This is a genomic window from Streptomyces sp. CA-288835 (assembly GCF_050936385.1).
Classification (GTDB): domain Bacteria; phylum Actinomycetota; class Actinomycetes; order Streptomycetales; family Streptomycetaceae; genus Streptomyces.
Genome location: NZ_JBNJMW010000001.1, coordinates 8,985,399 through 9,043,069, shown reverse-complemented (window position 1 = coordinate 9,043,069; position 57,671 = coordinate 8,985,399). Strand labels below are relative to the sequence as shown.

Below are 57,671 nucleotides of genomic sequence, written 5' to 3'. Positions count from 1 at the left end.
GCCGTCATGGTGACGGGACCGCGCCGCCAGTAGGCGCCCCGGTAGAGGAACTGCCACATGTCCTCGATCCGGGCGGGATCCTTGCCGATCAGCAGCGGGACGAGGTGGTCGCGCAGATAACTGGCGACGGCCAGCTCACGGCCGTTGAGCGTGGCGTCGCCGAGGCCGGTCACGCCGTCGGTCGTGGTGATGCGCAGCGTGACGAACGTGCGCCCGGGAGAGGCGACGAACACCTCGGCGCGCTCGATCTTGCTCACCGGTGCTCCTCCTGATCCACGATGTCGATCTGATCCACGATGCCGATCCATGGTGTCGCGAAGTACTTGTATACAAGCAGCTGTCGCGCAGTACGGCAATACCTGTGGCGTCGATACGATGGGGCCATGGCCCAACCCCAGCGGCAGCGGACGAACCGGCGCGCGATCTACACGACCTTGCGTCAGATGGTGCTGACCCTCGAACTCCCGCCCGGCGCCCCCCTGTCGGAGAACGAGCTGGCGGCATCGCTCGGGGTGAGCCGCACGCCGGTCCGGGAGAGCCTGATCCTTCTCGCGCAGGAGGGACTGGTGCAGGTCTTCCCGAAGATCGGGTCGTTCGTCTCCCGGGTGGACCCGGCGCAGGTCGCGGACGCGCAGTTCCTGCGGGAAGCCGTCGAACTCGCCTCACTGGACGACCTGCCGCCGGAACTCGACCCCGCGGTCGTGACGGAGCTGCGCGGCAATCTCGAGCAGCAGAAGCGGGCCGACCTCGGACTCGAGGAGTTCTTCGAGCTGGACGAGGCGTTCCATCAGGGACTGATGAGGCTGAGCGGCCATGGCAACGCGTGGACGACGGTCGCCGCCGCCAAGGGGCATCTGGACCGGGCCCGGCGCCTCGGCCTCCACGAGAACGTGTCACCCGCCGTGTTCGCCGCCCAGCATCACGAGATCTTCGACGCGGTCGTCGGCGGTGACGTGCCGCTCGCGCGCACGGCCATGCGCGCCCACCTGAGGGCGGTGTTCAGCGACATCGAACGCATCCGCGCCCACTCACCGGAACTGTTCGCCTCGGGCCCCACGAAGGCGCCGGTGCGGCGGAATGTGGTGGTGTGGGAGTAGCCGCCCTGCCCGGGAATGAGCGCCCAGCCGTACTCCACCAGGGCACGGCGTGCGGGAACAGAAAGGCCACCGCGCCGATCAGCCAGTCCTCATGGCGCCAAGCTCACCCACGTTCCCTGTTCGGCGGAGCGTGCCATGGCGTCCAGTGCCGCCGCGCTTGCGACGGCGTCGGCTGCCGTCGGGCCGTACGGGGTGCCCTCTGCGATCGAGCGCAGGAAGTGGTACGCCTCGATGACCTTCAGGTCGTCGTAGCCCATGCTGTTGGCCGAGCCCGGCTGGAAGGCCGCGTACTCGCCGTGGCCTGGGCCTACGTACAGGGTGCTCATGGGCTGGTCCTGGTAGCTGGTGCCGCGGCTGACGGTGAGTTCTCCCATGCGGCGGTAGTCCCAGGAGACCGCGCCGGTGGTGCCGTGGATCTCGAAGCCGTAGTTGTTCTGCTCGCCGACCGAGACGCGGCTTGCCTCCAGGACGCCGCGGGCGCCGGAGGCGAAACGGAGGAGGCAGTTGACGTAGTCCTCGTTCTCCACCGGGCCGAGTTCGCCGCCGGAGGCCAGGGTGTGACCGGCGGTGGCGCCGGTGGGGCGGGCCCGCTCGGGGATGAAGACGGCGGTGTCGGCGGTGAGGGAGGTGATCTCCCCGAGCAGGAAGCGGGCCAGGTCGACGCCGTGTGAGGCCAGGTCGCCCAGGACTCCGGCGCCGCCGCGCTCCCGCTCGTAGCGCCAGGTCAGGGCGCCCTCGGGGTGGGCCGCGTAGTCGCTGAACAGTCGGATGCGTACGTGGGTGACCGTGCCGATCTCGCCGGCGGCGACCAGTTCGCGGGCGGCCTCGACGGCGGGCGCGTTGCGGTAGTTGAAGCCGACCGTGCCCTGGAGGCCGGCCTTGCCGAGGGCGTCGGCGACGGCCTTGGCGTCTTCGGCGGTCAGGCCCACCGGCTTCTCGATCCAGATGTGCTTGCCGGCCTCGGCCATCGTCACGCCGATCTCGCGGTGCAGGAAGTTGGGGGCGGTGATGCTCACCGCGCGCACCCGCGGGTCGGCGGCTACTTCCCGCCAGTCGCGGGCCGCGGAGGCGAAGCCGTACCGCTCCGCCGCTTCCTCAGCCCGGCCGGGCACCTCGTCCGCGACGGTGATCAGTTGGGGCCACAGGGCCAGTTGCGGGAAGTGGTGCGGCAGGCGGGCGTACGCCTGCGTGTGCACGCGGCCCATCCAGCCGAAGCCGATGACGGCTACGCCGAGCGTATTCACCATGCTGAGCCCTTCGATCGAGAACCTGCGGTTCTCGACTCTGCCTCATGGCCTGCGGCGTCGCTCCGCGGGGTGGGCGGTTCACAGCTGCGGGTCCGTTGTGGCTGGTCGCGCAGTTCCCCGCGCCCCTTAAAGGAGGCCTGCGGCCTCCTTTAAGGGGCGCGGAACCGCTAAGGGACGCGGAACCGCTAAGGGACGCAGAGCCGCTTCCCGCATGCCATCTCACGGCCTCGCCGTGAGATAGCCCCCCATCGTGCGGAAGTAATCCGTCGCCGCATGCTCCGTGCCATCCTCCGTGCGGACCCGCTTCACGCACAGGCCGCGCAGTCGGCCGTTCCTGGCCTCGGCGCCGGCGACGATGACCACGCCGTCGCCCTCGCGGATGAAGATGCGGCCCGGCGTGCCGCCGTAACGGGCCTCCGATACCGCCGCCTCGACGATGCGCAGGCGCTCGCCGCGGTGGTAGGTGAAGGCGTTGGGGTACGGGTCGCACTGGGCGCGTACCAGGCGCTCCAGGTCCTCGGCGGGCCAGGTCCAGTCGATGCGGCTGTCCTCGAGTGAGCGCTTGTGGAAGAAGCTGGCCCGGCTGCGGTCCTGCGGGATCCACTGGGCGCGGCCCGAGGCGATCAGGTCCAGGGACTCGGTCACGACCGGCGTGATCAGGTCGACGGTGCGGTGGAACAGGTCGGTCACGGTGTCGGTGGGGCCCACCGGAACGGCTCGCTGCAACAGGATGTCGCCCGCGTCGAGTTCGGCGTTCATCCGGTGCGCCGTGACGCCGACTTCCCGCTCGCCGTTGATCAGCGCCCAGATCAGCGGGGAGAAGCCCGCGTACGCCGGCAGCAGCGAATCGTGGATGTTGAGCGTGCCGTGCGGCGGAAGGTCGAAGACCTCGGGGGGCAGTACGGTCCGCCAGTTGTTGGCGACGATCAGGTCCGGTTCCGCTTCCCGCAGCGCGGTGAGGAGTTCGGGGTCGTCGGGGCGGTTGCGGAGCAGTACCGGGATGCCGTGCTTCTCGGCGAGATCGGCCACCGAGTCGTCCCAGATCTTCTCGTACACGTGGTCGCTCTTGGGGTGGGTCACGGCCATGACCACCTCGTGGTCGGACTCCAGCAGAGCCTGGAGCGTCCGGTGCCCCCAGGTCTGATAGCCGAACATGACGACCCGCATACTCGATCCTCTCCTAGGACACACCATTGCAAGGTAAGGCTAACCTTATTTAACATCAGTGGCGCCTAAGGGAAGGAAAGTTGCGGTGAACGCACTGCACGACGAACCGGACGCCATCCACGATGTGATCGGCGTAGGTTTTGGCCCGTCAAACCTCGCACTGGCCATCGCAGTTGAGGAACACAACTCCCGAGCCGCCCCCGAACAGCGCCTCCGAGCCCGGTTCCTGGAGCGCCAGCCGTCCTTCGGCTGGCACCGTGGCATGCTCATTGACGATGCCACGATGCAGGTGTCCTTCCTCAAGGACCTTGTGACGATGCGCAATCCGACCAGCGACTTCAGCTTCCTGTGCTTCCTGCGGGAGCGCGGCAGACTGGTGGACTTCCTCAACGCGAAGACACTCTTCCCGCTGCGGATCGAGTTCCACGAGTACTTCGAGTGGGCCGCCGCCCGGATCGCCCACCAGGTCGACTACGGCGCCGAAGTCCTGTCCGTAGAGCCGGTACTGGCCGAGAACGGCGAGGTCCGCTGGTTCGATGTCATCAGCCGTGTCCCCGGCGACCCGGAGCGCACCGTCGTGCGCAGGGCCCGGAACATCTCGGTGGCGGTCGGCCTCGAGCCCCATCTCCCGCCGGGCACCGAGCTGTCGGACCGCATCTGGCACAACAGCGAACTGGTGCCGCGCGTAAGCGAGTTGAACGACGCCGGCACCTCGGTGGGCCGCATCCTGGTCCTCGGAGCCGGTCAGAGCGCCGCGGAGGCGGTCGACTATCTGCACCGCTCCTTCCCCGAGGCGGAGGTCTGCGCGGTCTTCGCCAAGTACGGGTACACCCCCGCCGACGACAGCCCCTTCGCCAACCGGATCTTCGACCCGGAGGCTGTGGACGTGTACTTCCAGGCCAAGCCGGAGGTGAAGCAGTCCCTGGTCGACTACCACCGCAGCACCAACTACTCGGTGGTCGACATGGACTTGATCGAGTCGCTGTACGCCACCATGTACCGCGAGAAGGTCCAGGGCCACGAACGGCTGACGATGCGCAACGTCTCCCGCATCCGGGACGTCCGCACACTGGACGACCGCCTGGACGTCACCGTCGAGTTCCTCCCCACGGGCGAGCGGGAGGTGCTCTCCGCCGACCTGCTGGTCCATGCGACGGGCTACCGGCCGAGGGACCTCGACCAACTGCTGGGCAGGACGGCGAAGTTGTGCCTGCGGGATGACGACGACGCCGTACGCGTGGGCCGCGACCATCGCGTGGAGGCGGCACCCGAGGTCACCGCGGGCATCTATCTGCAGGGCGCGACCGAGCACACGCACGGTCTCACCTCGACCCTGCTGTCCACGACCGCCGTACGCTCCGGCGAGATCCTCGACTCCCTGCTCGCCCACCATGCGAGCGACGCGGCCGCGGGTATCAATTCCTCGGCCGATGTCTCGGCCAACGTCTCGGCCAATTCCTCGGCCTGAAAGGGCGGTTCATCGTCGTGACGACGGCACGCGCGCGCGTGCCGTCGGACGGCGCCCGGGGCGGTCGTATGCGCGCCCCGGGCTGGGCAGACACATCGACTTAGGGTAGCCTCACCTAGGTTTTTCTCTTTGTCCGATCCCGGAGGGGTACGGGTGGGTCCTTCAAATCCGTCGGGACGGGACGTCCTGAGGGACGCGGTCAGAGGTCAGCGACGCTTCGTCGCGCTCGGCTCTCTCCTCGGTTCCGGGCACCAGATCGGCGAGGCACTGGTGCCGGTCCTGATCGGCATCGTGATCGACCAGGCCGTCACCGACTCCGACACCGGCGCCCTGCTCCTCTGGCTGGCGATCCTCGCCGTGGTCTACGTGGGCCTGGCGTTGAGCTTCCGCATCGGCGCCTGGTCCGGTGAACGGGCCTCCGTACAGGCCGAGCACGCGCTGCGGATCACCCTCGTACGAAGGGTCCTGGACCCCGGCGGCGGAGCCGAGGAGGGCCGGCTGCCCGGAGCGCTCGCCAATATCGCGACCGAGGACGCCAAGCGCGTCGGCGTCGTCAACTTGGCGCTGATGTTCGGGATTTCGGCACTGATGGGCCTGCTCACCTGTGCCGTCGTCCTGCTGCGCACGTCGGTACTGCTCGGTCTGGTCGTGCTGCTCGGCACGCCCATCCTGCTCTGGCTCGGGCATCTGCTGAGCAAGCCGCTGGAGAGCCGCAGCGAGGCCGAGCAGGAGCGGGCGGCGCATGCTTCGGCCGTGGCCGCCGACCTGGTGGCCGGACTGCGGATCCTGAAGGGCATCGGCGGCGAGTCGACGGCCATCGCCCGTTACCGCACCACCAGCCGTGACTCCCTGAAGGCGACCTTGCGGGCCGCTCGCGCGCAGGCCTTCCAGAACGGCATGGTTCTGGCGCTGACGGGCTGTCTGATCGCCGTCGTCGCACTGGTCGGTGGCCGACTGGCCGCCCAAGGCAGCATCAGCCTGGGCCAGTTGGTGTCGGCGGTCGGCCTCGCGCTCTTCCTGCTCGGGCCGCTGGAGACGCTGGCCTGGGTCAATGCCGAGTTCGCGCAGGGCCGGGCTTCGGCCGCCCGGATCGCGGAGGTGCTGGCCACTCCGCAAGCCGTCACGTCCGGCGGCCGGAGCCTGCCGCAGCAGGTGCGCGGCGCGGTCCGGCTGAGCGGGCTCAGCCATGGCGGGCTGCGCGAGGTGGACCTGGACATCGCGCCCGGCGAACTCCTCGGCGTGGTCGCGACCGACCCCGCGCACGCCGCCGACCTGCTGCGTTGCCTGTCCCGGCAGACCGACCCCGAAGCCGGGACGGTCGAACTGGACGGCGTACCCCTACGCGACCTGGACCCCGCCGAGTTGCGCACGAGCCTGCTGGTGGCCGAGCACGACGCGGACCTCTTCGAAGGAACCGTCCGCGAGAACGTCACGGCCGCAGTCATCGCCGGAGCCGGAGCCGACTCCGTATCCGTCGATCCGGAGTCGGCGATGGCCGCGGCCGGGGTCGCCCAGGTCGCGCAGACCCTGCCGGACGGGGAGGACACGAAGGTCAGTGAGCGAGGCCGGTCCCTCTCGGGCGGGCAGCGTCAACGGGTCGCACTTGCCCGCGCGTTGGCGGCCGACCGGCCCGTGCTGGTGGTCCACGATCCGACCACCGCGGTCGACGCGGTGACCGAGGCCCGTATCGCGGCGGGCCTGAGGGAGATCCGCAAGGGCCGAACGACGGTGCTCGTGACCACCAGCCCCGCGCTGCTCGCGGTCACCGACCGGGTCGTACTCCTCGACGACGGCCGGATCACCGACTCGGCCCCGCACACCGACCTGGTACGCCGTCACGAGGCGTACCGCGCGGCGGTGCTGTCATGAGCGGCACGTCAGAGAACGGGAACGGCGGGAACAAGAAAGCGATGACCGGCACAGACCCCGGCCTCGACACGGACGAGCAGGCGCCCGACTCCCGAGAACTGCTGCCCACCGCGACCGGCGCCCGTACCCGTGCCGCCGTCCGCGAACTGGTGCGTCCGCGCCGGGGTTTGGCGCTCGGCAGCTTCGCGGTGATGGTCGCGGCCACCGGTGTGGGGCTGCTCGTCCAGCCGCTCCTTGGCCGCATCGTGGATGTGGTGGCCGAGGGGCGCCCGCCCGGGGACGTGACGGCTCCCGTCGTCCTCTTGGTGCTGGTCGCCCTCGCCCAGGGCGGCACCACCGCGCTGGGCCTGACGCTGGTCTCCCGGCTCGGCGAGACCCTGCTGGCGCAACTGCGCGAGCGTTTCGTGGAGAAGGCGCTGCGGCTGCCGCTGGAACAGGTGGAGAAGGCGGGCGCCGGAGACCTCACCGCCCGAGTCACCCGGGACGTCTCGGTGGTGGCTGAGGCGGTGCGCAACGCCCTGCCCGAACTGGCCCGTTCGCTACTGGCCATCGTGCTGACGCTCGGCGCGATGGCGGCGCTGGACTGGCGTTTCCTGCTGGCGGCCCTCCTCGCGGTGCCCGTCCAGGCGCACACCGCCCGTTGGTACGTACGCCATGCCGTGCCGCTCTACGCCCGTCAACGCATCGCGACGGGCACTCAGCAGCAGCAGCTCCTCGACTCCATCTCCGGGGCGAGTACGGTACGGGCCTTCCGGCTGGAGGAGCAGCACACCGAACACGTGACCCGGCGGTCGTCGGCGGCGGTCGAGCTGACGCTGCGCGGAGTGAAGCTGGTGCTGGGCTTCTACAACCGGCTGCACGTGGGCGAGTTCATCGGCCTCGCCGCGGTCCTCGTCACCGGGTTCCTGCTGGTGCGCGCCGACTCGGTGTCCATCGGCACCGCGACCGCCGCGGCCCTGTACTTCCACAGCCTGTTCGCCCCGATCAACGCCGCGCTCGTGCTGCTCGACGACGCGCAGTCGGCGACCGCCGCGCTCGCCCGGCTGGTCGGCGTCGCCGACCAGCCCGACCCCGAGCCGGACGAGACGGCGAAACCGCACCAGCGGCGGGAGCCGGGCACGGCGGCGGACGGCACCGTCACCGTGACCGGCATCGACCACGCGTACGAGCCCGGCCGCCCCGTCCTGCACGAGGTGGACCTGACGCTCCGGGCCGGCGAACGCGTGGCCCTGGTCGGCCCGAGCGGCGCCGGCAAGACAACCCTGGCCAAGCTCATCGCGGGCGTACACGCCCCGACGTCCGGCTCGATACATCTGGCCGGCGCCGGAACGTACGACAACGGCGAGGGTCTGCCGGTCGCCCTGGTCACGCAGGAAACGCATGTCTTCGCCGGTTCGCTCGCGGAGGATCTGCGCCTGGCGCGGGCCGACGCGACCGACGAAGAGCTGCGCTCGGCCCTGGCCACCGTGGAGGCCCTGGACTGGGTCGAAACGCTGCCCGAGGGCCTGGACACGGTCGTGGGCGAGGGCGGGCACCGCCTCACGCCCGCTCAGGTCCAGCAACTCGCCCTGGCGAGGCTGGTGTTGGCCGATCCCCCGGTGGCCGTGCTCGACGAGGCGACCGCCGAGGCCGGGAGCACCGGAGCCCGGCTGCTGGAGCGGGCGGCCGACCGGGCGGTGGACGGCCGCACGGCACTGGTCGTCGCACATCGCCTCACCCAGGCCGCGGCCGCGGACCGGATCGTCGTCATGGACGGCGGCCGGATCGTGGAGAGCGGCACCCATGACGAGCTGTGCGCGGCGGGCGGGACCTACGCCTCCCTGTGGGAAGCCTGGTCCGGTACGCGCACCACAGCCGATCAGCCCCCCACGCAGCAGCACCGTCCCGACACAACCACCACCATGAAGGACCACTGATGCTCGGCTCTCTCAGAGGCACACGCCTCGCCGCGGCGCTTGTCTCCGCGCTACTGCTCTTCACCACCGCCTGCGGCTCGGGAGATGATTCCGGGTCATCGGCAGAGAACGCGGGGAACAAGGAGTCCGCGAACAGCGCCTTCCCGGTGTCCATCCCGCACAAGTACGGCAGTACGTCCATCAAGGCGGAGCCCAAGCGGATCGTCACGGTCGGTCTGACCGACCAGGACGCCGTGCTCGCCCTGGGCAAGGTGCCCGTCGGCACCACCGAGTGGCTCGGCGGCTACAAGGGCGCCATCGGCCCCTGGGCCGCCGACAAGCTGGGCAGCGAGAAGGCGCCCACGGTGTTGAAGGACACCGGCACCGGTCCGCAGACGGAGAAGATCGCCGCGCTCAAGCCCGATCTGATCCTCGCGGTCTACGGGGGTCTGACCAAGGAGCAGTACGAGACCCTGTCGAAGTTCGCTCCGGTGGTGGCCCAGCCGAAGGCGTACAACGATTTCGGCGTTCCGTGGCAGGAGCAGACCGAGATCATCGGCAAGGCGCTCGGCCAGGAGGCGGAGGCGAAGGAGCTCGTCGAGGGCGTCCAGGCCGACTTCAAGAAGGCGGCCACCGACAACCCGGACTTCGCCGGGAAGACCGCCGTGATGGCCACCCCGTACGAGGGCATGTTCGTCTTCGGCAGCCAGGACCCGCGTTCCCGGCTGCTCACGGATCTCGGCTTCAAGCTGCCGACGGATCTGGACAAGGTCATCGGCGACGAGTTCGGCGCCAACATCAGCAAGGAGCGCACCGATCTGCTGGACACGGACGCCCTCGTGTGGATCGTCTCCGATGTGGCCAAGGACGAGGCCAAGCTCAACAAGAACGCGCTGTATGCCGACTTGAACGTGGCGAAGCAGGACCGTGAGGTCTTCGTCAAGGAGGCGAGCGACTACGGAAACTCCGTCTCGTTCGTGTCGGTGCTGAGCCTGCCGTACATGTTGGAGCGGCTGGTTCCGCAGCTGGCTGCGGCTGTTGATGGCGACACCGCCACGAAGGTGGAGCAGCCCGCGTCCTGAACGCTGGCTGCTCCGCTGGGAAGTGTTCGAAGCTGCGGGTTCGTCGTGGCTGGTCGCGCCCACGCGGCGGAGCCGCAAATTGACACAGCCCCGCGCCCCTGAAGAAGGCCTGCCGCCTTCTTCAGGGGCGCGTAGTTATTAGGTTAGGGACCACCAGTCGTCGACTCGTACCGTTCCTAGGGGCTGAGCGGAGGTGAGTCCTGTTGCCAGGACTCATGCTCAGCCGAACGCCCCGAACGGTGTTGGGCGTTCTGGTTGCCCGCGTTCGCTCCGCATCCGGCGCCGACGGATCGTGTCCGTGGTCCGGGAATGCGGGGGCGGGGTCCCTCACGCCCGGGGATGCCGGATGGGGCCTGGACGGTCCGATGCCCCACCGCATCACTCCGGTGCTGTGGGGGCGGTGCCGTCCTCCCCCAGCTACCGCTGGGAGGTGCCCCCAGCCGGATCCGGTGTCCCTGGGCGCGCCTGCCGATCGCCACGGCGGCCGCGTCGTGGCGTGTGGTGGTGCGGTTCTTGCCGGTGAGGGGCTTTTGCCAGTGCTGGGCGCCCCATTTCGAGGTGTACGCGGGGTCGACCGCGATGACGGCGATGCCCAGGGTGTCGGCCATCGAGGACAGCCGGGCCCGCAGTCTGCCGGTGGGCATGCCGGAGATCAGCTGCCGGAACCGCGTGCGGCGGCCGTGCTTCTCACGGGTCTTCTGGGCGGTGAAGTCCAGGTCTTCGACGGCGATCGCGGCCACGCCGCAGGCCTTGGCCCAGTGCAGCAGCCGGGTCAGGGCGTGCCGGACCTGCGCGTCGCGGTGAGCGGCGGTGCCGGTCAGGTCGTAGAAGAAGTGCCGGGGATGGCCGATGGGGTTGCCGTGCACGTCCAGGCGCCAGGCGGCCAGGTGGTCGGCGTTGGTGTCCACCGCGATCACCCCGTCGGCGAGGGCGGCCTCCAGCGGGATGATCCTGGCCGGCGGGGACTGCCAGGCGGCGGTCACATACCAGCGGTTCCGGCCGGTGTCGTAGTGGATGCGGTAGGCGACGGCCCGGTTGACCTCGACCCGGTCGGCCCACTCGGCGTGTCGGTGGGTGAAGCGAACGGTCCCGGCAAGGACGTACCGGCCGTGCGGCGCGTTCGCCAGGTCCCTCAGCGGAGCGGGCAGCTTGATGCTCAACCGGCCCTCCGGGGTGACACGCAGGGTCTCATTGCCGTACCGCCTGCCGGACTCGCCGTCGGCCTGGAGGAACCACCGCTTGCACTCCCACCGCTCGCGCCACTGGTCCTCGGTGAGCTGTGCCGCCTGCAGATGGTGCCGGGTACGGGCCAGGCGCTTACCGCCGCGCACCACATGCACCCTCCCGGCCGCACGGTCGGCCCGTGCCCGCTCCAGCCGGTCCGAAAGGACGTGCAGGCGGCGGGACTTGGCGAACCACTCCTGCCTGCTGCGATAGCCACCCGGCTCGTTCTTCGTCCCCTTCGCCCCGACCGGTTGTGCCAGCCGGTGCTCGATCGTGGCGATGCCGGCTTCCAGGGACTGGATGTGGGCGAGCTGGCAGCGGCGGGACAGCGCCCACTGATCATGCGACGCCTTGGTGATCGCCCCGGCCCAACGCGAAGACGCTGCTGGCGTCAGCGCACGCTTCCTGGCCGCCCAGGTCTCGGTGGAGTGCTCCAGACCGTCCGCACACCGCGCCTTGAGGTCCTTCGAGGCCAACGCGCCCAGATGCGCACCCACCAGGCGCAGGACCTTCTCGTCCTGGGGCGTCAGCTGCTTGATCCGGGTACGGATCGCGACACCGGCCGGTCCGGACGCCACGAACGGCTCCGCCACTTCCCGCAGCCCGCCCACCCGACACCCCCGCCCAGCCCCGCCTCGCAAACCCCCAACCCGGTCACCGCATCCAACGAAGCCAACCCGGAAAGGTCACGCATTCGACACCAGCACCTCCGTTCCCCCTCCCCAAAGGCCGGCACGACGACCAACCGGCACAACACACCAAGGACCGCCAGGACTCACTCCCGCTCACCAGAACACCTTCGAGTGAACTCCAGCCGGAACAGTGGGATACCCCATGCCGGTGCCCGACTCAGCGCCCCCTGGACCATCGACCCGGCCCGTGCCGCCCTGCTCGTGCACGACATGCAGAACCACTACGTGGGGTGCCGGTAAGAATGCTGTAACCGATCCTGCTTGGTCGAGCACGGAATGGAGGTGAAGTTGCTCGACCTGCTGCTGACCGCGCTCAAGGACCGGGGCCTGGTGAAGGCCGGAGGCAGGCAGCGCACCGACTCCACCCGCGTGCTGGCGGCGGTACGCGATCTGAACAGGCTGGAGCTGGCCGGGGAGACGCTGCGGGCCGCGCTGGAGGCGCTGGCCTGCGCGGCCCCGGACTGGCTGACCCAGGCGGTGCCCGTTCGGGAATGGGCCGAACGCTACGGCCCGCGGACTCACTCCTGGCATCCGCCAGCTTCCACGAGCAAGCGCGAGGAGATGGCCCTGGTCTACGGCCAGGACGGGTTCGCGCTGCTGGAGGCGGTGCATGCCCCTGATGCGCCGGCCTGGCTGCGCGAACTCCCGGCGGTGCAGGTCCTGCGCACGATGTGGGTACAGAACTACCACCGCGCCGTGACCGGGCCGGGGCGGAGGTGAAGCGGCGGGAGAGCAAAGACCTCCCGCCCGGCAGACTGCGGCTGGCCTCTCCGTACGACACCGACGCCCGCTACGGCCTCAAACAGGGCTCCTGGTGGACCGGCTACAAGATCCACTTCAGTGAGTCCTGCGACGATGCCGATGACCAGGACCCGGCTGCCGACGGCCAGGCGCTGATCCCCGGAGCCGACGGACCGCCGCCGCGCTTGATCACCGGCATTGCGACCACCGACGCCACAGTGACCGACGCGGAAATGACCGAACCGGTCCATCACATGCTCGCCGCCCGTGGTCTTCTGCCCGCCGAGCACTTCCTCGACTCCGTTACGCCTCCGCCGAGTTGATCGTAGGCATGAAGAAGAACTTCGGGGTCACCCTGGTCACCCCGGTCCTGATGCACAGCTCACCCCAGGCGCGTGCCGGCGCCGGGTTCGACCGCACCGCGTTCACCATCAACTGGGACATGCGGCAGGCCACCTGCCCACGCGGGGACACCAGCACCTGGTGGAGCCCCGCGACCCAGCGCCGAACCAAGGCCATCGTCATCAAGTTCGACAAGGAGACATGCCGCCCCTGCCCGGTGCGCGACCAGTGCACCCGCTCGAAGACCGGCGGCCGGACCCTCTCCCTGCAACCCCGCGAGCTGCAAGAAGTCCTCGACCATGCCCGCCTCCAGCAGGGCGACGAGCAGTGGCGAGCCAAGTACGGAACCCGCGCGGGCATCGAGGGAACCATCCACCAGGCCGTCGCGGTCACCGGGATAAGACGTGCCCGCTACCTCGGTCTCCAGAAGACCCACCTGGAGCACGTCCTCTCCGCCGTTGCACTCAACCTCATCCGCCTCGATGCCTGGTGGAACGGCCACCAGCTCGACCGCACCCGCGTCAGCCACCTTGCCCGCCTCGACAAAGGCGCACACCGAGGCGCGGGCATCGACAGGGGTTCACCGCAAGAGGTTGGTCTTCTTCTTCGAGTGGCTGGCGGCGGTGCCCACGGATACGGCGTTGGCGGTGACAATCACGGTGATGGCCAGCCACGATGCCGCACCGAGGTGCTGGTCGAGGACGAGCATGCCGATCAGAGCGGCGAACACCGGGTTGACGCTCATGAAGATCCCGAAGAAGCGGGCGGGGACCCGGCGCAGCGCGAGCAGGTCGGCGAGAAACGGCACCGCGGAGGACAGCACACCGGCAGCCAGCGCGCACAGCAGGGCGCCGACGGTGGGCTGGTGGAGCCACAGGACCGCAGCGCCGAGGGGCAGGTAGAGCAGGCCGGAGACGGCCGCGGCGGCGGCCGATCCCTGCAGCCCGGGCAGGCGCTCGCCCACGGTGCGGTTGAGCAGGATGTAACAGCCCCAGCAGACGGCGGCGATCAAAGCCAGGCCGATGCCGAGATAGTCCGTGCTGGGCCGGGGGCGGGTGAGGACCACCACGCCCACCGCGGCGGCGAGAGCACAGGCCAGATCGATACGCCGGCGAGAACTTGCCAGCGCCACAGCGAGCGGGCCGAGGAACTCCAGAGTGACCGCCAAGCCGAGCCCGATCCGGTCGATCGCCGCATACAGCGTGAGGTTCATGGTCGCGAACACCGCGGCAAGGCCAAGGACCGGACGCCACTGCGCGACGGTGAATGAACGCAGGTTCGGCCGGCCGGCGCTCAGCAGCACCACGGCGGCCACCCACTGGCGCACCGCCACCACTCCCACCGGCCCAAGCACCGGGAAGGCGAGCGCGGCGATGGATGCTCCGACCTGGTTGGACAGGCCGCTGCCCACCATCAGCGCCACCCCGGACCACCGGGGCGACGACCCCTGCGCCGCGGCGGCCGACGTCGTCTCTGCGCGAGCTTCGAGTGTCATGGCACGACCATCCGGCCCACCGACACATACGCAAAATGCATCCGAACCCCCAGCTATACGCTGGACGTATGGATGGTCGTACGGAACTGGAGCTGCGGCACCTGCGCTGCCTGGTCGAGATCGTCGACACTGGCAGCTTCACCGACGCCGCGATCGAGCTGGGGGTCTCCCAGGCCGCGGTCTCCCGCACACTGCTCGCACTGGAGCGCATCCTCGGCGTGCGACTGCTGCACCGCACCAGCCGCACTGTCACCCCCACCACCGCAGGCGTGCAGGTTCTCGCCCGCGCCCGGAATCTCCTGGCCGACGCCGACGAACTGATCCACCAGGCCACCACCGGCCACACCCGGCTGCACATCGGCCACGCCTGGTCCGCGATGGGCCGCCACACCGCCGAGTTCCAGCGCCGCTGGCACGACCGCTACCCCAACGTCGAACTCCACCTGATCCGCCACAACACCCCCACCGGCGGCCTCGCCGAGGGCCTGTGCGACCTGGCCGTCCTCCGCACCCCCGTCGACACCCGCCGCTACGCCCACGCCCTCGTCGGCCACGAACGCCGCTACGTCGCCCTCGCCTCCGACGACCCATGGACCAGACGTCGCAGCATCCGCCTGGCGGAGATCCGCGAGCGCACCCTGGTGGTGGATCGCCGCACCGGCACCACCACCTTGGACCTGTGGCCCGCAGACGCCCGCCCTGCCGTGGAGTACACCCGCGACGTCGACGACTGGCTCGCCACTGTTGCCGCCGGCCGCTCTGTCGGCGTCACCCCGCAGGCCACCGTTGCCCAGTACCGCCGCGACGGCATCACTTATCGCCCCCTGCGCGACGCTGTCCCTGTCCCCGTCCACCTCATCTGGGGCCGACAGGACCCCCACCCGGCCACCCACGCCGCCGTCGCCCTGCTCACCGACCTCTACCGCGAAGACGCCTGACACCCGAGCCCATGGTCCACCCTCCGAGCTTCAGGCACTGATCGACGCAGTCACCACCGGACTCTCCCTCGCCGCGTGACCGAATAAGCCAGCAGGATCGGTGACAGCATTCTTACCGGCACCCCTACGTGCGGGCGTTTCCGCCGGGCTCTTCCCCCGTCGTGGAGTTCATCGGGCGTCGTGTGCACCACGAACCAGCTGCTGCGTGAACTCCTGCACGGCAGGGCCGCGCATGACGCCTCGGCGGCGGTGCGGCCCGTACACGAGCAGCGGCGGCCGGGTTAGTCGTCGGTCTTCCTGCCGTCGACGTACGTCGTCACCACCTCGATGTCGCCGATGCGCGAGGGGTCGACCCGCCTCGGGTCGTCGCCCAGTACGACCAGGTCGGCGCGCTTGCCGGGAGTGAGCGTGCCCGCGACGGAGTCCCAGTGGCAGGCGTAGGCCCCGCCGACGGTGTACGCGCGCAGGGCCTCGTCGACGGTGACGGACTCGTCCGGGCCGATCACCTGGCCCGACTCCGAGGCCCGCTCGACCATGAACTGGACGGCCCGCAGCGGTGATCCGTCCGCGACGGGCCGGTCGGAGCTGCCCACCAACGTGATGCCGTGCTCGAGGAAACCACTCCCCCGGTACATCCACGGCGCCCGCTCCTCGCCCATGATCGAGGCGTAGTCGTCGCCGAAGTAGCGCAGGAAGTTGGGCTGCACGACCGCGCTCACGCCGAGCCGCGCCATGCGGGTCAGCTGGTCGGGACGGATCAGTCCCGCGTGCTCGATGCGGTGCCGCGCGCCCGGGCGCGGCCGGCGGTGATGCGCGCGCTCCAAGGCGTCCAGGGCGACGTCGGCCGCGCGGTCGCCGATGGCGTGTATTGCGAGCTGCCAGCCGCCGAGATGGCCGGCCACGATCGTGTCGGCGAGCGCCTCGGGGTCGTCCTGCAACTGGCCTGCGTGGTCCAGGCCTTCGTACGGGCTGCTCAGTGCGGCCGTACGGGCCATCATGCCGCCGTCGGTGTAGATCTTCAGCGCGCCGACGGAGAGCCATTCGTCGCCGAAGCCGGTGCGCAGTCCGAGGTCGAGGGCGCGCGGGATGCCGTCGTCCTCGTGCGCGGCCACCGCCTTCAGCCGGTCTGCGGCGACCATGAGCTGCACTCGTAGCGGCAACTTCCCTTGATCGCGGGCGAGTTGGTAGGCCCCGAGCTCGACCGGGCTGTGGCCGAACAGAGCGCCACCGATGCCCGCCTCGGCGCAGGCGGTCACGCCCTCGGCGAGACAGACCCGGGCGGCGCGCCCGATCGCCGCCGCCAACTCCTCCTGGGAGTACGGCAGTCGCAGCGCCCGTGCGGCTCCCATGGCCTGTTCGGCGAGGAAGCCGTCCTCGTGCGGCACTTCGGCGGGCAGCAGGTCCAGTACGGCGGTGTTGACCACACAGCCGTGTCCGGAGTCGTGCAGCAGGTAGATCTTGCGCCCCTCGCTGACCTTGTCCAGTTCGGCGGCGGTCAGATGGCGGCCGAGGGCCCGCTGGTCGTACCCCACGAGCTGCGCCCAGCCGCCGGGCGGTGTGCCCGCCACGGTGGCGGCGACGACCCCGAGCACGTCCTCGGCCGAGGTGCAGGGTGCCACGCTCGGGGTGTTCGCCTTGAACCCGGTCCACGCCAGGTGCACATGGCTGTCGATGAACCCGGGCAGCACGGTCGCACCCTGCAGATCCACCACCCGGCGCGCGGGCAGCCCGGTCACCGCCTCGTCCAGGCCCACGATCCGGCCCTCCCAGATTCCCACGTCGTGGGCGACCGGGTGGTCCGGGTCCATGGTCAGGACATGCGCGTTGGTCAGTCTGGTGCTGAGCATCGGGTCAGCCGGTCCGCTCCATCCGCTCGACGAGACTCGTGGGCCGCATGTCGGTCCAGTTGGTCTCGATGTAGTCGAGGCACTCCTGACGCGGGCCGGGGCCGTGGACGACGGTCCAGCCCGCCGGGACGTCCACGAAGTCGGGCCAGAGGCTGTGCTGGCCCTCGTCGTTGACGAGAACGGAGTAGACGCCGTCGGGGTTCTCGAACGGGTTGGTGTTGCCGCTGCTCATGCGGTGATCCTCCTGGGTGCGGGGCTCGGGGGCAAGGGGCTATTGGGCCATGGGGTCAGGGACGGTTCTGGGTGCGGGTGACCAGGGCCTTCAGGGCGCGGAACCACGTCTCGGCGAGATCGCGTACCGCTTCCTCGGACAACACGGCCTCAGGCCAGGACCAGTGGGCCGCCAGGACGGGGCCGTCGGCGCGGTCCTCGGTCACGACGTTGATGCCGAGGGCGTGGCCCTCCCGCATCTCCGGCTCGGCGCCGATGTCCGCGACGTCCTCCTCCGGGGCGTACGACCAGTCCGTGTCCTCGGGGATGCCGAACCGGCCGAGGTAGTTGAACTCGATCGCCGGTGTCTCGAAGGCGGCGAGGACGGGTGCCGTACGGGGGTTGAGGTGGCGCAGCATGCCGTAGCCGACGCCGTTAGCGGGCAGTGAGCCGAGGTGCCGACGTACGGCCGCGACCGCCTCGTCCGCGGCCGGGCCGCCCTGGAGCGCGTCGTCCAGGTCGGCGGGGCCGGTGTCCAGGCGGACCGGGAAGACGCTGGTGAACCAGCCGACCGTACGCGACAGATCGGCGTCCCCCGCCAACTCCTCCTCGCGGCCGTGGCTTTCGAGGTCGACGAGGACCGGACCCGGCGAGCCGTCTCCGTAACGTCGCCGCCAGTCGGCCACGGCGAGGCCGAGAGCGGTGAGCAGGACGTCGTTGACGTTCGCGCCGAAGGCGGCGGGCACGGCCGAGAGCAGCGGGCCCGTCTGGTCTGCGGGCAGGCGCAGCGCCAGCTCCCGTACCGTGCCGACGGTGTCGCGGTCGGGGTCGAGCGGCCGGTGCAGCGGGAAGGGCGCGGCGCCTTCGAACACGCCGGTCCAGAAGGGGAGTTCCGCTTCGCGGGCCGGGTCCTGGGCCAGCTCGGCCAGCTTGCGCGACCAGGTGCGGAACGAGGTGTCGACCGGCGGGAGTTCTGCCGGGCGCCCGGCCGCGACGTCCTGCCAGGCGGCGGCCAGGTCGGGCAGCAGGACGCGCCAGGAGACGCCGTCGGTGACGAGGTGGTGGGCCATCAGGAGCAGCCTGCCCGGCTCACCGCCCGCGTCGAACCACACGGCCCGCACCATGGCGCCGGCGTCCGGATCGAGCGTCGCGCGCGCGGCACGGGCGCGTTCCGCGACCACCGTCCGGAGCGCCTCGGCGTCCAGCCCGACGACGTCGACCCGCTCGATCCATGCCTCGGTGTCCACCGCGTCGGCGCCCGGGATCTCGATGGTCCAGTCATCCATTGCTGTGCGGACCAGCGTGCCGCGCAGCATGGCGTGCCGGTCGGAGAGGGCCCGCAGCACGGCGGCCAGCTTCGGCCGGTCCAGGGCGGCGGGAGTCCGGACCAGTGCGGCCTGGTGGTAGCCCTTGAAGGAGCCGCCGAGTTCGCGCAGCCAGTGCATGACCGGAGTCAGTGGCACGGTGCCGATGCCGTCGTCGGCCGGGCGGGCACCGGCTGCCTCGGGTCCGGCAGCCGTGGCCACCTCGGCGAGAGCGGCGACCGTACGGTGCCGGAACACCAGGCGCGGGGTGATCCGCACGCCCGCCGCCCGGGCCCTGCTGACGAGTTGCATGGCCACGATGCTGTCGCCGCCCAGGGTGAAGAAGTCGTCGTCGACGCCGACTTCGTCCAGGCCGAGTACGTCGGCGAAGACACCGCACAGGGTCTTTTCCAGTTCCGTACTGGGAGCCCGGCCGGTGGAGACGGCGCTGAAGTCCGGGGCGGGCAGGGCGGCCCGGTCCAGCTTGCCGTTGGCCAGTGCGGGCAGCCGGTCCAGGAGTACGACGGCGGCCGGGACCATGTAGTCCGGCAACTGCCCGCCGACGTGCGCCCGCAGCCGCCCCGCGTCGGGGAGCTGTCCGGCGACCGGAACGACGTACGCCACCAGCAGTTTCCGCGGGCCTTCCTGACGTACCGTCACCACGGCTTGGGCGACGTCGGGGTGGGAGGAGAGCACGGACTCGATCTCGCCGGGTTCGATCCGGAAGCCGCGGATCTTCACCTGGTCGTCGGCACGGCCCAGATAGTCGATCTGTCCGTCGGCGGTCCACCGGGCCAGGTCACCGGTCCGGTACAGCCGCGAGCCGGGCGGCCCGAACGGGTCGGCGACGAAGCGCTCGGCGGTCAGCGCGGGGCGGCCCAGGTAGCCGCGGGCAAGGCCGCCGCCGGCCAGGTAGAGCTCGCCCGTGACGCTGGGCGGTACGGGCTGCAGCCGGTCGTCGAGTACGTATGCCCGGGTGCCCGCCACGGGTCGGCCGACGAGCGGCCGGTCGCTGTCGCGCACCCGCGCCACTAGGGCGTCGACGGTGGACTCGGTGGGCCCGTACAGGTTGAATGCCTCGGTGCCGGGCAGTTGACCGAGCCGCTCCCACTGCGCCGCCGGTACGGCCTCGCCGCCGACGCCGACGACGGCGAGCGGGCAGCTGCCGTCCTCGCGGACAAGACCCGTCTCCGCCATCTGCGCGAAGAACGACGGGGTGACTTCCAGGAAGTCGAAGCCGTGCTCGATGACGGCCGCGGAGAGGAGTTCGGGGTCGCGGCGGGTCTCGTCCGACACCACATGGACGCAGTGCCCGTCGAGCAGCCACAACTGCGGTTGCCAGGACGCGTCGAAGGAGAACGCCCAGGCGTGTCCGGCCCGCAGATGCTGCCGTCCGGTGATGGCCTTGGCCGGTGCGTACAGCGTCTCGCGGTGGCTGTGGAAGAGGTTGCCCACGGTCTCGTGGGTGACGACAACTCCCTTGGGGCGGCCGGTGGAACCGGACGTGTAGATCACATAGGCCGGGTGGCGCGGCGTCAGCGGTGTGGTGCGGTCGGTGTCGAGCAGGTTGGCGGGGCTCTGGCCCGCGAGCAGTTCCGTGGTTCGCGGGTCGTCGAGGAGCACGGCCGGCGGGCCGTCAGGGGGCAGCAGCGGCGCGAGGTCCTTCGTGGTGAGGACGAGCACCGGGCGGGCGTCGTCGAGCATGTCGCGGGTACGGCCCGCCGGGGCGTCCGGGTCGAGCGGCAGATAGGCGGCGCCGGCCTTCTGCACCGCCAGGATGGCGAGCAGGGTGCGGGCGGTGCGGGGCAGCGCGAGGGCGACGATCCGCTCGGGTCCGGCGCCGTGCGCGAGCAGCAGCCGGGCGAGCCGGTTGGCCTTGGCGTTCAGCTGGGCGAAGGTCAGCCGGATGCCGTCGGAGGCCACGGCGGGGGCGTCCGGGGAGAGTTCGGCCTGCCGCTCGAAGAGGGCCGGGACGGTGGTCGGCGGGGCGAGTACGGGCCGGTCGTTCCACTCGGTGAGGATCCGGCGGCGTTCGGCGGCACCCAGGACGTCGATCCCGGTGATCGGGGTGTCGGGGGCCTCAACTACCGCGCGCAGCAAGCGGATCAGCCGTTCGGCGACGGCCTCGGCGGTCGCGTGGTCGAACAGATCGGTGCTGTACTCCAGGACCCCGTCGACGCCTTCGCCGTCGGCCCGCTCCACGAAGTCGAAGGAGAGGTCGAACTTGGCGGTCGTCTGACCAATCTCCTCCCGCCGTGCACGCAGCCCGGCGAAGCCGTCCTCGTCACCGCCCGCGGCCAGGTAGACGACCATGACCTGGAACAGCGGATGCCGCGCGAGCGAACGGGCGGGGTTGAGCGCATCCACCACCCGCTCGAACGGCACGTCCTGGTGGTCGAAGGCGGCGAGGTCCGTCTCCCGTACGCGGCCGAGCAGTTCGCGGAACGTGGGGTCGCCCGCGGTGTCGGTGCGCAGGACCAGCGTGTTGAGGAAGAACCCGACCAGGTCCTCCAGCGCCTCGTCGGTCCGACCGGCGATCGGGCTGCCGATCGGGATGTCCGTACCGGCGCCGAGCCGGGTCAGCAGCGCGGCCACAGCGGCCTGGACGACCATGAACATGCTGACGTTGCCCTTGCGGGCCAGTTCGCGCAGCTCTGACGCCAACGTCGGGTCCAGCGGCATGTGCACGGACCCGCCGCGGTAGCTGGCCTCCAGCGGACGCGGCCGGTCGGCGGGCAGCGCGAGCTCCTCGGGGAGTCCCGCCAAGTTCCGTTGCCAGAAAGCGAGTTGGCGGGAGGCCAGGCTGGCCGGGTCCTTCTCGTCGCCGAGCATCGCCCGCTGCCACAGGCTGAAGTCGGCGTACTGGACGGGCAGCGGTGCCCGGTCCGGGGCGCGGCCCGCGGCCCGTGCCTCGTAGGCGTCGGTCAGGTCCCGGTTGAGCGGACGGTCGGACCACTCGTCGCCCGCGATGTGGTGCAGCAGGAGCAGCAGTACGTGTTCGTCGTCCGCGACCTGGAACAGGCGGACGCGGAGCGGGGGTTCACGGTCGAGCTCGAAGCCGTACTCGGCGGCCTCGGCGAGCCGCCCGTCCAGCTCCTCCTCGCTGGTGCGGGTGACTTCCACCTGGATTCCGGCCTGTTCGGCGTCGAGGATCAACTGGTGGGCGCGGCCGTCCTGTTCGGGGAAAACGGTGCGCAACGGCTCGTGCCGGGCGACCAGATCGTCGACGGCGAGCCGGAGCGCGTCCGTGTCGAGCGCTCCGGAAAGCCGCCAGACGATCGGGATGTTGTACGTGGGGCTGGGGCCCTCCACCTGGTACAGCACCCACAGGCGCTGCTGGGCGAAGGACAAGGGCAGCCGCTCAGGGCGGTCGGCGGCAGCGGTCAGGACCGGGCGCGCGGGCTCGTCGGCGGCACCCGCCATCTGCTCCGCGAGCCGGGCCACCGTCGGGGCCTCGAACACCGTGCGCAGCGCCAGCTCGGCGCCCAGAGCCGCCCGTACGCGGCTGGCCAGCCGCATGGCCAGGAGCGAGTGGCCGCCGAGCGCGAAGAAGTCGTCGTCGACACCGATCCGTTCCAGGCCCAGCACGTCCGCGAACAGTCCGCAGAGGATCTCCTCGCGCGGGGTGCGCGGACCATTGCCGCTGCCGGTTTCGGCCGTGAAGTCGGGGGCGGGCAGGGCCTTGCGGTCGAGCTTGCCGTTGGGGGTGAGCGGCAGGGCGTCGACCGTCACGAAGATTGCGGGGACCATGTGTTCGGGCAGAGCTGCCGCTGTGTGAGCGCGCAAGGCGACGGACTCAGTTGTCCGGTCCGGCGCCGGGACGACGTACGCCACGAGCCGCTGGTCATGCGGAACGACGACGGCGTGGGCGACGGCCTCGTGCCGGGCGAGCACGGCCTCGACCTCGCCGAGTTCGATGCGGAAGCCGCGGATCTTGACCTGGTCGTCGGTGCGGCCGAGATATTCGACTGTGCCGTCGGCCGTCCAGCGGGCCAGGTCTCCCGTGCGGTACATACGGGCGCCGGGTTCGCCGTACGGATCGGCGACGAACCGCTCTGCGGTCAGGCCGGGGCGGTCGAGGTAACCCCGGGCGAGCTGGACGCCCGCCAGGTAGAGCTCGCCGGGGACGCCCGGAGGTACCGGACGCAGTCCGGCGTCCAGGACGTACACGCCGGTGTTCCACACCGGGCGGCCGATCGGCACGCTCTTCGCTTCCGGTCGCACCTCGATCGCGGTGACGTCGACGGACGCCTCGGTCGGGCCGTAGAGGTTGTGCAGCTCGGCGGAGAGCACCTGGTGGAAGCGGTTCGCCAGCGGTACGGGCAGGGCCTCGCCGCTGCACATCACGCGGCGCAGGCCGGTGCACTGCGCGGCGGAGGGCTCCTCGAGGAACAGCTGGAGCATCGACGGCACGAAGTGCACCGTCGTGATCTGCTGCTGCTGGATCAACTCGGCGAGATAGGCCGGGTCCTTGTGGCCTTCCGGCCGGGCCAGGACGAGGGTCGCCCCGGTGATCAGCGGCCAGAAGAACTCCCACACGGACACGTCGAAGCTGGACGGCGTCTTCTGCAACACCCGGTCGTCGCCGGTGAGTTCGTACGTGGCCTGCATCCACTGCAGACGGTTGACGATGCCCTGGTGCGGCACCACCACGCCCTTGGGACGGCCCGTCGAACCGGATGTGTAGATGACGTACGCCGGGCTCAACGGGTCGTAACCCAGCGGCAGTTCGCCGACCGGTCCATCTGGCAGGGCGTCACGGATCACGCACACGGGACGGGCGTCCTCCACCATGAGGGCGAGCCGCTCCTCCGGATAGTCGGCGTCCAGCGGCAGATACGCCCCACCTGCGCGGTGCACCGCCAGCAGCGCCACCACGAGGTCCACCGAGCGGGGCAGCGCGACCGCCACCGTGCCCTCCGGGCCCACGCCCAGGCCGGCCAGCACCCGCGCGGTGTGCTCGACGCGCGAGTCCAACTCGGCATAGGTCAGCCGCTGTTCGCCGAGGACGAGGGCGAGCGCGTCGGGTGTGCGGGCCGCCTGGGCTCGGAACAGCGCCGGCAGGGTGGTCGGCTCCACGTCGTGCGCGGTGTCGTTCCACCGGCCGAGGACGGACTGCCGCTCGGCCTCCTCCAGGACCTCCAAGCCCCGTACGGGTTGGTCGGGATCGGCCACCACCTGCTCCAGCAGCCGCACCAGACGCCCGGCCAGCCGCTCGGCGGTCGTCGCGTCGCACAGGTCGGCCGCGTATTCCAGGAGCAGCACCAGACGGTCCGGGCCCGCCTCGTCCACGAAGGTGAAGTGGAGGTCGAACTTGGCCATGCCGGTGTCCATGTCGAACCACTCGGTCGGCATGCCGAGCACGTCCGGGTCGCCGTCGGGCCGGTAGTGGTAGCCGAGCATGACCTGGAAGAGCGGGTTGCGCCCGGCCACACGCGCCGGGTTGACCGCCTCGACCACCTGGTCGAAGGGCAGGTCCTGGTGCTCGAAGGCCTCCAGCGCCGACTCCCTTACCCGACCGAGGAGTTGGCGGAAGGTGAGGTCATCGCCGGACAGACCGCCGCTGGAAAGATCGGTACGCAGGACAAGCGTGTTGACGAAGAAGCCGACCAGATCGTCGAGCGCGTCATCCGTACGGCCCGCGATCGGTGCGCCGAGCGGAATGTCGTCCCCGGCACCGAGCCGGTGCAGCAAGGCGGCGGTGGCGGCCTGGAACAGCATGAACATGCTGGTGCCCGTGGCGGCGGACAGCTCGCGCAGCTCCCGGCCGGTGTCGGCGGGCAGTTCGAAGCGGACCTTGCCGCCGCGGCCCGTGGGCTCGGCCGGGCGGGACCGGTCGAGAGGCAGGGCCAGTTCGCCCGGGAGGGCGCGCAAGGCCTCGGTCCAGTGGGCGAGTTGCTCCTCCCCGAGCCGACCGCCGAGCAGAGTGTCCTGCCAGAGGGTGTAGTCGGCGTACTGCACCGGGAGAGGCGCCCACTCCGGCTCACGGCCCTCACGACGAGCCTGGTAAGCGGTGGTGAGGTCGTTGAGGAACGGCCGGTCGGACCACTCGTCGGTGGTGATGTGGTGCAGGACCACCGCCACCACATGGTCGGCCGGAGCGATCCGGAACACCTCGCAGCGCAGCGGGAGTTCGCGGCTGAGGTCGAAGGGGCGACGCTGGGCCGTCTCGATGAGAGTGGGCAGAGCGTCTTCGTCCGGGCAGTCCGTGACGGTGAACGACGGTTCACTCTCGTCCGCCGGGACGATCCGCTGATACGGCTCTCCGTCCTCCTCGAGGAACACGGTGCGCAACGCCTCGTGCCGCCCGGCCACGTCTCCCAAAGCCGCCCGCAGCGCGTCCAGGTCGAGTTCGCCGCGGAGCCGGAAGACCAGCGGGAAGTTGTAGGCGACGCCGCTGCCGGTGATCTGTTCCACCAGCCACAGGCGGCGCTGGGCGGCCGACAGCGGGATGCGTTCGGGACGGTCGACGACGGGCACGACGGCCGGGCGGGCAGGGCGTCCGCCGTCGGCGCGGGCGGCGAGCAGCTCCGGGGTCGGGGCCTCGAAGAGGTCGCGGATCGCCAGTTCGGCGCCCAGCTCGGTGCGGGCCCGGCTGATCAGCCGGGTGGCGAGCAGGGAGTGGCCGCCGAGGTCGAAGAAGCCGTCCTCGGCGCCGACTTCGGGCAGGCCGAGGACCTCAGCGAAGAGCCGGCAGAGCACCTCCTCCTCGGGAGTGCGCGGCCCTCGTCCGGTGCCGAGCGCGACGGCCGGTTCGGCTTCGGGCAGGGCCCGCACGTCGAGCTTGCCGTTGTCGTTCATGGGCAGCCGGTCGAGGGTGACGAAGGCGGCCGGGACCATGTAGTCGGGCAACCGCTGCTTGAGGTCCTCGCGGAGCTGCCGGACCAGGCTGTTCGCGTCACGCGCGGCGGTCGGCTCGTTGGCGTACGGGGCTTCCCCGCCGCCGGGGAGATACAGGCCGGCCGTAAGCCCAGTAGCCTCGCTGCCATCGTCGGCCAGGAACACGGCGTCGTACGTGCCCACTTCGCGGGACCACGTGGTCAGCACGCGGTAACCGCGCTCGGCACCGAGGTCGTGCAGCGTCTGCGGGTCCACTCCCCCGTCGGCTCCGATACGGGCGTCGGGGACACCGGTGAGACGCAGCGGGACGGCCGCCGTGCTGACGAGTTCCGCCAGGTCGAGGTCCCCGGTGAAGTCGACGGCCGGGACGTCGTCGAGCCGCAGGGCAGGATCGCCCGCGTACAGCACGGCGTCATAGCGGTAGCGGCTGAGCTCGTTGTGGTGACGGGCGCGCTTGGTGCGGAGGTCGACTCCGTAGCCGAGGGTGGTGAAGTAGTCGGGGTCGACGAGGAGTTCCTTCTCCAGGCGCAGTCCGCGCTCGACAGCCCTGCCCAGAGCGTCGCCGGTCACGCCGCGCGCGAGCTGGATCTCCGTCTGGAAGGTGCGGGCGAGCCGCAGGTTGCGTACGTCGCCGACGAAGAGGGCGCCGCCGGGGGCGAGCAGCTCCATGGCGCCCTGGATCACCGAGGTCAGGTAGTCGATGCTCGGGAAGTACTGGATGACGGAGTTGATGACGATCGTGTCGAAGTAGCCGTCGCCGGGCAGCCCGTTGAGGTCGTCGGCGGGCTGGGCGCGGAGCGTGACCTTGGCGGCGAGTTCCGGGTCCTGGCGCAGGTCCTCGCCGATCTTGCGGATGACGGGGGCGGCGAAGTCGGTGGCCCAGTAGGCCTCGGCCCGCGGTGCGAGCTGGGACAGCAGCAGGCCCGAGCCGACGCCGATCTCCAGGATCCGCCGGGGCCGCAGCGAACCGATGCGTTCGACGGTGGCCTCGCGCCACTCCCGCATGTGGTCGAAGGGGATGGGCTGCCCGTCGTACGAGGAGTCCCAGCCGGCGTAGTCCTCGGTGAAGACGGCGGTGCTGATCTCCTCGTACTCGTCGGAGTAGATCTCCTGCCACTCGCCGACCTGCTCGCGCTCGGCGGTGTCCCGGTCGCCGCCAGTGGGCCGGTCGGGGACGACGTAGCCCACGAGCCGGTCGTCGCGGACGAGGACGGCGGCCTGGGCCACCCTGGGGTGCTGGGCGAGCGCGGTCTCGATCTCGCCCAGCTCCACCCGGTAGCCGCGGATCTTGACCTGGTCGTCGGTGCGGCCCAGGAAGTCCAGGTTGCCGTCGGCGCGACGGCGTACCAGGTCGCCGGTGCGGTACATGCGCTCGCCGGGCTCGCCGAACGGGTCGGCGACGAAACGCTCGGCGGTCAGGCCCGGCCGGTCCAGGTAGCCGCGGGCCAGGCCGATACCGGCGATGTAGAGCTCGCCGGGCACGCCGTCCGGGACCGGTCGCAGCCAGGCATCCAGGATGTGGGCGCGGGTCCCGCGGATCGGACGCCCGACGGTGGGTGTCGCGCTGTCGAGGGTGCCGCCGCCGAGGGTGTTGATGGTGTACTCGGTCGGCCCGTAGAGGTTGTAGCCGTAGGTGCCCTCGGTGTCGCGCAGCCGGTTCCACACCGTCTCCGAGACGGCCTCGCCGCCGAGCAGCACCAGCGGCGGCCGGTGGCCCTCCAGCAGGCCCTGCTCGATGAGGAGATGGGCGTAGGTGGGGGTGACGTTGACGACGTCCACGCGATGGGTTTCGCAGTACGCGACCAGGGCTTCGGCGTCGCGCCGCAGCTCCTCGTCGCAGATGTGCACCTCATGCCCCTCGACCAGCCACAGCAGCTCCTCCCACGACATGTCGAAGGCGAAGGACACGGTGTGCGCGATGCGCAGCCGACGGCCGCCCGCCGAGGCGATGGCCGGTTCGAAGATCTCCCGCTGGTGGTTGAGCTGCATATTGGTCAGGCCGCGGTACGGCGTGACGACGCCCTTGGGGCGGCCGGTGGAGCCGGAGGTGTAGATGACGTACGCCGGGTGCTCCAGGCTGAACACCTGGCGCGTCAAGTCGCCCGAGAACGCGGCCAGTTCACCTGTCACCGCCGGGTCGTCGAGCAGCACGCGCGGACTGTCGGGGGCGGCCCCCTCCAGTCGCGCGGCGACCGCCCGGGTGGACAGGATCAGCGTCGGCCGGGCGTCGTCGAGCATCGTCGCGAGCCGGTCGTCGGGGTAGTCCAGCTCCAGCGGCAGATACGCGGCTCCGGTGCGCAGTACGGCGAACAGGGCGACGACCATGTCCAGGGACCGGGGCAGCCCGAGGGCGACGACCTTCTCGGGCGCGGCACCGCGGGCGAGCAGCAGCCGGGCCATGCGGTTGATACGGGCGTCGAGTTCGGCGTACGACAGCGTCGTGTCGCCGAAGACGAGCGCGGTGTCCTCGGGAGTGGCGGCGGCCTGCGCGGCCAGGAGGTCGGCGATGGTGTCCTCGGGGTCGGGGACACGACTCGCGGCCCGTTCGCGCTCCAACTCGGCGTGCTCGGCGGGGAGCAGGGGGTCGAGGCCGCCCACGGGGGCGTCCAGGTCGTGGGCCAGCCGCTCCAGCAGCAGCGTGAAGCGGTCGAGCAGGTCCTGCGCCTGCCGCCCACCGATGACGTCGGCCCGGTGGGTGAGGGTGACGTGGATGCGCTGCCCCGGTGTGACGACCAGGTTCACGGGGTAGTGCGTCGCGTCGACGTTGGCGACGGCTCGGGCGCCGTGCCGGTCCGCCAGTTCGGCGAGCCGTTCCTCCGTGTCGCTGTTGCGCAGCACGAAGAGGGTGTCGAACAGCCGACGGTGGCCGGTCTCGGCCTGGAGGACGCCCAGGCCCAGGTACTCGTACGGCATCACGGCAAGGCGTTCGTCCTGGACGCGCCGCAGCAGGCCGAGCACGGGCTCGGCGGGGTCGTAGGCGATGCGGGCGGGGACGGTGTTAAGGAACATGCCGATGACGTTCTCGATGTCCGGCACCTCGCTCGGCCGGCCCGCGACGGTGGTGCCGAAGACGACGTCGGTACGGCCGGTCGCGCTCGCCAAGGTCAGGCCCCAGGCGGCGGTCAGCACCGTGTTGAGGGTCAGTCCGTGCCGGCGTGCGGTGTCGCGCAGCCGCTCGCCCAGGTCCGCCGGAAGGGCGGCGTCCAGGCTCTCCGGGATGTCCGGCTCCAGGCCCTGGTCGGCGGCGGCGAGCAGGGTGGGCTCGTCCAGACCGGCGAGGGCCGTACGCCAGGCGCGGGTGGCGACGGCGGTGTCCTGGGCCTCCAGCCAGGTGAGGTAGTCGCGATACGAGCCGGGCGCGGGCAGGGCGCTCGCGTCACCCCCGGACTCGTACAGGGCGAAGAGCTGGTCCAGGAAGACCCAGGCCGACCAGCCGTCCCACAGCAGCAGATGGCGTCCGATGACCAGCCGGTCACCGCGCTCCTCGCCGAGCCGCACGAGAAGCATCCGGAACAGTAGCGGCCGGGTCAGGTCGAAGCGGCGGGTGCGCTCTTCGTCCATCAACTCCCGTAGTTCTACGTCCTGTTCGGCGGCGGGCAGCCCGGACAGGTCGACCTCGTGGAGCGGGATCTCCGGTTCGCGGACGATGAACTGCACCGGCTGGCGCAGGCCTTCGCTGGTGAACCCGGCGCGCAGGCTGGGGTTGCGTTCCAGCAGGACGCGGGCCGCGGTGCGCAGCCGGTCCGCCTCGATGGGCGTGGTGAAGTCGAACGACTCGTGGACGGTGTAGACGTCCAGGGCGCTGTCGTCGTACGTCGAGTGGAAGAACAGCCCTTCTTGGAGCGGGGCCAGCGGCCAGATGTCCTCGACGGGGTACGGGCTGAGCCGGTGTACGCGCTCGGTCTCCTCGGCGGTGAGGGAGAAGGCGGAGGTCAGCGTGCGGGCCGAGGCCACGGGGGCGGCCGCCGCGGCGAGGGCCGCGGGTGTGCGGTGCTCGAAGACGTCCCGGGGGTTGAGGTCCAGGCCCGCCCTGCGGGCGCGGCTGGAGACGCCGATCGAGGTGATGCTGTCGCCGCCGAGCATGAAGAAGTCGTCGTCGATGCCGACGTCGTCGAGCTTCAGCACGGCCGCGAAGATCTCGGTGAGGGCGCGCTCGCGCTCGTCGCGCGGGGCCCGCACCTCGGCGCGTACCGTCTGCGGCGCGGGCAGCGCGGCCCGGTCGAGCTTGCCGCTGGGGGTCAACGGCAGGGCGTCCAGGACGACATAGGCGCCGGGCACCATGGGCGCGGGCAGCGAATCGGCGAGGGCGGCCTGGAGTTCGGCGGGCTCCGGACGGGTGTCACGGGCGGGGACGACGTACGCGATCAGTGCGCTGCCCGCGACGGTGACGGCGGCCTGGGCGACGGCGGGCTGCCGGCCCAACGCGGCCTCGATCTCGCCGAGTTCGATGCGGTTGCCGCGGATCTTGACCTGGCGGTCGGTGCGGCCCAGGTACTCGACGGTACCGTCGGCGCGGCGGCGCACCAGATCGCCCGTGCGGTACATGCGCTCGCCGGGCGCGCCGTACGGATCGGCGACAAACCGCTCGGCGGTCAGGCCGGGGCGGGCGTGATAGCCGCGCGCCAGCTGAACGCCCGTCAAGTAGAGCTCACCAGGGGTGCCTTCGGGCACCGGGCGCAGGCAGGAGTCCAGCACGCGCAGCCCGGTGTTCCACACCGGGCGGCCGATGGGCACGGTGGTACCGGGTGCGCCGTCGTACGGGTGGTACGTGACGTCGACGGCGGCCTCGGTGGGGCCGTACAGGTTGTGCAGCGGTGCCCCGGTGAGCTCGCGCCAGTGGGACGCGGCGGCGACAGGCAGCGCCTCGCCGCTGCTGAAGACGCGGCGCAGGGAAGAGGCCCAGGCCGGGTCGGCGGTGATCTCCTCGGACTGCAGGAAGGCTTCGAGCATCGAGGGCACGAAGTGCAGGGTGGTGACGCCCTGTTCGCGGATCAGCTCGGCCAGGTATGCCGGGTCGCGGTGTCCGTCGGGGCGCGCGAGGACGACCGCGGCGCCCTCGCACAGTGCCCAGAAGAACTCCCAGACGCTGACGTCGAAGCTGGCGGGGGTCTTCTGCAACACGCGGTCGTCGGTGGCGAGTTGGTACTCGCCCTGCATCCAGACCAGGCGGTTGACGATCGCGCGATGGGTGACAACTACGCCCTTGGGACGGCCGGTTGAGCCGGAGGTGTAGATCAGGTAGGCCGGGTCGTCGGGGCGCGCGGGGGCGGAGACGGACGGGGCTTCAGGCGCGCACTCGGCCGGGGTGTCCACCAACAACGGTGTAAGGCCGGGGACTTCAGGCAGGCGGGATGCGGTGGCCGTCGTGGTGACGACGGTCTCCGCCCCCGAGTCGGTGAGCATGTGCGTCACGCGGTCGGCCGGGTAGTCCACGTCGACCGGGAGGTAGGCGGCGCCGGACTTGAGCACCCCCAGCAGGGCGACCATGAGTTCCGTCGAGCGCGGTACGGCGACCGCGACGACCGTGCCGGGGCGGGCGCCCCGGGCACGGAGCCGTGCCGCCAACTCCTCGGCGCGGACGTCGAGTTCGCGGTACGTGAGCGTCTCGTCCTCGTACATCACGGCCGTTGCCTGCGGGGTGCGGGCGGCCTGGCTCTCGAAGGCGGCGGCCAGCGTCGTCTCGGGTACGTCGCGTCGTTCGCCGGCCGGGTGGGCGAGGGACAGTTCCTCCGCCGAGAGCAGTTCCAGGGCGGCGGCCGGCTGCCCGGGGTCGGCGGCGAGGGCGCCCAGGATCCGGGTGAGCCGGTCCGCGATCCGGTGCACGCTCTCGGCGTCGAGCCGCTGGGCGTGGTGCTTCAGGCGCAGATCGAGTCGGCGGCCCGGCTTCACGATCAGGGCGAGCGGGTAGTGCACGGCGTCGTGGAACTCGTGGCCCGTGACGTGGACGGTGCCGGAGGGGTCGGTGAGGCCGGTCGCGGACGGGTAGTTCTCGAAGACGACCAGGGTGTCGAAGAGTTCGCCGCTGCCCGCGAGCCCGGCGACCCGCTGAAGCTCCGCGAGGCCGAGGTGCTGGTGGTCCAGCAGCCGCGCCTGCTCGTCCTGGAGCCGGCCGAGCAGCTCGGCGAGGGTGTCGGCGGGCTCCCAACGGAAGCGCGTGGGGAGCGTGTTGATGAACAGGCCGACCATGGACTCGATGCCCTCGACCTCTGCGTCACGGCCGGAGACGGTGGTGCCGAACACCACGTCCTGCCGGGCCGTCAGCCGCCCGATCAGCAGACCCCAGGCACTCTGCACGACCGTGCCAAGGGTCACCCCGAGCTCCCGGGAACGCGCCGCAAGGCGGGCGGTGACCTGCTCGGACAGCTCGACACGCACCTGCGCGGGCTCGATCGGCGCACCGTCGGCGGGCGCCTCGACCAGACGCGTGGGCTCGTCGAGACCGGCGAGGGCGATGCGCCAGGCCTCGCGGGCGGCATCGCGGTCCACGGTCGCCAGGCGACGAAGGTATGAGCGGTACGGCGCGACCTCGGGCAGTTCGGCCGGAGTGTCCCCGTAGCAGGCCATCAGCTCGCGGTGCAGCACCGGCAGGGACCAGCCGTCGGCGACGATGTGATGGAACGTCAACAGCAGTCGGCTGCGGTTCTCGTCGAGCCGGACGAGCGCGCAGCGCAGCAGCGGCGGGCGGGCGAGGTCGAAGCGCCGGGCACGTTCGTCGGCGGCGACCGCGTCGGCGAGCGACGGCCGGACCCCTGCCTCCTGCGCGGACAGGTCCACCTCGCGCCAGGGCAGCTCAAGACGGTCGGCGACGATCTGCACCGGGCGGCCGTCGGCGAGCTGGCGGAAGCAGGCGCGCAGCGGGGCGTGCCGCTCCAGGACGCGCTGGGCGGCGCGGCGCAGGGTCTCGCCGTCGACCGGGCCGGACAGTTCGAGGGCCTGCTGGACGACGTACGCGTCGCCATCGGCACCGTCGACGAGGGAGTGGAAGTAGAAGCCCTCCTGGAGCGGGCTCAGCGGCAGCAACTCCTGGACGCCGACCGGGTGTTCACCTTGCAGCTCGGCGAGTTCGGCTTCCGTGAGCCGGACGAGCGGGGTGTCCTCCCCGGTGTCCTGCGCGTCGGTCCGTACGTCGGCGGCTTCGGCGAGGGCCGCGACCGTACGGTGCCGGAAGACGTCGCGGGAGCTGAGCCGCAGCCCGGCCCGGCGGGCGTGGACGAGGAGCTGGATGGCGGTGATGCTGTCGCCGCCGAGCGCGAAGAAGTCGTCGTCGATGGTGACCGAGCGCAGGCCGAGCACCTCGGCGTAGGCCGCGCACAGCAGCTCCTCGCGGGCGTCGCGCGGCGGGCGGCCGGAGCTGAGGGCGCCGTAGTCGGGGGTGGGCAGCGCGGCCGAGTCGAGCTTGCCGCTGGGGGTGACCGGGAGGCGGTCGAGGGGGACGACGGCGGCCGGGACCATGTACTCCGGGAGCCGGTCGGCCGCGTACGAACGCAGCGCCCTCATCAGGGCGTTCACGTCACGGAAGGGCGCGGGGCGGTTGGCGTGCGGGACCGTGCCGGACGGGCGGTACAGGCGGCCGTCGTACGGGGCGTCACCGAGGGCGAACAGCACATCGAGACTGCCGTCGTCGGCGGAGCCGTTCCAGGTGACGGCGACCCGGCGCCCATGCCGCGCGCCGAGGGCATGGAACGCCTCCGGATCCGGCGCCCCGGCGGACGCGGCCGTACGACTGCGGCCGTCCAGGGTCGCCAGCGCGGCCAGGTCCTCGGCGAGCCGGACGTTCGGCACGCCCACCACCCGGAGCAGGGAAGGCCCCTCGCCCAGCCGGGCGTCGAGGTCGTCCAAGCCGCCGAGGTCGGCCCACGCGATCTCATCGCCCTCGGCCGAAACCGGAGCCGAAGCGACAGCGGCCCGCTTGGTGAGCACCACGTCATAGCGGTACCGGGTCAGCTCGTTGTGATGGGCCCCGCGCTTGACGCGGATGTCGGCGTCGAAGCCGTCGAGCGCGGCGAAGAAGTCGGGGTCGAGCAGCAACTCCCCCTCCCAGGCCACCGACCGCTCCACGGCGGCGCGCAGGGCCTGCTTGTCCTCCGGGTCGCCGGCCCGTCGGGTCTCCACGGCCGCGCGCAGGCAGCGCAGCAGACGGGCATTGCGGACGTCGCCGATGAACAGCCGGCCGCCGGGCGCCAGCAGTTCCGCGGCGGCGCCCAGTACCTCGGCGAGGTAGTCGGCGCTCGGGAAGTACTGGGCGACGGAGTTGATGACGACGGTGTCGAAGTAGCCCTTCGGCAGCCCGGAGGTGTCGTGCGCGGGCTGGGCGCTCAGGCGGACCCGGTCGACCAGTTCCGGCACCGCCTCGACCTGGGTACGCAAGGCACGTACGGCCTCTTCGGAGAGGTCGGTGCCCCAGTACGCCTCGCATCCGGGCGCGACACGGGAGAGGATCAGTCCGCTGCCGACGCCGATCTCCAGGACCCGGCGGGGCGTCAGTTCCTCGATACGGGCGACGGTGGCGTCACGCCACTCGCGCATCTCGTCGACGGGGATGGGCAGGCCGTCGTACATGCTGTTCCAGCCCGCGAAGTTCTCGCGGAAGCCGCCCGAGCTGTCCCGGCGGCCCTCGGATCCGGCCGCCGAGTAGAGCAGTTCGTGCAGATCCTTCCACTCCTGGACCTGCTCGGTCTCGTCCCCGGCCGCCTCGGCGTCCAGGGAGGGCACGACATAGGCGGCCAGTCGGCGGTCGCCGGGCCGGTCCTCACGGACCACGACCGCCGCCTGGTCCACGGCCGGGTGGCCGCGCAGTACGGACTCGATCTCGCCGGGTTCGATGCGGAAACCGCGGATCTTCACCTGGGAGTCGGCCCTGCCGAGGAACTCAAGGCGTCCGTCGGCCTTCCAGCGCACCAGGTCGCCGGTGCGGTACAGCCGCTCGCCGGGCGCCCCGAACGGGTCCGCGACGAACCGCTCGGCCGTCAGGTACGGCCGCCCCAGGTAGCCGCGGGCCAGGCCCGCGCCGCCGAGGTAGAGCTCGCCCGCCACGCCCGCCGGGACGGGCTTCAGCCGGGCGTCGAGGACGTAGGCGCGAGTTCCGGGGTCGGGGACGCCGATGGGCACGATGGTGCCGGCGGGGGTGTCGGGGTCGCAGAGGCCGAGGGTGGAGTTGGTGGTCGCCTCGGTCGGGCCGTACGCGTTGAACATCATCCGGCCGCGCGCATAGCGGCCGACCAGTTCGGGCGAGACGCGTTCGGTGCCGGCGAGGAGGGTGGCGGGCGGCAGTTCGATGTCCTCGGGCATGGCCGCGAGCAGGGCCGGCGGGAGGATCATGAAGGTGATGCCGTGGGCGTGCGCGTACTCGGCGAGCGGCGCGCCCGGCACCCGGCGCTCGGTCGGTACGACGACGAGCCGGCCGCCGGAGAGCAGTCCGAGGCACAGGTCCCAGAACGCCACGTCGAAGCTGGGCGAGGCGAACTGGAGCACTCTGCTGTGCGGGCCGATGCCGAAGCGTTCGGTCTGCGTCGCGACGAGCTTGGCGACGCCCGCGTGCGAGAGCACCACGCCCTTGGGGCGGCCGGTGGAGCCGGAGGTGTAGATGACGTAGGCGGCGTTGCCGGTGGACAGCGCTTCGGGGGTGGGATCGTGCGCCGGGCGCTGCTCCAACTCCCGTACGGTGTCGGGCTCGTCGAGGATCAGGCGGTCCATGCCGTCGCTCGGCGGGATGTCGGCGGCGGCTTCGGTGGTGGTGACCAGGCAGGCGGGGGCCGCGTCGGTGAGCATGTAGGAGATGCGGTCCGCCGGGTAGTCGGTGTCCACCGGCAGGTAGGCGGCGCCGGACTTGAGTACGGCGACTTCGGCGATGATCAGCTCGGCCGAGCGGGGTACGGCGAGCGCGACGACCCGTTCGGGTCCGGCGCCGCGGGCGATGAGGGCGTGGGCCAGCCGGTTGGCGCGCTCGTCGAGTTCGGCGTAGGTGAGGCGGGTGTCCTCGAAGACGAGGGCGACGGCGTCCGGGCGCAGGCGTACCTGCTCGGCGAACAGCTCCGGCCAGGTGCGCGCCGGTACGTCGTGCTCGGTGTCGTTCCACTCCTCGACGATGCGCCGGCGCTCGTCGGCGGCGAGCAGTTCCAGTTCGCCGACGGGAGTGTGCGGCCGGGTGAGGGCGTCGGCCAGCAGGGTCGCGTAGTGGTCCGCGATGCGCTCGACGGTCGCGGCCTCGAAGAGGTCCTGACGGTAGGTCACTCGCACTTCGCTCGCAGCGACTTCACCTGCGGAGGCTTCGCCGACGGTGACTTCGAGCGTGACGTCCAGCGGGCCGGCCGATCCGCTGTCCCCGAAGGCCGTGTTGAACAGCAGACCGCCACCGCGGGTGGGCTCCGGACGCAACTGGGCGACCAGCGTGGACAGTTCGACCCGGTGTTCCCGGGCCTCGGCACACGCCTCGCCCATCCGGCGCACCAGTTCGGTGAACTCCGTACCGCCGTCCACGGCCACGCGAACCGGCAGGCCGCCGTACCCGACCGTGATGTCCCGCGCGCCGCTGTAGCGGTGCAGCACTGCCACATACGCGCCCAGCAGCGTCGCCTCGTCAGCCGCGGTGCCCAACTGGCGGCTCACCGCCCCCTGTTCACCGCCGGGCCGCAAGGGATACGGGAAATCGACCGGGAGGGCTGTCTCCTGAGGAAGCGGGTCGAGCCGTCGACTCCAAAAAGCCTGTACTTCGTTGTCGTCGATGCCAGACACACGCTCTACAAAACCGGACACAGCTGACCGTGCCTCCCGGATGTGCGGAACCGGCTCTGCCGGAGGACCGCAGGTCATACTAAGGTAAGGATTACCTAACCAAAAGACCCAATCCCTATGGCGGCCAAGCTCACGACTAGGATTAAGGTCTGCCTAACCTAAGGGAGTCGGGTCCGTGGAGACCGAACGGTGAAGCGGGGCAAGAGACTTCGCCCCGTACTGCTGGTGGCGCTGCTCGGCGCCGTTCTGGTGGTGCTCTGTCTGCTGTCGCTCGCGCTGGGTGCGGCAAGTGTCCCGCCGGGCCAGGTGATCCGGACGCTGTTCGGCGACGCGCCGAGCCGGTTCGTGGACAACATCGTCTGGTCGGCACGGGTGCCGCGCACGACGCTGGGCCTCGCGGCAGGCGCCGCCCTCGGTCTGGCCGGTGCCCTGATGCAGGCCCTGACCCGCAATCCGCTGGCGGATCCCGGGATCCTGGGCGTCAGCGCGGGCGCCTCCTTCGCCATCGTGCTGGCCGTGGGAGTGTTCGGGTTCGGCTCGTTCTACGGGTACGTGTGGTTCGCCTTCGCGGGCGCGCTCGCGGCGAGCGTCGTGGTGTACCTCCTCGGCGGCCTTGGGCGCTCCGGCCAGACGCCGGTGAAGCTGGCGCTCGCCGGTATCGCGGTGACCTTCCTGCTCTCCTCGCTCACCAGCGCCATCGTCCTGACCGACCCGGACGCGCTGGACCGCTACCGCTTCTTCACCGCCGGTTCGATGGCCGACCCGGACGGTGCCACGGTGCTGCGGATTCTGCCGTTCCTCGCCGCCGGCCTCATTCTGGCCCTGGCCTGTGCGCCGGCCCTCAACAGCCTGGCCCTCGGCGAGGATGTGGCGGCCTCCCTCGGCCGAAACCTCGGCCTGATCCGGCTGCAGGGCGTCGCCGCGGTCACCCTGCTGACCGGTGCGGCCGTCGCGGTCATCGGCCCGATCGTCTTCATCGGCCTTGTGGTCCCCCATGTCGCCCGGGTCCTCGCCCAGTTGGCGGGAATCGGCCCCGACCACCGCTGGCTGCTACCGCTGTCGGCCGTCCTCGCCCCGAGTCTGCTGCTCGCCGCGGACATCGTCGGCCGCCTCGTCGCACGGCCGACCGAGGTCCAGGCGGGCATCGTCGTCGCCTTCATCGGCGGCCCGTTCTTCATCGCCATGGTCCGCCGACGCCAGCTCGCGGAGGTGTGACCATGGTCAACGCGAAGTCCACCCTCACCAAGTCCCCCTTGGACTCCGGCACTTCGCCCACCCGAGCACGCGTCCGCTCCTACCGCACCTTCCGTCTGGCCGCACCGCCCGTCTCCGGGATCTTCCGTCCCCGCCTGGTGGCGCTGAGCGCGGTGCTCGCGACGGCCACCTTCCTGCTGTTCAGCTGGGGCCTGACGATCGGCGACTTCCCGATCGCGTTCGCCGATGTCGTACGCGCCCTCGTCGGCACCGGCGACCCCGGCACCGTCCTCGTCATCCAGGAGCTGCGGCTGCCGCGCTCACTGGTCGGTCTGCTGGCCGGGATCGCGTTCGCCGTCTCCGGTGCGCTGTTCCAGACCATGACCCGCAATCCACTGGCCAGCCCCGACATGATCGGCCTCACCCAGGGTGCGGGCACCGCCGTGGTCGCGGGCATCGTGCTGGGCTGGGACGGCGGGCTCGGCACCCAGGCCCTCGGGCTGCTCGGCGCGCTGACCACGGCCTTGGTTGTGTACGTCCTGGCCTGGCGGCGCGGCACCACCGGTTACCGGATCATCCTGATCGGCATCGGCGTGGCCTGGATCTGCACGAGCGCCACCGACTATCTGGTGGCCAAGGGCGGACGGTTCGAGGCGCAGGCCGCCGTCGGCTGGCTGGTGGGCAACCTCAACGGCCGTACGTGGGACCAGGTCACCCCGCTCGCCGTCGTACTGGCGGTGCTGCTGCCGGCGTCGCTGCTGCTCGGTCGGCTGCTGCGCACCCTCCAGCTCGGCGACGACGTCGCCACCGGCCTCGGTACCCGGGTGCAGTTCGTGCGCCTGTCCATCCTGCTCACCGGGGTCGGCCTGATCGCATTCGCCACCGCGTCCGCGGGCCCCGTCGCCTTCGTGGCGCTCGCCGCGCCGCAGATCGCCCAGCGGCTTGCCGGTACCGCCTGGCCGCCCCCCGTCGCCTCGGGACTGACCGGCGCCCTGATGGTCCTCGGCAGCGACCTCATCGCCCGTACGCTCATCTCCGGCACGGAACTGCCGGTCGGAATCGTCACCGGCGTGCTCGGCGCGCCGGTCCTGCTCTGGTTGCTCGTCCGCGTGAACCGCGCGGGTTCAGGAGGTTGATCCATGTCGGTTGAACCCAAGTCGGCGGACGCCTCGCCCCGGACCGACCCCGACCCGGACCTGCGGGCGAGCGGACTGCGCCTGGCGTACGACAACCGGGTGGTCGTAGACGGCCTCGACCTCGCCGTACCGCCCGGCCGGATCACCGCGATCGTCGGCGCCAACGCCTGCGGCAAGTCCACGCTACTGCGCGCCCTGGCCCGGCTGCTCGCACCCCGTGAGGGCGCCGTCCACCTGGACGGCCGTGCTCTGCAGTCCATACCGTCCCGGGAACTCGCCCAGCGCCTCGGCATCCTGCCGCAGAGCCCGGTCGCACCCGAGGGGCTGACCGTCATCGACCTGGTCAACCGCGGCCGTTCACCGCACCAGACCTGGTGGCGGCAGTGGTCCAAGGCCGACGAGCAGGCCGTGCACCAGGCGCTGGCCGCCACCGCCATGACCGACCTCGCGGACCGTCCCGTCGACGAGCTCTCCGGCGGACAGCGCCAGCGCGCCTGGATCGCCATGGCGGTCGCGCAGGGCACCCCCGTACTGCTCCTCGACGAACCGACGACGTATCTGGACCTGGCCCACCAGATCGACGTACTGGACCTCATCACCGACCTCAACCGGCGCGAGAACCGCACCGTCGTGATGGTGCTGCACGATCTCAACCAGGCCTGCCGCTACGCCGACCACGTCGTCGCCATGAAGTCCGGGCGGATCGTCGCCGAGGGCCCGCCGGCCGAGGTCATCACCGCCGAGACCGTCGCGGACGTCTTCGACCTGAACTGCAAGATCACCATGGACCCGGTCAGCGGCACGCCTCTGGTCATTCCGATGGGGCGCCATCACGGGGCCGACGCGGGTGAGCCGGCCCGTACGTGAGGCCTCGCACATGAGCCCGTACATGAGAACTCGTACATGAGAAGGAGGCGTACGAGCCGGATCAGGCGCCCCTGCCCCACTGGCACCAGGCGGCTTCCGGGTCGGCGTACAGGGTGAACCCCGGGTCGCCGGTGACGCACTCCCGGATGCATTCGGGGGCTCCGATGAGGTGGAAGCGCACGGCGGGGTCTTTGGGGAACAGTGCGCGCAGTTCGGTGTCCGAGAGCCCGTCGGCGCAGCGGAGTTCCTGTAGGTCAAGGAAGAACTCCCGGTGTCCTTCGTCAACTTGATCGTGCAGCCGCTGTCTCAGCTGCCGTTGTGTGGTGGCGCCCAGCGTGCCGCTGACCGCCATCCACAGCCGGAACGGCGCCTCAGCCAGCACGCGCATGCGAATGACCGTGATTTCCAAGGGTGTTGTGCTCCAAGTGGCGCTTGTGTCGCGGTGCGAGCGCCGTAATCCCGCTTGCCGGCGGTGCCCTTGCTACTCCACCTCGCGGGCCACCAGAAGTGCGCGCCGCGCGGCTGCGCGAAGCCTCCCCTCGCCCCACACAGGCGTAACGGCGCGCTCCACATGGCGGTGCGTCAGGAAAAGTCCTCGTCAGGAAGAGGTCCCGCCTGCCTCCCCGGTGAGCTCGCGCAGCCGGCGCAGCACCGCGCCGTGTTCCGGGCGGTGCAGGGGCGAGGCGGACAGCAGCTGCGTCAGCACCTCGCCGAGCGGCCCGGCCCGGCGCGGTGGCGCGGGAGCCGGCGGGTAGCCGCTGCCCCCCTCGGCGAACGGCTCCCTGCCCTCGACGGCGAAATACAGGGTCGTACCGAGCGCGAACAGGTCCGACGCCGGCGTCGCCGAACCCCCGTACAGCTGCTCCGGGGCGAGATAGCCGGGCGTGCCGATCACCCGATGCGCCCGGGTGTGGGACGTGCTGCCCGCCATCCGGTGGGCGATGCCGTAGTCGGTGAGGACCACGCGCGCATGTGGATGCCCCGAACCGTCCGGTGCCAGAAGGATGTTGGACGGTTTCACATCCCGGTGCACGATCCCGAGGTGGTGCCCGGCCGCGAGCGCCTTGAGCACGGCGAGGCCGATCCGCGCCGTCTCCCGGACCGGCAGCGGCCCTTCGCCCGACCGCAGCCGCCCCTCGACCACCGCCTCCAGGGTCGTGGCGCCGCGGACGAACTCCATGACGATCCACGGGAAGCCGTCCTCCTCGACGACGTCATGAACCGTCACCACATGCGGTGCCTCACGCAGCGCGGCAAGACTCCACGCCTCACTGAACGCCCGGGCGGTCCGGACCTCCCGGCTCTCCTCGCCCGGCCCGGCCTCCGCCCGTACGACGACCTCCTTCACCGCGACGTCCCTGCGCAGCCGCAGGTCGTACGCCAGCCATACGCGTCCCATGCCACCGGTGCCGACCGGCTTGACCAGCCCGTACCGCTCGGCGAGGACCCGCGCCCAGGGACCGCGTGCCCGGCCGTCGGGCGCGGACGGGCGCGGGGGCGCCACGTTGGTGTTCCCGTGCTCGTGCCCTGTCTCGTCCATCTGCGCCCGCCCCGGCCGCCCGGCATGTCGTCCGTACGTCACACGTCGTCAGTACATCGTCAATATGCCCTCGGCACTACCTGGTCAATGCGATCAGTACGCGGGTTTCAGAGCCCCCGCGGGAAGCTTCTTGTCGTCCTCGTGGTCCACCGTGCACATCACCCACCGGAAGCCGGCGTTCCACTCGTCGTCGGTGGCGTACCAGCCGCTCATCGAATGGCCCTTGCCGCGGGCCCAGTTGACGCCGTACTTCTCGTCGCACAGGGCCACCATGTCGACGCTCCCAGCGGAGTCGTTGCCCGAGGACCACGTCCAGCCGACGGCTTGTTCATGGTGCGGCTCGTCACAGCTGATCAGGTAAGGCGTGGTCCAGCCCTCGTCGTCCTCCTTGGTGTTGATGCAGTCGCCCGGGCCCATCTGCGTCGTGGAAATCTCCTCGCCAAGCTTGCGGTACTCGCCCAGCGGGCCCCCGATGGTGGCCTTCTTCAGGAAGAGCAGGCAGGCCGTGTCCGGCGGCTGGTTCTGCCCCGCGGCCGGCGTCAGTACATGCAGGACGGGGTCGGGCATGGTCTTACGCAGCTTCTCCGTGCGCTCGGCGCACTCGGCCTGCGCTGACGAGGCACTGGAGCTCGGCGTCGCACCGGACGCCGCGATCGTCGTGATCACCTGGCCCTCGGGGTCGTCCTCGACGCAGTTGACGAGCTTGAGCTCGGGCTGCCCTTTGTACTCGCCCTCCTTCCAGTCGGCGTCCACGCACTGACCGGGCAGCAGCCCGTCCTTCAGGCCCACCTTGGTGCCGTACGGGAAGGGACTGCGGGTGGTGGTCGGCGTCGGGGTAGGGGGCGCGCTCACCTTCGGCTGCGGCTTGGTCTCCGCGCGCTGCTGCTGCCCGTCGTTGCCGTAAACGGCGGCACCCACGCCGAAGCCACCGGCCGCCACGAGTACTCCGACGAGTGCCAGCAGGGCCGGGAGCCGCCATCCCTGGGGACGGGTACGGCTACGGGGCGGGGCCTCTCCTCCAGGGCGGGTGGGGGTGATGTCCCCGTCACCGTCGCCGTTCCCAGCCGTGTCCCCATCCCCAGAACGGGCGGCTTCCCCAGGAGCGGCGGCTTCGGACGCCTCAGGCGTGGCGGCTTCCTCCGAGTCGCCGGCCTTTGCGGGGGCGCTGGCCTTCTCGGCGGCACCAGCCCCATCAGGCGCGGCCGCCGGCACCAGCGCGGCCTTGCCGCCCCCGGACTCCGCGACCTCCCCGGCAGCCCCACCGTCCCCGGCCGCCGCGGCCTCCGCCAAAAGCTCCGCCGCCTCTGCAGCCTGCGTACGGTCCAGCGGGTTCTTCGCCAGCAACCCCGTGATCACCCGGCTGAGCTGCTCACCAGCCTGCTCCGGCGGCGAAGGCTCCGTCTCCAGCAACGCCATCAGGGCCGCCTCGGGAGTGTCCCTGTCGAAGGGGCCCACGCCCTCGACGGCGAAGTAGAGGGTGACGCCGAGGGAGAAGAGGTCGGAGGCGGGGGTGGCCTCGCCGCCGTGCACGCGCTCGGGGGCCATGTAGCCGGGCGTGCCGATCACCACGCCGCTGCGGGTCAGCCGGGTCTCGCGCGGGCGGAGCGAGATGCCGTAGTCCGTGAGCAGGACACGGCGGTCGGCGACCCCGGAGTGGTCGGGCGCGAGGAGGATGTTGGAGGGCTTCACATCCCGGTGGATGATGCCGAGCCGGTGCCCGGCGGAGAGTCCGTCGAGGGCCGCCGCCCCGATCCGGGCCACCTCGGCGGCGGGGAGCGGGCCGCGGTCCCGTACGACGGCACTGAGGTCCATGGTGCCGGGCAGGTACTCCATCACGATCCACGGCAGGCCTTCGTGCTCGACCACGTCGTACACCGTGATCACATTCGGGTGTTCGCGCAGCTGGGCCGCCTTCAGCGCCTCCTTGCGCCCGCGGGAGGCGCGGTCGCCGGAGGCCTCGTCCGGCAGTAACGGCAGCTCTATCTCCTTGACCGCGACCTGGGCCTTCAGCTCCTCGTCCTCGGCACGCCAGACGCTTCCCATCCCTCCGGAGCCCAGCCGCTGCCGCAACCGGTAGCGCCCGGCGATGACCCGTTCCTGCTCCCCTGCCACGAACCGCTCCCCTCACAGCGCGTGTGATCAGCCGACGTACACACGACGTGCTTAACCGATCGCCAGGGGCACATGGTTACGCGGGACCTCCGGGACCCGTCCCGGTCACGAACGTTTTCCGGCCAGGCCTCGGCTTTAAGGTGTCCTTACGCCAGGGCCACAGCGCGCGGGGACCGGCCCGCGTATGCCGCCCTCAGCACGTCCAGGGCGCCGCCCATCGTGACCGTCCGCGGATTGGGGTACGCCTCGGCGGCGATCTGTCCGGCTGCCACCGTCAAGTCGTCGTCGGTCAGGCCGAGTTGGGCGAGGGAGCGGGGTGCGCTGAGGCGTCCGGCCAGTTCCCAGAGGGCGTGCGGGGCGTTGTCCGTGCGAAGGGCGCGGTTGAGGACGGTGATCGCCTCGGGGACGGCGGGCGCGTTATACGCGAGGGCGTGCGGGAGGACGACCGTGTGCGTCTCGGCGTGCGGCAGGCCGAAGGTGCCGCCCAGCACATGGCACAGCTTGTGGTGCAGTCCCATGGTGGTCGCGCCCAGGCAGGAGCCGCAGAGCCAGGCCCCGTAGAGGGCACGGCCGCGTGGCCCGGTGGCCTCCGGATCGTCCACGACGTGTGGCAGTGCGGACGTCATGGCGCGGACGCCCTCCTCCGCCATCAGCGCGACGAGGGGCGAGGTGTCAGGGGCGTACAACGCCTCGGCCGCGTGGGCTAGGGCGTTGAAGCCGCTGGTCACGGAGAAGGCCGGGGGCAGGCTCAGGGTGAGCTCGGGGTCGTAGACGACGCTGCGGGGCAGGACGGCCGGGTCGCGTCCGGTGCGCTTGACGCCGTGCTCGGTGAGGCCCCAGACGTCGGTCATCTCGGAGCCGGCGTAGGTGGAGGGCACGGCGATCAGCGGCAGGCCCGTCCGCAGGGCGAGCGCCTTGCCGAGGCCGATCGCGCTGCCGCCGCCGACCGCGACGCAGCCGTCGGCGCCAGCAGCGTGCGTCACCACGACGGCCCGGTCGGCGACCTCGACGGGGACGTGCATACGGGCCTCGGAGTGCAACCCCGCACAGAGCGAGCCCAGCGAGTTCGCGACGGCGCGCGCGGTGACCGCGCTCTGCCTGCCGCACACCACCAGCAGCCGCCGCAGACCGAGCCGCCCGGCCTCGTCGGCCGGCGCGGTCGTCGCGGCGCCGGGCCGGAACACGATTCGTATCGGACGGCTCTCGTAGGAGAAATCCGGGACATTGATTGCGTTCGTGCTGTTCGTTGCGTTCATGGCATCGTGGCGTTCATGAGGGCCGCTCCCGGGTGTGCGGGTGCGTACGAGGTGGCTGCTCTTCCCTGCGCGTACTGCGCCTTCGCTTACTGCGTCTCTTCCCTGCGAATACCGCGTCCGGGTGCGGATAATCGCTGTCGGCCGCGAAGATGTGCGTGGTGAGGGGCGGGTCAAGCGGTTCTAGGGGGGCAACGGGCGTGACAACCGGTAACCACACCGATAACCTCCCGTTCGGGAACCGGTTGCCACTGGTGTTGCCGCAGTTCCCGAGCCACTGAGGGGTCGAAGGGGCGGGCGATGACGAGGAAGAGCAACGGGGACGCCGGGGGCCGGTGCACGATCAGGGATGTGGCGGCCCGGGCGGGGGTGTCCGCCTCGACGGTGTCGCGGGTGCTGGCCGGCGATTACCCGGTGAGCACGGCGACGCGTACGCGCGTGATGCGGGCGGTCCGCGAGCTGGACTATGTCGCGGACGCCAGGGCCAAGGCGATCGCGGGCGTCGGCACGCCGACCCTCGCCTTCGTACTGGACGACATCACCGGCCCGTCGTTCGCGCACATGGCGCACGGCGTGGAACGCGAGGCGACCCGGCTCGGCCATCTGTGCCTGGTGTGCAGCACGGACGGCGACACCGAGCACGAGCTGGAGTTCATCGAGACGATGCGGGCCCAGCGGGCCGCCGCGGTGATCCTGGTGGGCGGCACCGCGGACACTGCCGAGTACCGCGCGCGGATGTCCCGTATCGCCGATTCCCTGGCTTCGGCGGGCTCCCGGCTCGTGCTGTGCGGCCGGCCGCCGCTGGATCCCGGCACGCCGGTGACGGTGATCGAGTACGACAACGAGAGCGGGGCGTACGCGCTGTGCTCCCACCTCCTCGCCCAGGGCCACCGGCGCATCCTGTTCCTCGGCGGCAAGCCGGAGAACACCACGGCTCAGGGCCGCGAGCGCGGCTATCTGGCCGCGCATCGCGCCCGCGGCGAGGAACCGGACCCCGGGCTGCTTCTCCCCGGTGACTTCACCCGCGACTCGGGCCATCGCCGCATCCGCCAGGCCCTCTCCCAGGGGCTGGAGTTCACGGCGGTGATGGCCGCCACGGACATGGTCGCGGCGGGCGCGCTCACCGCCCTGCACGAGTCGGGCCTGTCCGTCCCGGACGACGTCTCCCTCGTGGGCTACGACGACATCCCCTTCGCCCGCGATCTGCAGCCGCCGCTGACCACGGTCCACGTCCCCTACGAGGAACTCGGCCGCCTCGCAGTCCGTACGGCCCTCGGCAGGACACCGGACGCCCCGAACGAGCACCTCCTGCTGGGAACCCATGTGGTGGTGCGGGATTCGGTGGCGGCCGTGCGGGGGCAGTTAGTCACGGACGCAAGCGCCAGGGTTTCCTCGCAAGCTCCTGCTGGAGGGTTGACGTGACAACGAACAGCACCGGTCCGATCCGCCTCACCGACGGTGCGCACACCGCATTGCGCCCGGCGACCGCGGCCCGGATCACCGGCGGTTTCTGGGCGTCCAGACGGCGCACCAACGCCGAGGTGAGCATCCCGCAGGGCCCTTCGAAGCTGGAGGAGGCGGGCAACCTCGCCAATCTGCGGGCGGCCGCCGACGGCAAGGGCACCTTCATAGGTGACTTCCAGTTCCAGGACTCGGATGTGCACAAGTGGCTGGAGGCGGCGTCCTGGCAGCTCGCCGACAGCCCGGAGGACACCCAACTGGCCTCGCACATCGACGAGTTGACGACCCTCCTGGCGGCCGCCCAGGACGCGGACGGTTATCTGCAGACGTACTACCAGGTCGCCCACCCCGAGCGGCGCTGGCAGGAGCTGGCCTGGGGCCACGAGTTGTACTGCGCGGGCCATCTCATCCAGGCGGCGGTGGCCCACCACCGGGCGACCGGCCGGCGTGAACTCCTGGAGGTGGCCGAGCGGTTCGCGGCCCACATCGACGCGACGTTCGGCAAGGAGAAGGCGATCGACGGGGTGTGCGGGCACCCCGAGATCGAGACGGCCCTCGTCGAGCTGTACCGCGAGACCGGCGAGCGCCGCTGGCTGGACCTCGCCGCCTACTTCGTCGACCGGCGCGGCTACGGCGTGCTGAACGCGGGCGCCGACCGCGGCCACGACCGCGACATGGGCCAGGCCTACTGGCAAGACCGCGTTCCGGTGCGCGAGGCGAACACGGTCGAGGGCCATGCCGTACGGCAGCTGTATCTGCTCGCGGGGGCGACCGACCTGGCGGCGGAGACCGGCGATCCGGAACTGCGGGCCGCGCTGGAGCGCATATGGGACGCCATGGTGGCGACGAAGACGTACGTCACCGGCGGGGTCGGCTCGCGGCACGAGGGCGAGGCCTTCGGCGACCCCTTCGAGCTGCCGCCGGACCGGGCGTACGCGGAGACCTGCGCGGCGATCTCGTCCGTCCAGTGGTCGTGGCGGATGGCCCTGCTGACGGGCGAGGCGAAGTACTCCGACCTCGTCGAGCGCACCCTCTTCAACGGCTTCCTCTCCGGCGTCGGCCTCGACGGCGACAGCTGGCTGTACGTCAACCCGCTCCAGGTCCGCGAGGAGTACGCCGACCACGGCGGCGACCAGACGGCCCGCCGCACCCCCTGGTTCCGCTGCGCCTGCTGCCCGCCGAACGTGATGCGGCTGCTCGCCTCACTCCCCCACTATGTGGCGAGCGGCGACGCGGAGGGTCTGCAGCTGCACCAGTACGCGACGGGCGTGTACGCCGCCGGGGAGGGCGTCGTCCGCGTGGAGACCGCGTATCCGTGGGACGGCCGGATCACCGTGACCATCGAGGAGGCCCCGGCGGACCGTGACTGGTCGCTGTCGCTGCGGATCCCGTCCTGGTGCACGGAGTTCGAAGCCTCGGCTCCCGATGGAAGCGCTCCGACCGAGGCGGGTGACGGCTGGCTGCGGACGCGCCGCCGCTGGTCCGCGGGCGACACGCTCACCCTCGACCTCGATATGAGCGTCCGCCTGACCCGGCCCGACCCACGCGTCGACGCGATCCGCGGCTGTGTGGCCGTGGAGCGCGGCCCGCTCGTGCACTGTCTGGAGGGCGTCGACCAGCAGCCCGGGGTCCGGCTCGACGATGTGACGCTGCCGTACGGGTCCGGTCTGGCCGTCTCTCAGGAGCCGGAGCTGCTGGGCGGGGTCGCCGTGGTCACGGCTGACGGGCGCCGCCGGAGCGACGGAAGCGACGTACGGCTGACAGCGGTGCCGTACTACGCCTGGGCGAACCGGGAAGAAGGCGCAATGCGGGTGTGGATTCCCGAGGAGTGACCTCGTCGGCCGGTTCGGCGTCCCACAGGGCGAGTTCGCGGTCGCGCGGGCCGTGCACCACGGGCGGTCCGTCCGCGCCGAAGACGCGCACCGGGTGCGAGTCGTTCCAAGCAGGCCAGCCCGGGTCGCCCTCGGCGGCGAACCGCACCCACGCGGAGTGCATCGCGTCGGCCAGCTCCTTCGGAGCTCCCTCGCCCGCGAGCTTGGCCGACTCCGGGACGTCCCCGGTGTCGAAGACGAAGCCGAGCTCCAAGGCGTGGCAGGCGCCGAGTTCGGGGAGGTTCGAGGGCCAGGCGAATTCGTACACGTACGAGGAGCCGGGGCGGGCGTCGGCCAGCCGGTGCAGTGGGATGCGCAGCAGGTGGTCGGTGACCATCTGGCCGAGGAGCTCGGCGGGGCGGGCGTCCGGGTGGAGGGCGCGATAGCCGCGCGGGACCTCGGGGCCGCAGTGGCAGCGGGCCATAGCGCCGGCGAGGGCGACCGGGCCGAGCCGGTCGACGCGTTCCATGAGCCCGCCCGGCACCAGCCACAGCCGGTACTCGTCCTGGGTCCAGCCCATGAGCAGCTCGACGCCCGGCGCGGCACCCCCTTCGACCAGGGCCTCCATCGGGTCCTGCGGTACGAGGTCGTCGTCGACGACGATGCCGAAGGAGGGCCCGCCGAGGACCGGAGTGCTCAGTCGGCCCACCTCGGCCTGGGTGCGCAGCAGCAGCTCGCGGTCGACGTCGGCGAAGGCCTCGGCCGTCGCCGGGATCTTCAGCCGGGCCGCCATCCAGCGCACCATGCGCCGTACCTTGTCGCGGTCGAAGGCCTCGGGCGGCGCGCTCTGCAGGACGGCCCGCCGGAAGAGGCCCTGTGCCTGCGGGGCGGCGAGCAGGGCTCCGGCGCTGATCGCACCGGCCGACTGGCCGAAGACGGTCACCCGGTCCGGATCGCCGCCGAACTCGGCGATCGCCTCGCGCACCCACTCCAGGGCGGCCAGCTGATCGCGCAGGCCGGCGTTGGGCGGGGCATCCGGGAAGAGGCCGTAACCCTCCACGCCCAGCCGGTAGTTGATCGAGACCATGACGACGCCGTCGCGGGCGAAGGCGCGTCCGTCGTAGACGGGCACGGCCGAGGAGCCGCGGGTGAGCGCGCCGCCGTGGATCCACACCAGCACCGGCAGCCGGGCCCCTCGGCCCGGCTCCGGCGTCCACACATTGAGGTTGAGGCAGTCGTCACCCGGCACGACAGGGTCGGACAGCAGCCGGGCGAAGGCCTCGGAGTACGGGGGCTTCGGCGGTGTCGGCCCGAACGCGCCCGCGTCGCGCACACCGTCCCAGGGTGTGGGCGGCACGGGCGGCCGGAACCGGCGAGGGCCGAAGGGCGGCGCGGCGTACGGGATGCCACGGAAGACGGCGACGCCGTCCTCGTACCTGCCGCGTACGTCCCCGTACGGGGTTCTCACCACTGGCTGCGTCAGGTCTGCCGTCATCCGAGCACCAGCTCCTCGCACGCTCGTGAACCGTCGTTCACTCCAGAGCGCCACACCTCTTCCGGTTATTCCGGCGTACGTCGCTGGTGGGCGGCTATTTGGCGTACATCAGCGTGCCGAAGCCCGTCTGGTCGTAGCCGCCGCTTGTCGATCCGTAGTCGCCGCCTCCTCCCTCGGGCCGGACACTCTCGGCCATGCGCGTGATGTACGGAACGGACAGGCCCCGTCGCCGTGCGTAGTGGTAGTGGAGGATGTCCCACACCGGCCTGACGTGGCCGCGGCCGCCGGAGGCGATCACGGTGTGGGACCGCTGGGCGCAGTTCGTCCCGGTCCCCCAGGTGTACGTGGTGAAGGGGACGTTCTCGCCGAGGTTGTACTTCGCGACGTACTGGGCGGCCTTCATGAACCGGTTGCCGTCGTAGCCGTACAGGTCGTCGCCCTGGTTCCAGGCCATCTCGCAGAAGGCGCCCATCTGGCCGATGCCCATCATGGTGTGCCCCTGGTCGCGGCCCGACTCCTGCCACTGGGCGAGGTTGTCGGGGTGCAGGAACGGCACGGCCTTGCGGATGGCTCCGTTGCCCGCGCCGTTCTTGAAGTAGTTCACGGCCTGGTCGTACTTGGCGCCGTCGTCGCACAGGATCCCGATCGCGAGGATCGAGTTCATGGTGCACAGGTCCCAGTTCGCCCAGTAGTTGGTGATGCAGGCGCCGTTGTGGTTGGTCAGGAACTGGTTGTTGAGCGGGTAGAAGACGTTGAGCATCATCCTCTTGAACCGCTCGAGGTCGAACCCGCTGTAGCCGCGCATGAGTTCGGCGGCGTTCGCGAACTGGTAGCCGTAGATCCCGGCGGCCAGGAAGCGGTCCGCGTTGCCGGTGATGCTGGTGAGCCTGGCCGACCAGGCGTTGAGGATCCGTACAGCGCACTCGGCGTTGTCCCTGGTGCCCCCGACGTGCCAGCGCAGCGCGTTCTGGTAAGCCGCGTGGATGTCGTTGAAGAGGATCCCGTAGTTCTGGCCGTCGCCGCCGCGGATGATCGTGGCCTGCGGGTTGGGCTGCCAGGTCGCCGCGGAATGGCCGTTGGCGGTCAGGCGCTGCCAGCCGGACAGCCACGGCTGGGCGCCCTCGCGGACCCGTACCTGGGCGCGGTTGAGTTCACCGTAGGCGTGCAGCATGCCCGGGTGGGTGAAGGTCGCCGGGGCGGCCGCGGCCGAGCCTGTGAGGGCGGTGACCGAGGCACCGACGGCGAGGGCGGCGGTGAGGCCGCCGGCGGTCTTGAGGAGACCGCGGCGGCTCACTTCCGGTTGTTGTTGGAGGTGCTGGTGGGGGGATGTGCGGCTCATGTGGTGCATCTCCAATCCCGTAGGGGATCTACATCGGGGTGATGCTCACCTCGCTGAATCGCGCGGTGCTGCGGGCCAGGGGGTCGCGTGAGCAGACAACGAGGCCCACGTAATAGGGGGCGTCACCGAAGCCGGGGACCTCGCCTGTGGCGAGGGCGGTCCAGGTGGCGCCGTCATCGGTGGAGACGGCCGCGGTGAAGGCGGTCCCAGCGCGCTTCAGCCGCAGCAGACAGGGGGCGGTGACCGTGCCGTTGCCCGTGAACGCCGATCGTCCGGCCACAGTCGTACGGAGCATCAGCTGCGCGGCGGTCCCGCCCGTGACGATCGCTCCGGCCGCCTGGTCGAACGGTGACAGGGACTTGGCCATCAGCAGCCCGACCCGATCGGCACTCGCGCCCTCGCGGGAGACGAGCCGGGCGGTGACCTCGCAGTCACCGGTGACCGGCCGCCGTACGAACTGCCCTGTCATCCCTTGGTTGTTGACGGTCAGGTCGGTCCCGGCACCGCGGACGACGAGGGTCCCGTCCTCGTACGCCGTACTGCCAGGGGTTCGCACGGCCACCACACCGAACGTCCCGAACTCCCGGTCGTCGAGGACCACGTCACCGAGGTCGCCGTACGTCCAGGGGCCGGGCGGCGGCGTGCCGACCGTGAGCTTGAGCGTGCCGGTCCCGTCACCGGCGGCGTTGCCCGCACTGGTCGTGACGGTGAACTCGCCGGTCACGGTGGGTGTTCCAGAGATCCAGCCCGTGCGCTTGTCCACGCGCAGCCCGTCGGGCAGTCCGCTCGCGGTGAACCGTACGGGCTCGTGCGAGGCCCGCAGCAGATACCGGAAGGCCACCCCCTTGTTCGCGAACGCGCTTGCCGCGGAGGTGAGTTGCGGCACCGAGGGGCTCGGCATCTTCGCGCCGGCGGGCTGGGACAGCGGGCCGCGTCCGCCGCTGTTGGTCTTGGCGACGGCGTAGTGGTACGTGGTTCCGGGGCGGCCGGTGGCGTCCGCGTACCGGATGCGGGTGCCGAAGCCGATCGGGCCGACAGCGGTCGCGACGGTGACATAGGGGCCGTCGGCGTCGGTCGCCCGCAGCACCTTGTAGCGGGCAGAGAGGTCGGGGTCGGTCCAGGCCAGCTCCACCGCGTCGGCGCCCGCGGTCGCCCGCAGATCGCCGGCGGTGCGGGTGGGGCGCGGCACGGACCAGACCTCACCGGAGCTGGAGGTCACGGTGACGTTGTCGAAGGCGCCGGTGCCAGTTTCGGCGTACTCCTCGTCGACGCCGAGGGAAGAGGTGAGGGCGAGTCCCGCGTACGCGGTGCTCCCCAACTCGACCTCGCTGGAGCCGACTTCGGTCCAGCGGATGCCGTCCGGGGAGATGGCTCCGGTGCACCGGCGGCCCTTGCGAGTGACGCGCACCCAGTACGGCATACGCATCCGGTAGCCGTCGCCCGCACCCTCGACGTACGGGGCTTCGAGCGGGGTCGCCGACTCGGGCAGGGTGCCCAAGTTCGAGATCGGGAACGACGCGCCGGTGGTGATCGCCTGCTGCTGGGTCGGCGGCACGGGCGTGCTGCCGGTGGCGGAGACGGACGCCCCGGCCTTCGGGCGGACCGTCCACACACCGCTCCAGGTGTGCAGCGGCAGCCCCTGGATCAGCATCGAGGCGTGCGCGGCGTCGGCGTCGGCGTCGAGGGACTCGCGGAGGGTGACGCCGATCTTGGAGTACTGCGAGCTGAGCGGGTACACGATGCGCGCGGTGATCGTGCCGTCGCCGCGCAGCGGCAGGTGCGCGAGCCGGTACGTGTCGGCGGTGCCGCTCGCCTCCAGGACGAACCGTTCGCCGTCGAAGACGGCGGAACCGGCACGTGTCATCTCCCCGATGTCCAGGGTCTTCCAGGGCTCGGGAAGGCCGGCGGCGGCCGACGCCCAACCCGAACTGTCCCTCTTCCCTTGGGAGTTGGAGGCGCTGATCTTGTAGTAGTACGTCCGTCCCGCACGGACGTCGCTGTCGGTGTACGCCGGCTTGTCGAGGCCGGAGGCGACGCGCTCGTACGGGCCGCCAGGGTTCGTCGCCCGCTGGACGGTGTACTCGCTCGCCCAGGCGGACGGCAGCCAGCTGACATGAACGGCCTTGTCCTCCCCCACCGCCGTGACACCGGCCGGAGCCGTGGGCGCGGTCGGTGCGGGTGCCTTGGTGCCGGCGTAAGTGAAGGTGCCGAAGCTCGGCAGGTCGTCGTTGCTGCCCTCGACGGCGCGGGCGCCGCCGGTGCCGCGGAAGACGGCGGCCTTGGTGTACGGGGTGTCGAGGCCGCGGACGCCGGCGTAGTGGGCGTAGTACATCTCGTAGATCGGGGGGATGTTGCCGCGGACGCGGTCCGAGACGGTCGTCTTGATGTACTTGCCGGTGCGGTCGAGGTCGGGGGTGAAGGGGACGTCGTTGCCCAGGTTGTAGCGGGCGGCGTATTCGGCGTTGGCGAGGATGCGGTTCTTGTCGAAGCCCCACAGGTCGACGCCCTGGTTCCAGGCGACCTGCGCCGCGTCGCCCATCAGGCCGACGGCGAGCTGCTCATGCCCCTGGTCGCGGCCGGACTCCTGGCCCTGACCGGAGTCGGCGACCACGCGGTTGCGGACGCTGCCGTTGCCGACGCCGGCCGCGGCGAAGCGGAGGGCGTCCTCGAAGAGGGTGGGCTCCTCGCAGAACACACCGATGGCGAGGATGGTTTGAATGGCCGTCAGGTCCCAGTTGCCGTTGGCGTACAGCATGTAACCGGACACTGCCGGATACCAGACGTCCAGGAAGGACCGCTCGCAGCGGGCGATGTCCTCCTCCGCCCATCCGTCGTAGCCGCTGTGCCGCAGCAGCTCGGCCGCGTTGACGAACTTGAACGCCTGCAGTCCGGCGCCGAGCGGGCCGTCGGCCCCGGTGATCGCGGTGAGCGACTTCGACCAGACGTTGAGGATGTCCCGCGCCTTGTCGGCGTGGGCGCGCTCGCCGGTGACGCACCACATGAGGGCGTTCTGGTAGGCGGCGGCCGAGTCGGCGACCGCCTGGTTCTGGAAGTTGGTGGGGCCGCGGCCCCATGAGGTGATCTGGCCGGTGTTCTGGATCGTGTACGTGGACTTCGAGCGGGCGTGGGCGGCGAACGCCAAGTAGCCGTCGTAGATGGGCGACTCCTTGGCGGCGACGGCGGCCTTCATACGCGCTATGTCGTCGACCGTATGCAGGAGGCCGGGGTGTGTGAACTGAGTGCGACTGGTCTGGTGGCCGGCCGCCCGGGCGGTGCCGGGCGCGAGCAGTCCGCTCGCGCCCGCCACCAGCAGCAGGGCCGCCGTGCCGCCGAGAAAGTTCCGGCGACTCGGAGCAGATGTGATCATGACGCGGCGGCCGCCTCGGCCTCGGCGGTGGTGAGGAACTTCAGGTTCGTCACGTGCTCGTTGACGAACATGGGCACGCCGTCCGAGGCCAGGTACCACCTCGGCTTGCCCGTGCTGTCGGCGATCACCCTGCCGTTGACGCGGAGGTTCTCGAAGGTGACGTCCTTGATCGCGTGCTCCGCGTCGAGGCCGGCGATGATCGAGAGGTCGGCGTTCTTGCCGTTGTAGCTGAGGTCCTTGATGTAGACGTTCTCGATGCCGCGGCCTGCCGAGGTGTTGTACTTCGGGTTGTACTCGACCCGCATGTGGATGAGCTGACCCCAGCGGAAGTCCTCCACGCGGATGTTGTCGAACTTGACGTCCCGGACGAGGTTGTGGTCGCCGACCATGAAGGCGATGGCGCCCTGGTAGGTCACCTGCGGCTCGCGGTGGTCGAGGATGTCGATGTTCTCGTAGGTCAGGTTCTCCAGCATCTCGGGGGTGTCGGTGTTGCCGTGCACGCCGATGTTGATCGGGTGGGCGACGTCGGCCCAGAGGGTGCAGTTCTTGACGGTGATGTTGCGGGTGTCGCCGTAGAAGTCCCAGCGGTGGGTGTACAGGGCGATGCTGTCGTCGGAGGTGCGCAGGAAGCAGCCGTCGATCGTGACGTTCTCGGAGCAGTAGAGCTGGATGCCGTCACCCCAGCCCTGGTGGCTGAAGGCACGCAGATTCTTGATGGTGAGGTTCTTGGACTCGGCGACCCTGATGTTCTCGTACCGGGGATTGAGGATCGTGACGCCGTCGATCGTGACGTTCTCGCACTTGCGGACGAAGACCGCGCCGCCGGTCGTGTCGTAGACCACGCCGCGGCCGATCAGCCGGGAGTTCTCCACGCCCTCGAAGATCACGGCGGAGGTGAGGACGGCGCCCGGGGCCAGGTAGACGGTGGTGCCGGTGGGCACCTTCAGGGTCCGGTCGGGGTGGGTGTGCAGACCGGGCCCGAAGTACATGACCTTCTTGTCGCCCTCGGCGGGCACGTCCTGCTCGAGCGGGTTCGCGAACAGGTGCAGGCAGTCGAAGATCTTGTCGTCGACCTGGACGACGAGGTTGCGGGGCCGGTCCAGGGTGAAGCGCGCGGTGCTGCCGAGCACCTCGGGCTTGATGCCGTACGAGTCCGGGCGGATGCGGATCTTCTCGCCGCCGCCCGGGTTGTACGTGACCTCGACCTCGACCGTGCCGGAGAAGTCGAAGGCGGCCCAGGAGGAGTTCTGGGCCTTGTTGCTGCCCGTGTTCGCGTCGATCAGGGCGAGCTTGGCGAGGTAGACGCCGAGCTTCTGCCAGGTGCCGCCGAGCGGCCGGACCTTGACGGTGTAGGAGTTGTTGACAGGCACCTTCGGAAGCGTCGGATGGATGACCACGCTGTCGCCGGCGGTGCCGTCCTCCTCCGCCGCGGCGGCCTGTGCGGTACCCGCGATGCTGCCGGCCAGGCCGGCGGCGGCGATGACACCGGCGGCCTGGAGGGTGGTCCGGCGTGACAGGGGCGCGTTCATGCGTAACTCCTTGCAAAAGGTTCGGTAAGAGGGACTACTTCAGTCCGGTCGTGGACATCCCGGCGACGAAGCCGCGCTGGGCGACGAGGAAGATCAGCAGGATGGGGACGACGTACATCACGGAGCCGGCCGCCAGCAGGTTGTTGACGGGCAGTCCGCCGTCCGTGACATAGGAGGTCATGATGGCGACGGAGAGCGTGGTCTTGTCGCTGGACAGGAGCAGCATCGGGGCGATGAAGTCGCCCCAGGTCCAGGTGAAGGCGATCACGAAGCTCGCGGACAGGACCGGCCAGGACTGCGGCAGGAAGATCCGCCAGAAGATCCCGGCGTAGCCGACGCCGTCGATGATCGCGGCCTCCTCCAGTTCCTTCGGCATCCCGGCGAAGAACTGCCGGAAGAGGAAGACCAGATACGGAGCGGCGGACAGCCCCCACAGCACCCACGGCCAGTAGGTGTCGACCATGCCGACCTTCGCGAAGATGAGGTACGTCGGGAAGAGCGTGATCATCTGCGGCAGCATCATCGAGCCGAGCAGCACCCCGAAGAGGATCTTCTTGCCGGGTGCGTTCAGTCGGGCGAACCCGAAGCCGACCCAGGCGGAACTCAGGGTGACCAGGGTGGCGTAGATCAGGGAGATGATGAGGGAGTTGCGGGAGTACCCGAGGAAGTCGATGGCGGTGAAGGCATCGGCGAAGTTGTGCCACTGGAAGTTCTCGGGCAGCCAGCGCACCGGGGAGGCCGCCAGTTCGGGCGTCGTCTTCAGACCGGTGAGGATCAGCCAGCCGAAGGGGCCGAGCATCAGGCCGGTGATCACGACGAGCACGGTATAGAGGACGAGGCGGGACTTGCGTACTCGCACCCGGCCCCCGGAATCTGGGGTCTTGGGTTCCATGGAGGTCCGCGGGGCCTTGGGGGGCACGGTGGTGGCGGTCACTTCTTCGCCTCCGGGTCGACGTTGTAGAACACCACACCGGACGTGAACTTGAAGATCAGGCCGGTCGCGATGAGGATCAGGACGAAGAGCACCCACAGGAGTGCGGAGGCGTAGCCGTAGCGGCCGAGCGCGAAGTACTGCGCGAACACGTGCATCATGTACATGTAGTTGGACTGCGGGATCGAAGTGACTCCCGCCGGGGTGGCGTTGGCGGCGAGCAGCATCGGCATGATGGTCTGCACCGAGGCGATCATCCCGGTTACGGCCTGGAAGAGCAGGACCGGCGAGAGCAGCGGCACAGTGACGCTGCGGAAGGTCCGCCAGGCGCTCGCCCCGTCGATCCGGGCCGCCTCGTGGAGCTCGCGGGGTACATCCTGGAGCCCTGCCAGCGAGATGATCATGATGTTTCCGGCCGCCCACAGCACCGTCATCAGGATCACGTAGCGGGCGTACGGGTCGTCGAGCCAGGCGATGGCGTCGATGCCGAAGATGTTGAGGACACCGTTGGTGGCGCCGGAGTCCCGGTTGAAGAGCTGCTTGAAGATGAGGCCCGCACCCACCGGCGGCACCACGGCAGGCAGGTAGAGCAGGGTGCGCCACAGGCCGCGCGCCTTGAGCGGCCGGTTGACCAGGACCGCGAGCATCATGCCCGCGATGATCGACAGCGGTACCGAGGTGATCGCGAACAGACCGGCACGCCCCAGGGCGTCCCAGGTCACCGGGTCCGAGAGCAGCTCCTGGTAGTTGCCGAGTCCGACGTAGCGCCAGTTGGGCGAGATGCCGTCGAACGTGGTGAAGCTCAGCCACAGCGCGTACGCCATCGGGCCGATGGTCAGCAGCAGGAAGCCGACGATCCAGGGCGAGGTGAACATGTAGAACGCCCGGTGCCGGCGAGCGGTCATGGAGGTCCGGGACCCGCCGCCGGAGCGTACGGCGCCGGTGCCTGCGACGGCCCGTGGCCGCTCGGCGACCTCGGGGATCTGGCCGACTGTCATCCCACCTGCTCCTTACCGCGCTTCAGCTGCTCGTTGAGGGCCGAGTTGAGGCGTCCCGCGAGGGTGTCGACGGAGACCTGGCCGTTCATCGCGGCCGGAAAGACCTGGTTGATGAGGGCTTCCATGCCGTCCCACTTGGCGTAAGGGGTGAAGGGGGTCACCGAGAAGTGCTCCAACTCGGCCTCCTGCACCTTGAAGACCCGCTTCTGGTAGTCCTCCTTCTGCGGCATCAGCGGGCGCAGCGACTTGAGCGTCGGTATCCCCCAGCCGCCCTCCGCGCGCCCCTTGGCCGGCGCCTCGCCGAAGAACCACTCGAAGACCCGCCAGGCCGCGTCCTTGTTCCGTGCCTTCTTCGGCATCCACATGCCGGTGCCGGCCTGGCAGGAGCTGAGCCGTGGGCCGCCCTCGAAGACGGGTGCGGGGGCGAGGCGGGAGATCTTCGCGATCTT

Annotated in this window: 32 protein-coding genes and 1 pseudogene (2 of these 33 cut by a window edge); 14 read left to right on the top strand and 19 right to left on the bottom strand. The window is 70.8% G+C overall.

Features of this window, described 5'->3' with window-relative positions; translation table 11 throughout:
• Positions 1 to 308: the 5' end (the start) of a D-mannonate dehydratase ManD gene (manD, locus tag ACQEVY_RS40780; protein ID WP_432954967.1), read on the bottom strand. Its footprint begins 952 nt before the window's first position; the window shows 308 of its 1,260 coding nt (coding positions 1-308); it begins with the start codon at positions 306 to 308; its stop codon lies off the left edge, out of view.
• Positions 309 to 383: 75 nt separating this feature from the next.
• Here manD and ACQEVY_RS40775 point away from each other — a divergent pair, with 75 nt between their 5' ends.
• Positions 384 to 1,097, top strand: coding sequence for a GntR family transcriptional regulator (locus ACQEVY_RS40775; protein ID WP_432954965.1), 714 nt, complete (start codon positions 384 to 386; stop codon positions 1,095 to 1,097).
• 89 nt (positions 1,098 to 1,186) lie between these two features.
• On the opposite strand, the gene ACQEVY_RS40770 is transcribed toward ACQEVY_RS40775, so the two are convergent.
• Together ACQEVY_RS40770 and ACQEVY_RS40765 are read right to left on the bottom strand one after the other, a co-directional pair.
• Positions 1,187 to 2,344, bottom strand: a complete 1,158-nt coding sequence (locus tag ACQEVY_RS40770; protein ID WP_432954963.1) for a Gfo/Idh/MocA family protein — start codon at positions 2,342 to 2,344, stop codon at positions 1,187 to 1,189.
• Between the two features lie 219 nt (positions 2,345 to 2,563).
• Positions 2,564 to 3,511: a methionyl-tRNA formyltransferase gene (locus tag ACQEVY_RS40765; protein ID WP_432954961.1), complete on the bottom strand. Its 948-nt coding sequence runs from the start codon at positions 3,509 to 3,511 to the stop codon at positions 2,564 to 2,566.
• Positions 3,512 to 3,596: 85 nt separating this feature from the next.
• Between ACQEVY_RS40765 and ACQEVY_RS40760 the strand changes: the two genes are divergently transcribed.
• From ACQEVY_RS40760 to ACQEVY_RS40745, 4 genes are all read left to right on the top strand, one after another.
• Positions 3,597 to 4,979, top strand: coding sequence for a lysine N(6)-hydroxylase/L-ornithine N(5)-oxygenase family protein (locus tag ACQEVY_RS40760; protein ID WP_432954960.1), 1,383 nt, complete (start codon positions 3,597 to 3,599; stop codon positions 4,977 to 4,979).
• Between the two features lie 153 nt (positions 4,980 to 5,132).
• On the top strand, positions 5,133 to 6,848 hold the full coding sequence (locus ACQEVY_RS40755; RefSeq protein ID WP_432955655.1) for an ABC transporter ATP-binding protein: 1,716 nt from the start codon (positions 5,133 to 5,135) through the stop codon (positions 6,846 to 6,848).
• Between the two features lie 41 nt (positions 6,849 to 6,889).
• Entirely contained in the window at positions 6,890 to 8,764 is a 1,875-nt protein-coding gene (locus tag ACQEVY_RS40750; protein ID WP_432955653.1) for an ABC transporter ATP-binding protein, read from the top strand.
• Complete coding sequence (locus tag ACQEVY_RS40745; RefSeq protein WP_432954958.1) at positions 8,764 to 9,825, top strand: iron-siderophore ABC transporter substrate-binding protein; 1,062 nt, start codon at positions 8,764 to 8,766, stop codon at positions 9,823 to 9,825. Before ACQEVY_RS40750 ends, ACQEVY_RS40745 begins: the two co-directional genes overlap by 1 nt.
• A 176-nt stretch (positions 9,826 to 10,001) precedes the next feature.
• On the opposite strand, the gene ACQEVY_RS40740 is transcribed toward ACQEVY_RS40745, so the two are convergent.
• Entirely contained in the window at positions 10,002 to 11,660 is a 1,659-nt protein-coding gene (locus ACQEVY_RS40740; RefSeq protein ID WP_432954957.1) for an IS200/IS605 family accessory protein TnpB-related protein, read from the bottom strand.
• Between the two features lie 342 nt (positions 11,661 to 12,002).
• Here ACQEVY_RS40740 and ACQEVY_RS40735 point away from each other — a divergent pair, with 342 nt between their 5' ends.
• The 3 genes and pseudogenes from ACQEVY_RS40735 to ACQEVY_RS40725 all read left to right on the top strand — a co-directional run.
• On the top strand, positions 12,003 to 12,461 hold the full coding sequence (locus ACQEVY_RS40735) for a hypothetical protein (protein WP_432954955.1): 459 nt from the start codon (positions 12,003 to 12,005) through the stop codon (positions 12,459 to 12,461).
• The gene (locus ACQEVY_RS40730; RefSeq protein WP_432954954.1) at positions 12,458 to 12,805 is read left to right on the top strand and encodes a hypothetical protein; all 348 of its coding nucleotides are present in this window, start codon (positions 12,458 to 12,460) and stop codon (positions 12,803 to 12,805) included. Before ACQEVY_RS40735 ends, ACQEVY_RS40730 begins: the two co-directional genes overlap by 4 nt.
• An 8-nt stretch (positions 12,806 to 12,813) precedes the next feature.
• A pseudogene (locus ACQEVY_RS40725) lies at positions 12,814 to 13,245 on the top strand (transposase); the annotation flags it as partial.
• Between the two features lie 159 nt (positions 13,246 to 13,404).
• Here the strand turns inward: ACQEVY_RS40725 and ACQEVY_RS40720 are convergent.
• Positions 13,405 to 14,319, bottom strand: coding sequence for an EamA family transporter (locus ACQEVY_RS40720; protein WP_432954953.1), 915 nt, complete (start codon positions 14,317 to 14,319; stop codon positions 13,405 to 13,407).
• A gap of 68 nt (positions 14,320 to 14,387) precedes the next feature.
• Here ACQEVY_RS40720 and ACQEVY_RS40715 point away from each other — a divergent pair, with 68 nt between their 5' ends.
• On the top strand, positions 14,388 to 15,257 hold the full coding sequence (locus ACQEVY_RS40715; protein WP_432954951.1) for a LysR family transcriptional regulator: 870 nt from the start codon (positions 14,388 to 14,390) through the stop codon (positions 15,255 to 15,257).
• A gap of 281 nt (positions 15,258 to 15,538) precedes the next feature.
• Here the strand turns inward: ACQEVY_RS40715 and ACQEVY_RS40710 are convergent, their stop codons facing one another.
• Genes ACQEVY_RS40710 through ACQEVY_RS40700 form a run of 3 tightly spaced genes read right to left on the bottom strand, consistent with a single transcriptional unit; the run spans position 15,539 to position 36,189 of the window.
• Positions 15,539 to 17,104: an amidohydrolase gene (locus ACQEVY_RS40710; RefSeq protein ID WP_432954949.1), complete on the bottom strand. Its 1,566-nt coding sequence runs from the start codon at positions 17,102 to 17,104 to the stop codon at positions 15,539 to 15,541.
• A 4-nt stretch (positions 17,105 to 17,108) separates the two neighbouring features.
• Positions 17,109 to 17,336 carry an MbtH family protein gene (locus ACQEVY_RS40705; RefSeq protein WP_352370378.1) on the bottom strand — a complete coding sequence of 76 codons (228 nt, stop codon included), beginning with the start codon at positions 17,334 to 17,336 and terminating at the stop codon, positions 17,109 to 17,111.
• A 55-nt stretch (positions 17,337 to 17,391) separates the two neighbouring features.
• The gene (locus ACQEVY_RS40700; protein ID WP_432954947.1) at positions 17,392 to 36,189 is read right to left on the bottom strand and encodes an amino acid adenylation domain-containing protein; all 18,798 of its coding nucleotides are present in this window, start codon (positions 36,187 to 36,189) and stop codon (positions 17,392 to 17,394) included.
• Positions 36,190 to 36,378: 189 nt separating this feature from the next.
• Between ACQEVY_RS40700 and ACQEVY_RS40695 the strand changes: the two genes are divergently transcribed.
• The 3 genes from ACQEVY_RS40695 to ACQEVY_RS40685 are packed head-to-tail and all read left to right on the top strand — an operon-like array spanning position 36,379 to position 39,386.
• Entirely contained in the window at positions 36,379 to 37,404 is a 1,026-nt protein-coding gene (locus ACQEVY_RS40695; protein ID WP_432954945.1) for a FecCD family ABC transporter permease, read from the top strand.
• 2 nt (positions 37,405 to 37,406) lie between these two features.
• Entirely contained in the window at positions 37,407 to 38,519 is a 1,113-nt protein-coding gene (locus tag ACQEVY_RS40690) for a FecCD family ABC transporter permease (protein WP_432954943.1), read from the top strand.
• Between the two features lie 3 nt (positions 38,520 to 38,522).
• On the top strand, positions 38,523 to 39,386 hold the full coding sequence (locus tag ACQEVY_RS40685; protein ID WP_432954942.1) for an ABC transporter ATP-binding protein: 864 nt from the start codon (positions 38,523 to 38,525) through the stop codon (positions 39,384 to 39,386).
• A 61-nt stretch (positions 39,387 to 39,447) separates the two neighbouring features.
• On the opposite strand, the gene ACQEVY_RS40680 is transcribed toward ACQEVY_RS40685, so the two are convergent.
• The 4 genes from ACQEVY_RS40680 to ACQEVY_RS40665 form a co-directional block, all read right to left on the bottom strand.
• Positions 39,448 to 39,774 (bottom strand): hypothetical protein, encoded by a 327-nt coding sequence (locus tag ACQEVY_RS40680; RefSeq protein WP_432954940.1) that lies wholly within the window; start codon positions 39,772 to 39,774, stop codon positions 39,448 to 39,450.
• Between the two features lie 210 nt (positions 39,775 to 39,984).
• Entirely contained in the window at positions 39,985 to 40,968 is a 984-nt protein-coding gene (locus ACQEVY_RS40675) for a serine/threonine-protein kinase (protein ID WP_432954938.1), read from the bottom strand.
• A gap of 51 nt (positions 40,969 to 41,019) precedes the next feature.
• Positions 41,020 to 43,038 (bottom strand): serine/threonine-protein kinase, encoded by a 2,019-nt coding sequence (locus ACQEVY_RS40670; protein ID WP_432954937.1) that lies wholly within the window; start codon positions 43,036 to 43,038, stop codon positions 41,020 to 41,022.
• A gap of 146 nt (positions 43,039 to 43,184) precedes the next feature.
• A complete protein-coding gene (locus tag ACQEVY_RS40665; RefSeq protein ID WP_432954935.1) occupies positions 43,185 to 44,294 on the bottom strand; it encodes a maleylacetate reductase in 1,110 nt (369 codons plus the stop codon).
• Positions 44,295 to 44,591: 297 nt separating this feature from the next.
• Here ACQEVY_RS40665 and ACQEVY_RS40660 point away from each other — a divergent pair, with 297 nt between their 5' ends.
• Together ACQEVY_RS40660 and ACQEVY_RS40655 are read left to right on the top strand one after the other, a co-directional pair.
• Positions 44,592 to 45,713 carry a LacI family DNA-binding transcriptional regulator gene (locus ACQEVY_RS40660; RefSeq protein ID WP_432954933.1) on the top strand — a complete coding sequence of 374 codons (1,122 nt, stop codon included), beginning with the start codon at positions 44,592 to 44,594 and terminating at the stop codon, positions 45,711 to 45,713.
• Positions 45,710 to 47,584 carry a glycoside hydrolase family 127 protein gene (locus ACQEVY_RS40655; protein WP_432954931.1) on the top strand — a complete coding sequence of 625 codons (1,875 nt, stop codon included), beginning with the start codon at positions 45,710 to 45,712 and terminating at the stop codon, positions 47,582 to 47,584. Before ACQEVY_RS40660 ends, ACQEVY_RS40655 begins: the two co-directional genes overlap by 4 nt.
• Here ACQEVY_RS40655 and ACQEVY_RS40650 read toward each other — a convergent pair.
• The 7 genes from ACQEVY_RS40650 to ACQEVY_RS40620 form a co-directional block, all read right to left on the bottom strand.
• Entirely contained in the window at positions 47,466 to 49,058 is a 1,593-nt protein-coding gene (locus ACQEVY_RS40650; protein WP_432954929.1) for a carboxylesterase/lipase family protein, read from the bottom strand. The genes ACQEVY_RS40655 and ACQEVY_RS40650 overlap by 119 nt on opposite strands.
• A 94-nt stretch (positions 49,059 to 49,152) precedes the next feature.
• The gene (locus tag ACQEVY_RS40645) at positions 49,153 to 50,397 is read right to left on the bottom strand and encodes an alginate lyase family protein (RefSeq protein ID WP_432954928.1); all 1,245 of its coding nucleotides are present in this window, start codon (positions 50,395 to 50,397) and stop codon (positions 49,153 to 49,155) included.
• A gap of 28 nt (positions 50,398 to 50,425) precedes the next feature.
• Positions 50,426 to 53,764 carry an alginate lyase family protein gene (locus ACQEVY_RS40640; RefSeq protein WP_432954926.1) on the bottom strand — a complete coding sequence of 1,113 codons (3,339 nt, stop codon included), beginning with the start codon at positions 53,762 to 53,764 and terminating at the stop codon, positions 50,426 to 50,428.
• Entirely contained in the window at positions 53,761 to 55,293 is a 1,533-nt protein-coding gene (locus tag ACQEVY_RS40635) for a glycosyl hydrolase family 28 protein (protein ID WP_432954924.1), read from the bottom strand. The genes ACQEVY_RS40640 and ACQEVY_RS40635 overlap by 4 nt, the downstream gene beginning before the upstream one ends.
• A 34-nt stretch (positions 55,294 to 55,327) precedes the next feature.
• A complete protein-coding gene (locus ACQEVY_RS40630; RefSeq protein WP_432954922.1) occupies positions 55,328 to 56,227 on the bottom strand; it encodes a carbohydrate ABC transporter permease in 900 nt (299 codons plus the stop codon).
• On the bottom strand, positions 56,224 to 57,222 hold the full coding sequence (locus tag ACQEVY_RS40625) for a carbohydrate ABC transporter permease (RefSeq protein WP_432954921.1): 999 nt from the start codon (positions 57,220 to 57,222) through the stop codon (positions 56,224 to 56,226). The genes ACQEVY_RS40630 and ACQEVY_RS40625 overlap by 4 nt, the downstream gene beginning before the upstream one ends.
• On the bottom strand, positions 57,219 to 57,671 hold the final stretch of the coding sequence (locus ACQEVY_RS40620; protein ID WP_432954919.1) for an extracellular solute-binding protein. Its footprint extends 897 nt past the window's final position; the window shows 453 of its 1,350 coding nt (coding positions 898-1,350); its start codon lies beyond the right edge, outside the window; the stop codon is at positions 57,219 to 57,221. The genes ACQEVY_RS40625 and ACQEVY_RS40620 overlap by 4 nt, the downstream gene beginning before the upstream one ends.

What these genes read in the sequence shown, in the direction of transcription:
- ACQEVY_RS40775 (WP_432954965.1), top strand. Translation starts at nt 384, where the DNA reads ATGGCCCAACCCCAGCGGCAGCGGACGAACCGGCGCGCGATCTACACG.
- ACQEVY_RS40770 (WP_432954963.1), bottom strand. Translation starts at nt 2,344, where the DNA reads ATGGTGAATACGCTCGGCGTAGCCGTCATCGGCTTCGGCTGGATGGGC.
- ACQEVY_RS40765 (WP_432954961.1), bottom strand. Translation starts at nt 3,511, where the DNA reads ATGCGGGTCGTCATGTTCGGCTATCAGACCTGGGGGCACCGGACGCTC.
- ACQEVY_RS40750 (WP_432955653.1), top strand. Translation starts at nt 6,890, where the DNA reads ATGACCGGCACAGACCCCGGCCTCGACACGGACGAGCAGGCGCCCGAC.
- ACQEVY_RS40745 (WP_432954958.1), top strand. Translation starts at nt 8,764, where the DNA reads ATGCTCGGCTCTCTCAGAGGCACACGCCTCGCCGCGGCGCTTGTCTCC.
- ACQEVY_RS40720 (WP_432954953.1), bottom strand. Translation starts at nt 14,319, where the DNA reads ATGACACTCGAAGCTCGCGCAGAGACGACGTCGGCCGCCGCGGCGCAG.
- ACQEVY_RS40715 (WP_432954951.1), top strand. Translation starts at nt 14,388, where the DNA reads ATGGATGGTCGTACGGAACTGGAGCTGCGGCACCTGCGCTGCCTGGTC.
- ACQEVY_RS40710 (WP_432954949.1), bottom strand. Translation starts at nt 17,104, where the DNA reads ATGCTCAGCACCAGACTGACCAACGCGCATGTCCTGACCATGGACCCG.
- ACQEVY_RS40705 (WP_352370378.1), bottom strand. Translation starts at nt 17,336, where the DNA reads ATGAGCAGCGGCAACACCAACCCGTTCGAGAACCCCGACGGCGTCTAC.
- ACQEVY_RS40690 (WP_432954943.1), top strand. Translation starts at nt 37,407, where the DNA reads ATGGTCAACGCGAAGTCCACCCTCACCAAGTCCCCCTTGGACTCCGGC.
- ACQEVY_RS40685 (WP_432954942.1), top strand. Translation starts at nt 38,523, where the DNA reads ATGTCGGTTGAACCCAAGTCGGCGGACGCCTCGCCCCGGACCGACCCC.
- ACQEVY_RS40680 (WP_432954940.1), bottom strand. Translation starts at nt 39,774, where the DNA reads ATGCGCGTGCTGGCTGAGGCGCCGTTCCGGCTGTGGATGGCGGTCAGC.
- ACQEVY_RS40665 (WP_432954935.1), bottom strand. Translation starts at nt 44,294, where the DNA reads ATGAACGCAACGAACAGCACGAACGCAATCAATGTCCCGGATTTCTCC.
- ACQEVY_RS40660 (WP_432954933.1), top strand. Translation starts at nt 44,592, where the DNA reads ATGACGAGGAAGAGCAACGGGGACGCCGGGGGCCGGTGCACGATCAGG.
- ACQEVY_RS40650 (WP_432954929.1), bottom strand. Translation starts at nt 49,058, where the DNA reads ATGACGGCAGACCTGACGCAGCCAGTGGTGAGAACCCCGTACGGGGAC.
- ACQEVY_RS40645 (WP_432954928.1), bottom strand. Translation starts at nt 50,397, where the DNA reads ATGAGCCGCACATCCCCCCACCAGCACCTCCAACAACAACCGGAAGTG.
- ACQEVY_RS40640 (WP_432954926.1), bottom strand. Translation starts at nt 53,764, where the DNA reads ATGATCACATCTGCTCCGAGTCGCCGGAACTTTCTCGGCGGCACGGCG.
- ACQEVY_RS40635 (WP_432954924.1), bottom strand. Translation starts at nt 55,293, where the DNA reads ATGAACGCGCCCCTGTCACGCCGGACCACCCTCCAGGCCGCCGGTGTC.
- ACQEVY_RS40625 (WP_432954921.1), bottom strand. Translation starts at nt 57,222, where the DNA reads ATGACAGTCGGCCAGATCCCCGAGGTCGCCGAGCGGCCACGGGCCGTC.